This is a genomic window from Superficieibacter sp. 1612_C1 (assembly GCF_015234305.1).
In the GTDB taxonomy this organism is placed as follows: domain Bacteria; phylum Pseudomonadota; class Gammaproteobacteria; order Enterobacterales; family Enterobacteriaceae; genus Superficieibacter.
Genome location: NZ_JADGMI010000006.1, coordinates 266,261 through 323,931, shown reverse-complemented (window position 1 = coordinate 323,931; position 57,671 = coordinate 266,261). Strand labels below are relative to the sequence as shown.

The 57,671-nt window shown below is 56.1% G+C and carries 50 protein-coding genes and 1 tRNA gene (1 of these 51 cut by a window edge); 28 read left to right on the top strand and 23 right to left on the bottom strand.

Annotated features, from left to right (window positions below; all coding sequences use genetic code 11):
• The 8 genes from INT84_RS20645 to INT84_RS20610 all read left to right on the top strand — a co-directional run.
• On the top strand, nt 1-545 hold the 3' portion of the coding sequence (locus INT84_RS20645; RefSeq protein ID WP_194208309.1) for a YecA family protein. It extends 34 nt beyond the left edge of the window; the window shows 545 of its 579 coding nt (coding positions 35-579); the start codon falls outside the window, past its left edge; it ends in the stop codon at nt 543-545.
• A 21-nt stretch (nt 546-566) separates the two neighbouring features.
• A complete protein-coding gene (pepP, locus tag INT84_RS20640; protein ID WP_194208308.1) occupies nt 567-1,883 on the top strand; it encodes a Xaa-Pro aminopeptidase in 1,317 nt (438 codons plus the stop codon).
• Complete coding sequence (gene ubiH, locus INT84_RS20635) at nt 1,880-3,046, top strand: 2-octaprenyl-6-methoxyphenyl hydroxylase (RefSeq protein ID WP_194208307.1); 1,167 nt, start codon at nt 1,880-1,882, stop codon at nt 3,044-3,046. The genes pepP and ubiH overlap by 4 nt, the downstream gene beginning before the upstream one ends.
• Nucleotides 3,047-3,099: 53 nt before the next feature.
• Entirely contained in the window at nt 3,100-4,302 is a 1,203-nt protein-coding gene (gene ubiI, locus INT84_RS20630; protein WP_194208306.1) for an FAD-dependent 2-octaprenylphenol hydroxylase, read from the top strand.
• 376 nt (nt 4,303-4,678) lie between these two features.
• Complete coding sequence (gene gcvT, locus INT84_RS20625) at nt 4,679-5,773, top strand: glycine cleavage system aminomethyltransferase GcvT (protein ID WP_194208305.1); 1,095 nt, start codon at nt 4,679-4,681, stop codon at nt 5,771-5,773.
• 22 nt (nt 5,774-5,795) lie between these two features.
• A complete protein-coding gene (gene gcvH / locus INT84_RS20620; protein WP_194208304.1) occupies nt 5,796-6,185 on the top strand; it encodes a glycine cleavage system protein GcvH in 390 nt (129 codons plus the stop codon).
• A 154-nt stretch (nt 6,186-6,339) separates the two neighbouring features.
• Complete coding sequence (gcvP, locus tag INT84_RS20615) at nt 6,340-9,213, top strand: aminomethyl-transferring glycine dehydrogenase (protein ID WP_194208303.1); 2,874 nt, start codon at nt 6,340-6,342, stop codon at nt 9,211-9,213.
• A 69-nt stretch (nt 9,214-9,282) separates the two neighbouring features.
• Nucleotides 9,283-10,026, top strand: a complete 744-nt coding sequence (locus INT84_RS20610; protein ID WP_194208302.1) for an SDR family oxidoreductase — start codon at nt 9,283-9,285, stop codon at nt 10,024-10,026.
• A gap of 76 nt (nt 10,027-10,102) precedes the next feature.
• On the opposite strand, the gene INT84_RS20605 is transcribed toward INT84_RS20610, so the two are convergent.
• Complete coding sequence (locus tag INT84_RS20605; protein ID WP_194208301.1) at nt 10,103-11,536, bottom strand: 6-phospho-beta-glucosidase; 1,434 nt, start codon at nt 11,534-11,536, stop codon at nt 10,103-10,105.
• 115 nt (nt 11,537-11,651) lie between these two features.
• A complete protein-coding gene (locus INT84_RS20600; RefSeq protein ID WP_194208378.1) occupies nt 11,652-12,380 on the bottom strand; it encodes a MurR/RpiR family transcriptional regulator in 729 nt (242 codons plus the stop codon).
• A gap of 271 nt (nt 12,381-12,651) precedes the next feature.
• On the opposite strand from INT84_RS20600, the gene INT84_RS20595 reads away from it, so the two are divergent.
• Nucleotides 12,652-13,311, top strand: coding sequence for a hemolysin III family protein (locus INT84_RS20595; protein ID WP_194208377.1), 660 nt, complete (start codon nt 12,652-12,654; stop codon nt 13,309-13,311).
• 40 nt (nt 13,312-13,351) lie between these two features.
• Here the strand turns inward: INT84_RS20595 and ygfZ are convergent, their stop codons facing one another.
• The gene (ygfZ, locus tag INT84_RS20590) at nt 13,352-14,335 is read right to left on the bottom strand and encodes a tRNA-modifying protein YgfZ (RefSeq protein ID WP_194208300.1); all 984 of its coding nucleotides are present in this window, start codon (nt 14,333-14,335) and stop codon (nt 13,352-13,354) included.
• 248 nt (nt 14,336-14,583) lie between these two features.
• Between ygfZ and sdhE the strand changes: the two genes are divergently transcribed.
• Nucleotides 14,584-14,850, top strand: a complete 267-nt coding sequence (gene sdhE, locus INT84_RS20585) for an FAD assembly factor SdhE (RefSeq protein WP_194208299.1) — start codon at nt 14,584-14,586, stop codon at nt 14,848-14,850.
• Complete coding sequence (locus INT84_RS20580) at nt 14,831-15,241, top strand: protein YgfX (protein WP_194208298.1); 411 nt, start codon at nt 14,831-14,833, stop codon at nt 15,239-15,241. Before sdhE ends, INT84_RS20580 begins: the two co-directional genes overlap by 20 nt.
• 10 nt (nt 15,242-15,251) lie before the next feature.
• Here the strand turns inward: INT84_RS20580 and fldB are convergent, their stop codons facing one another.
• The gene (gene fldB / locus INT84_RS20575; protein ID WP_194208297.1) at nt 15,252-15,773 is read right to left on the bottom strand and encodes a flavodoxin FldB; all 522 of its coding nucleotides are present in this window, start codon (nt 15,771-15,773) and stop codon (nt 15,252-15,254) included.
• A gap of 101 nt (nt 15,774-15,874) precedes the next feature.
• Between fldB and xerD the strand changes: the two genes are divergently transcribed.
• The 5 genes from xerD (at nt 15,875) to lysS (ending at nt 22,044) form a co-directional block, all read left to right on the top strand.
• Nucleotides 15,875-16,771: a site-specific tyrosine recombinase XerD gene (xerD, locus tag INT84_RS20570; RefSeq protein WP_194208296.1), complete on the top strand. Its 897-nt coding sequence runs from the start codon at nt 15,875-15,877 to the stop codon at nt 16,769-16,771.
• Between the two features lie 24 nt (nt 16,772-16,795).
• Nucleotides 16,796-17,509: a bifunctional protein-disulfide isomerase/oxidoreductase DsbC gene (dsbC, locus tag INT84_RS20565; RefSeq protein WP_194208295.1), complete on the top strand. Its 714-nt coding sequence runs from the start codon at nt 16,796-16,798 to the stop codon at nt 17,507-17,509.
• A gap of 5 nt (nt 17,510-17,514) precedes the next feature.
• Entirely contained in the window at nt 17,515-19,248 is a 1,734-nt protein-coding gene (recJ, locus tag INT84_RS20560) for a single-stranded-DNA-specific exonuclease RecJ (RefSeq protein ID WP_194208294.1), read from the top strand.
• A gap of 170 nt (nt 19,249-19,418) precedes the next feature.
• Nucleotides 19,419-20,517 (top strand): peptide chain release factor 2 gene (gene prfB / locus INT84_RS20555; RefSeq protein ID WP_176920966.1). Its coding sequence is split into 2 segments (ribosomal slippage): nt 19,419-19,493 and nt 19,495-20,517, totalling 1,098 coding nucleotides; the frame shifts between segments, so codons are not numbered across the junction.
• A gap of 9 nt (nt 20,518-20,526) precedes the next feature.
• Complete coding sequence (gene lysS / locus INT84_RS20550; protein WP_194208293.1) at nt 20,527-22,044, top strand: lysine--tRNA ligase; 1,518 nt, start codon at nt 20,527-20,529, stop codon at nt 22,042-22,044.
• A gap of 48 nt (nt 22,045-22,092) precedes the next feature.
• Here the strand turns inward: lysS and idi are convergent, their stop codons facing one another.
• The gene (gene idi / locus INT84_RS20545; RefSeq protein WP_176920964.1) at nt 22,093-22,641 is read right to left on the bottom strand and encodes an isopentenyl-diphosphate Delta-isomerase; all 549 of its coding nucleotides are present in this window, start codon (nt 22,639-22,641) and stop codon (nt 22,093-22,095) included.
• 270 nt (nt 22,642-22,911) lie between these two features.
• Between idi and actS the strand changes: the two genes are divergently transcribed.
• Both actS and INT84_RS20535 read left to right on the top strand, forming a co-directional pair.
• A complete protein-coding gene (gene actS, locus INT84_RS20540) occupies nt 22,912-23,613 on the top strand; it encodes an amidase activator ActS (protein ID WP_194208292.1) in 702 nt (233 codons plus the stop codon).
• 79 nt (nt 23,614-23,692) lie between these two features.
• A tRNA-Gly gene (locus INT84_RS20535) sits at nt 23,693-23,766 on the top strand.
• 161 nt (nt 23,767-23,927) lie between these two features.
• Here INT84_RS20535 and bla (INT84_RS20530) read toward each other — a convergent pair.
• The 4 genes from bla (INT84_RS20530) to INT84_RS20515 form a co-directional block, all read right to left on the bottom strand.
• Nucleotides 23,928-24,791, bottom strand: a complete 864-nt coding sequence (gene bla, locus INT84_RS20530) for a class A beta-lactamase (protein ID WP_194208291.1) — start codon at nt 24,789-24,791, stop codon at nt 23,928-23,930.
• 95 nt (nt 24,792-24,886) lie between these two features.
• Entirely contained in the window at nt 24,887-25,279 is a 393-nt protein-coding gene (locus tag INT84_RS20525; RefSeq protein WP_194208290.1) for a hypothetical protein, read from the bottom strand.
• Nucleotides 25,280-25,290: 11 nt separating this feature from the next.
• The gene (gene bla / locus INT84_RS20520) at nt 25,291-26,154 is read right to left on the bottom strand and encodes a subclass B3 metallo-beta-lactamase (protein WP_194208289.1); all 864 of its coding nucleotides are present in this window, start codon (nt 26,152-26,154) and stop codon (nt 25,291-25,293) included.
• Nucleotides 26,155-26,161: 7 nt separating this feature from the next.
• Nucleotides 26,162-27,301: a Bcr/CflA family efflux MFS transporter gene (locus tag INT84_RS20515; protein ID WP_194208288.1), complete on the bottom strand. Its 1,140-nt coding sequence runs from the start codon at nt 27,299-27,301 to the stop codon at nt 26,162-26,164.
• 93 nt (nt 27,302-27,394) lie between these two features.
• Here INT84_RS20515 and INT84_RS20510 point away from each other — a divergent pair, with 93 nt between their 5' ends.
• The gene (locus INT84_RS20510) at nt 27,395-28,159 is read left to right on the top strand and encodes a helix-turn-helix transcriptional regulator (RefSeq protein ID WP_194208287.1); all 765 of its coding nucleotides are present in this window, start codon (nt 27,395-27,397) and stop codon (nt 28,157-28,159) included.
• 24 nt (nt 28,160-28,183) lie between these two features.
• Here INT84_RS20510 and INT84_RS20505 read toward each other — a convergent pair whose 3' ends face one another.
• The 7 genes from INT84_RS20505 to INT84_RS20475 form a co-directional block, all read right to left on the bottom strand.
• Nucleotides 28,184-28,969 (bottom strand): cytochrome d ubiquinol oxidase subunit II, encoded by a 786-nt coding sequence (locus INT84_RS20505; protein WP_194208286.1) that lies wholly within the window; start codon nt 28,967-28,969, stop codon nt 28,184-28,186.
• Nucleotides 28,966-30,321: a cytochrome ubiquinol oxidase subunit I gene (locus INT84_RS20500; RefSeq protein WP_194208285.1), complete on the bottom strand. Its 1,356-nt coding sequence runs from the start codon at nt 30,319-30,321 to the stop codon at nt 28,966-28,968. The genes INT84_RS20505 and INT84_RS20500 overlap by 4 nt, the downstream gene beginning before the upstream one ends.
• Nucleotides 30,314-30,799: a DUF1641 domain-containing protein gene (locus tag INT84_RS20495; RefSeq protein WP_194208284.1), complete on the bottom strand. Its 486-nt coding sequence runs from the start codon at nt 30,797-30,799 to the stop codon at nt 30,314-30,316. Before INT84_RS20495 ends, INT84_RS20500 begins: the two co-directional genes overlap by 8 nt.
• The gene (gene fdhF / locus INT84_RS20490) at nt 30,799-33,774 is read right to left on the bottom strand and encodes a formate dehydrogenase subunit alpha (RefSeq protein WP_194208283.1); all 2,976 of its coding nucleotides are present in this window, start codon (nt 33,772-33,774) and stop codon (nt 30,799-30,801) included. The genes INT84_RS20495 and fdhF overlap by 1 nt, the downstream gene beginning before the upstream one ends.
• Before the next feature lie 154 nt (nt 33,775-33,928).
• Nucleotides 33,929-35,758, bottom strand: a complete 1,830-nt coding sequence (locus INT84_RS20485) for a glycoside hydrolase family 15 protein (RefSeq protein WP_194208282.1) — start codon at nt 35,756-35,758, stop codon at nt 33,929-33,931.
• A gap of 131 nt (nt 35,759-35,889) precedes the next feature.
• Entirely contained in the window at nt 35,890-36,639 is a 750-nt protein-coding gene (locus INT84_RS20480; protein WP_194208281.1) for a hypothetical protein, read from the bottom strand.
• Between the two features lie 224 nt (nt 36,640-36,863).
• Nucleotides 36,864-38,093, bottom strand: coding sequence for an amino acid permease (locus INT84_RS20475; RefSeq protein ID WP_194208280.1), 1,230 nt, complete (start codon nt 38,091-38,093; stop codon nt 36,864-36,866).
• A gap of 208 nt (nt 38,094-38,301) precedes the next feature.
• Here INT84_RS20475 and INT84_RS20470 point away from each other — a divergent pair, with 208 nt between their 5' ends.
• The 5 genes from INT84_RS20470 (at nt 38,302) to INT84_RS20450 (ending at nt 44,513) form a co-directional block, all read left to right on the top strand.
• A complete protein-coding gene (locus INT84_RS20470; RefSeq protein ID WP_194208376.1) occupies nt 38,302-39,483 on the top strand; it encodes an acetyl-CoA C-acetyltransferase in 1,182 nt (393 codons plus the stop codon).
• A 509-nt stretch (nt 39,484-39,992) separates the two neighbouring features.
• The gene (kduI, locus tag INT84_RS20465; RefSeq protein WP_194208279.1) at nt 39,993-40,829 is read left to right on the top strand and encodes a 5-dehydro-4-deoxy-D-glucuronate isomerase; all 837 of its coding nucleotides are present in this window, start codon (nt 39,993-39,995) and stop codon (nt 40,827-40,829) included.
• A 60-nt stretch (nt 40,830-40,889) separates the two neighbouring features.
• Entirely contained in the window at nt 40,890-41,651 is a 762-nt protein-coding gene (gene kduD / locus INT84_RS20460; protein WP_176920950.1) for a 2-dehydro-3-deoxy-D-gluconate 5-dehydrogenase KduD, read from the top strand.
• Between the two features lie 655 nt (nt 41,652-42,306).
• On the top strand, nt 42,307-43,725 hold the full coding sequence (locus INT84_RS20455) for a sugar porter family MFS transporter (protein WP_194208278.1): 1,419 nt from the start codon (nt 42,307-42,309) through the stop codon (nt 43,723-43,725).
• Between the two features lie 95 nt (nt 43,726-43,820).
• Nucleotides 43,821-44,513: an aspartate/glutamate racemase gene (locus tag INT84_RS20450; protein ID WP_194208277.1), complete on the top strand. Its 693-nt coding sequence runs from the start codon at nt 43,821-43,823 to the stop codon at nt 44,511-44,513.
• Here the strand turns inward: INT84_RS20450 and INT84_RS20445 are convergent.
• The gene (locus INT84_RS20445; RefSeq protein WP_194208276.1) at nt 44,500-45,426 is read right to left on the bottom strand and encodes a LysR family transcriptional regulator; all 927 of its coding nucleotides are present in this window, start codon (nt 45,424-45,426) and stop codon (nt 44,500-44,502) included. The genes INT84_RS20450 and INT84_RS20445 overlap by 14 nt on opposite strands.
• Before the next feature lie 115 nt (nt 45,427-45,541).
• Here INT84_RS20445 and lysA point away from each other — a divergent pair, with 115 nt between their 5' ends.
• Nucleotides 45,542-46,804 (top strand): diaminopimelate decarboxylase, encoded by a 1,263-nt coding sequence (lysA, locus tag INT84_RS20440; protein WP_194208275.1) that lies wholly within the window; start codon nt 45,542-45,544, stop codon nt 46,802-46,804.
• Here the strand turns inward: lysA and INT84_RS20435 are convergent.
• From INT84_RS20435 to INT84_RS20410, 6 genes are all read right to left on the bottom strand, one after another.
• Nucleotides 46,765-47,811 (bottom strand): LacI family DNA-binding transcriptional regulator, encoded by a 1,047-nt coding sequence (locus tag INT84_RS20435; RefSeq protein WP_194208274.1) that lies wholly within the window; start codon nt 47,809-47,811, stop codon nt 46,765-46,767. The genes lysA and INT84_RS20435 overlap by 40 nt on opposite strands.
• Nucleotides 47,812-47,941: 130 nt before the next feature.
• The gene (locus INT84_RS20430; RefSeq protein WP_194208273.1) at nt 47,942-48,910 is read right to left on the bottom strand and encodes an ABC transporter ATP-binding protein; all 969 of its coding nucleotides are present in this window, start codon (nt 48,908-48,910) and stop codon (nt 47,942-47,944) included.
• On the bottom strand, nt 48,907-49,887 hold the full coding sequence (locus INT84_RS20425; RefSeq protein WP_194208272.1) for an ABC transporter ATP-binding protein: 981 nt from the start codon (nt 49,885-49,887) through the stop codon (nt 48,907-48,909). Before INT84_RS20425 ends, INT84_RS20430 begins: the two co-directional genes overlap by 4 nt.
• Nucleotides 49,884-50,831, bottom strand: coding sequence for an oligopeptide ABC transporter permease (opp4C, locus tag INT84_RS20420; protein ID WP_194208375.1), 948 nt, complete (start codon nt 50,829-50,831; stop codon nt 49,884-49,886). Before opp4C ends, INT84_RS20425 begins: the two co-directional genes overlap by 4 nt.
• On the bottom strand, nt 50,831-51,790 hold the full coding sequence (locus INT84_RS20415; protein ID WP_194208271.1) for an ABC transporter permease: 960 nt from the start codon (nt 51,788-51,790) through the stop codon (nt 50,831-50,833). The genes opp4C and INT84_RS20415 overlap by 1 nt, the downstream gene beginning before the upstream one ends.
• Before the next feature lie 45 nt (nt 51,791-51,835).
• Nucleotides 51,836-53,539, bottom strand: a complete 1,704-nt coding sequence (locus tag INT84_RS20410; protein WP_194208270.1) for an ABC transporter substrate-binding protein — start codon at nt 53,537-53,539, stop codon at nt 51,836-51,838.
• Nucleotides 53,540-53,872: 333 nt separating this feature from the next.
• Here INT84_RS20410 and INT84_RS20405 point away from each other — a divergent pair, with 333 nt between their 5' ends.
• From INT84_RS20405 to INT84_RS20395, 3 genes are all read left to right on the top strand, one after another.
• On the top strand, nt 53,873-55,207 hold the full coding sequence (locus INT84_RS20405; protein ID WP_194208269.1) for a PTS sugar transporter subunit IIC: 1,335 nt from the start codon (nt 53,873-53,875) through the stop codon (nt 55,205-55,207).
• Nucleotides 55,208-55,214: 7 nt separating this feature from the next.
• Nucleotides 55,215-56,642, top strand: coding sequence for a glycoside hydrolase family 1 protein (locus tag INT84_RS20400; RefSeq protein ID WP_194208268.1), 1,428 nt, complete (start codon nt 55,215-55,217; stop codon nt 56,640-56,642).
• 104 nt (nt 56,643-56,746) lie between these two features.
• Nucleotides 56,747-57,520 carry a GntR family transcriptional regulator gene (locus tag INT84_RS20395; RefSeq protein ID WP_194208267.1) on the top strand — a complete coding sequence of 258 codons (774 nt, stop codon included), beginning with the start codon at nt 56,747-56,749 and terminating at the stop codon, nt 57,518-57,520.
• Nucleotides 57,521-57,671 lie beyond the last annotated feature (151 nt).

Sequence of the window (57,671 nt, the reverse complement as noted above, 5' to 3'; positions counted from 1 at the left end):
ATATGAACCAGTTACTGAACCAGCAGGGGGCAGGATTAACCCCGGCGGAAATGCACGGTTTGATTAGCGGGATCCTCTGTGGCGGCACCACGGACACCTCATGGCAGCCGCTGTTGCACGATCTGACTAACGAAGGCCTGGCGTTCGGCCACGAGTTAGCGCAGGCGCTGCGCAGTATGCACTCCGCAACCAGTGATTCGCTGGAAGACGACGGTTTTCAGTTCCAGCTTTATCTCCCGGAAGGGGATGACGTCAGCGTTTTTGACCGTGCTGATGCGCTGTCGGGCTGGGTAAACCATTTCCTGCTGGGGCTGGGCGTGACGCAGCCGAAGCTGGATAAAGTCCCTGGCGAAACCGGCGAAGCGATTGACGATCTGCGCAACATTGCTCAGCTTGGCTACGATCTGGAAGAGGATCAGGAAGAGCTGGAGATGTCGCTTGAAGAGATTATCGAATACGTCCGCGTTGCTGCGCTGTTGTGCCACGATACCTTCACCCGCCAGCAGCCGACCGCGCCGGAAGTGCGCAAACCGACCTTACATTAAGAAAATACTCATGGAGGTATCATGACTCAGCAGGAGTTTCACCGTCGTCGCCAGGCACTTCTGGCCCAGATGCAACCGGGCAGCGCGGCGCTGATCTTTGCCGCGCCGGAAGCCACGCGCAGCGCCGATACCGAGTATCCGTATCGCCAGAGCAGCGACTTCTGGTACTTCACCGGTTTTAATGAACCGGAAGCCGTGCTGGTGCTGATTAAAAGTGATGATACCCACAACCACAGCGTGTTATTCAATCGCCTGCGCGATCTGACGGCGGAGATCTGGTTTGGCCGCCGTCTCGGTCAGGATGCCGCGCCGGAAAAATTGGGTGTCGACAGAGCGCTGGCGTTCAGCGAAATTAATGCGCAGCTTTATCAATTACTCAACGGGCTGGATACCGTCTGGCACGCGCAGGGTGAGTATGCGTATGCTGACCAGATCGTCTTTAACGCGCTGGAAAAACTGCGTAAAGGCTCGCGGCAGAACCTCTCCGCGCCGGGCAACATCGCCGACTGGCGTCCGCTGGTACATGAGATGCGCCTGTTCAAATCGGCAGAAGAAATTGACGTGCTGCGCCGCGCCGGGGAGATCACCGCGCTGGCGCATATTCGGGCGATGCAACAATGCCGTCCCGGTATGTTTGAATATCAGCTGGAAGGGGAAATTCACCACGAATTTACCCGCCACGGCGCGCGTTATCCGTCGTATAACACCATCGTCGGCGGCGGCGAAAACGGCTGCATCCTGCACTACACCGAAAACGAAAGCGAACTGCGCGACGGCGATCTGGTGCTCATCGACGCGGGCTGCGAGTACCGGGGATACGCGGGTGACATTACGCGCACCTTCCCCGTGAACGGCAAATTTTCCCCGGCGCAGCGCGAAATCTACGATATCGTGCTGGAATCGCTGGAGACCGCGCTCAAACTGTATCGGCCGGGAACCACCATGCAGGAGGTGACCACCGAGGTGGTGCGCATCATGATTGCTGGTCTGGTGAAGCTCGGCATTTTGCAGGGCGAGGTGGATGAACTTATCGCCAGCAACGCCCATCGTCCGTTCTTTATGCACGGTCTGAGTCACTGGCTGGGGCTGGACGTCCATGATGTCGGCGCGTATGGCGTTGATCGCTCGCGGGTGCTGGAACCCGGCATGGTGCTGACCGTCGAGCCGGGGCTTTATATCGCGCCGGATGCCGATGTGCCGCCGCAGTATCGCGGGATTGGCATTCGCATTGAAGATGACATCGTGATCACCGCGTCGGGCAATGAAAATCTCACCGATCGCGTAGTGAAAAAAGCCGACGATATCGAGGCCTTAATGGCGGCGGCGCGCGAACAATGAGCGTGATTATTGTAGGCGGCGGCATGACCGGCGCAACGCTGGCGCTGGCGATATCACACTTAACTCAGGGGGCGCTGGCGGTCCATCTGATCGAGGCGGTCGCGCCTGACGCGGCAGCCCATCCGGGCTTTGACGCGCGGGCCATCGCGCTGGCCGCAGGAACCTGCGAGCAACTGGCGCGTATCGGCGTCTGGCAGGCCATTGCCCGCAGCGCTACGCCGATTAACACGGTCCACGTCAGCGATCGCGGTCATGCAGGTGCGGTGATGCTGGACGCCAGCGATTATGCGATTCCGGCGCTGGGGCAGGTGGTGGAACTTCATGACGTTGGTCAGCATCTGTTTACGCTCCTGCGTAAAGCGCCCGGCGTCACGCTGCACTGTCCTGCGAGCGTCGTCAGCATGGCGCGAAGTCAGGATGATGTCAGCGTCACGCTGGATAACGGTGAGACGCTGAAAGGGAGCCTGCTGGTGGCCGCCGATGGTTCTCGTTCTTCCCTCGGGGCGCAGTGTGGGATCCAGTGGCAGCAACAGCCTTATCAGCAGATAGCGGTAATTGCCAACGTCACCACTGCGCTGGCTCATCAGGGGCGTGCGTTTGAACGTTTTACGCCAGACGGCCCCCTCGCCATGTTGCCAATGTCCGCCGGACGCAGCTCGCTGGTCTGGTGCCATCCTCTCGAACGCCGCGACGAGGTCATGTCGTGGTCCGATGCGCAATTTTGTGACGAATTACAGCGTGCGTTCGGCTGGCGGCTGGGGCGTATTACCCATGCCGGACAGCGGGCAGCCTATCCGCTCGCACTTTCCACCGCTTCAGCGTGTATTTCGCATCGGCTGGCGCTGGTGGGGAACGCTGCGCAAACGCTGCACCCCATTGCCGGACAGGGCTTTAACCTTGGCCTGCGCGATGTGATGAGTCTGGCGGAGACGCTGGCGCAGGCAGACGATCCCGGCAGCTACGCTACGCTCTGCCGCTATCGTGACCGCCGCAGCACAGATAAAGCCGCCACCATCGGTGTCACCGACGGGCTGGTACATCTGTTTGCTAACCGCTGGTTGCCGCTGGTTGCCGGACGTAACGTGGGACTGATGGCGATGGAAGGGTGCTCTCCAGTCCGTGACATGCTGGCCCGCCGCACGCTGGGCTGGGTTACCCGCTAAGCTATCTTATTCAAACCATCTCGCCTGCCGAATCAGGCTTCAGGAGTAGAACTGTGCAAAGTGTTGACGTAGCGATTGTTGGCGGGGGAATGGTCGGGCTGGCGATTGCCTGCGGTCTTCAGGGCAGCGGCCTGCGCGTGGCCGTACTGGAACAAAAAACGATCCAAAAACCAGAGATGCATGCGCCCCATGCGCTACGCGTATCGGCCATTAACGCGGCCAGTGAAAAGCTGCTCACCCATCTGGGCGTATGGTCTTCTGTTATCGAACAACGTGCCAGCTGCTATCACGGCATGGAAGTGTGGGAGAAGGACAGCTTCGGCCATATCCGCTTTGACGATCGCAGCATGGGTCATACTCATCTTGGTCATATTATTGAAAATGACGTCATTCATTATGCGCTGTGGCAAAAAGCGCAACAGTGCCAGGACGTGACGTTGATCGCCCCGGCAGAGTTACAGCAGGTAGCGTGGGGCGAGAACGAGGTCTTCCTGAATCTGAAAGATGGCAGCATGTTGACCGCCCGGCTGGTGGTGGGGGCGGATGGCGCTCACTCCTGGCTGCGCGACAAAGCCGATATTCCGCTGACCTTCTGGGACTATAACCATCATGCGCTGGTGGCGACCATCCGTACCGCCGAGCCGCATCAGGGCGTGGCGCGTCAGGTCTTTCACGGCGAGGGCATTCTGGCGTTCCTGCCGCTTAGCGATCCGCACTTGTGTTCTATCGTCTGGTCGCTGGCACCTGACGAGGCCGCGCGGATGCAGCAGGCTGAAAACACAGAATTTAATCAGGCATTAACCGTTGCTTTTGATCATCGTCTGGGGCTGTGCAGCGTGGAGAGCGAACGCCAGGTTTTCCCGTTGACCGGTCGCTATGCGCGCCAGTTTGCCGCGCACCGTCTGGCGCTGGTTGGTGATGCTGCCCATACCATTCATCCCCTGGCCGGACAGGGGGTTAATCTCGGCTTTATGGATGCGGCGGAACTGATCGGTGAACTGCGCCGTCTTAATCAGCAGGGTAAAGATATCGGGCAGTACATGTATTTACGCCGCTTTGAACGCAGTCGGAAGCACAGCGCCGCGCTGATGCTGGCCAGCATGCAGGGATTTCGCGAACTCTTCGCCGGGCATAATCCGGCGAAAAAGCTACTACGCGATATTGGCCTGAAAATGGCCGACACGCTGCCCGGCGTGAAACCCCAGCTCATCCGTCAGGCGATGGGAGTAAACGATCTCCCTGACTGGTTACGTTAACTGGGTCACACTTTTCTTCCCGGCCTTTGCGCCGGGATATCTCACCTCATTTGAGAAATTCTAATTTCACGCTTTTTTTCGCATTACTTTTTATAATGTCATGAATTTATGCCTGAGGAATTTTTGCCAGGTTTTCCATTTTTAATATCACTATTCACGTAAAAGAAACCCTCCAATCATCTCTTTATCTGGCTGTTAATCTTTTTAGCAGTGTAAAAATCTGTAGCGTTTTACGTGCGTTTTGGTCATAAGCTAATGTGATGACCTTCTTTAGCTTATGGTTTACGCCGGGGTTCGGTGGTAAGTTCAGACCAAAGAGAACGTTTGCGTCGCCACCGTTTCGCTGGCGAAACCCGGCTGATTTGATGAGGAAAAGATGGCTCAACAGACTCCGTTATATGAACAACACACCCAGTGCGGCGCGCGGATGGTGGATTTTCACGGCTGGATGATGCCGCTGCATTACGGCTCCCAGATTGATGAGCACCACGCGGTGCGTACCGATGCCGGTATGTTCGACGTCTCGCATATGACTATCGTCGATCTTCGCGGTAGCCGTACCCGGGAGTTTTTGCGCTATCTGCTGGCCAACGATGTGGCAAAACTGACGAAACCCGGTAAGGCGCTCTATTCCGGTATGCTCAATGCGTCCGGCGGTGTGATTGACGACCTTATTGTCTATTACTTCACGGAAGAGTTCTTCCGCCTGGTCGTTAACTCCGCCACCCGTGAAAAAGACCTCGCCTGGATCACCCAGCACGCCGACTCTTACGCCATCGATATTACCGTGCGCGACGACCTGTCCCTGATTGCGGTCCAGGGGCCAAATGCGCAGGCGAAAGCGGCCACGCTGTTTACTGAAGAGCAGCGTCAGGCGGTGGCTGGCATGAAGCCGTTTTTTGGCGTACAGGCGGGAGAGTATTTTATTGCGACCACCGGTTATACCGGCGAAGCAGGCTATGAAATTGCATTGCCCAACGAGCAGGCGGCGGATTTCTGGCGTGCGCTGGTCGATGCGGGGGTTAAACCCTGCGGGCTGGGCGCGCGCGACACGCTGCGTCTTGAAGCGGGCATGAACCTCTACGGTCAGGAGATGGACGAAGGCGTCTCTCCGCTGGCGGCGAATATGGGCTGGACTATCGCCTGGGAACCCGCCGATCGCGATTTTATTGGCCGTGAAGCGCTGGAATTACAGCGTGAAAGAGGCACCGAACAACTGGTCGGCCTGGTGATGACCGAAAAAGGCGTGCTGCGTAATGAACTACCGGTGCGCTTTACCGACGCGCAGGGTAACCCGCAGGAAGGCGTTATCACCAGCGGCACCTTTTCCCCGACGCTGGGCTACAGCATCGCGCTGGCACGTGTTCCGGCAGGCATTGGCGACACGGCGATTGTGCAAATTCGCAACCGGGAAATGCCGGTTAAGGTCACGAAACCTGTTTTTGTTCGTAACGGCAACGCCGTTGCGTAATGTACTTTTTGGAGAATGAGCGATGAGCAACGTACCTGCGGAACTGAAATACAGTAAAGAACACGAATGGCTGCGCAAAGAGGCGGACGGTTCTTACACCGTCGGCATTACTGAACATGCGCAAGAGCTGCTGGGCGACATGGTGTTTGTCGATCTACCGGACGTTGGCGCGACCGTTAGCGCTGGCGATGACTGCGCGGTGGCGGAGTCGGTGAAAGCCGCCTCCGATATTTATGCACCGATTAGCGGTGAAATTGTCGCGGTAAACGACGCGCTGGGCGACTCCCCTGAGCTGGTCAACAGCGAGCCATATGCCGGCGGCTGGATTTTCAAAATCAAAGCCAGTGACGAAACCGAAATTGACGCGCTGCTGGACGCCACCGCCTACGACGCGCTGTTAGAAGACGAATAAGCCTTCATTGCCGGATAGCGCTGCCGCTTATCCGGCCTGCAAACCGGGTACAACGCCGAACAGGACACAACCCGTAGGCCCGGTAAGCGTAGCGCCACCGGGCATCCGGCCAAAAATAACCACCATTCACCGAATGTTTCAGGAACCCTCGCTCATGACCCAGACGTTAAGTCAGCTTGAAAACAGCGGCGCTTTCATTGAACGCCATATCGGACCGGATGCCACGCAACAGCAGGCTATGCTGAATGCCGTGGGTGCCGCGTCGCTGGACGCGCTGATCGGCCAGATTGTGCCAAAAGACATCCAGCTTGCTACCCCGCCGCAGGTGGGTGATGCCGCGACCGAACACGCCGCGCTGGCGGAACTCAGGGCCATTGCCCGCCGCAATAAGCGCTTCACGACTTACATCGGCATGGGTTACACCAACGTTCAATTACCGCCGGTGATCCTGCGCAACATGCTGGAAAACCCTGGCTGGTACACCGCCTACACGCCCTATCAGCCGGAAGTCTCTCAGGGCCGTCTGGAAGCGCTGCTTAACTTCCAGCAGGTGACGCTGGATCTGACCGGGCTGGAGATGGCGTCCGCCTCGCTGCTGGACGAAGCAACCGCCGCCGCAGAAGCGATGGCGATGGCAAAACGCATTAGCAAGCTGAAAAACGCCAACCGCTTCTTCGTGGCCGCCGATGTGCATCCGCAAACGCTGGACGTGGTGCGCACTCGTGCCGGAACCTTTGGTTTTGACGTGATTGTCGATGATGCGGATAAAGTGCTGGATCATCAGGATGTCTTTGGCGTACTGCTGCAACAGGTCGGCACCACCGGGGAAATCCACGATTACAGCGCGCTGATTGGCGAACTGAAATCACGCAAAATTATCGTCAGCGTGGCCGCCGATTTTATGGCGCTGGTGCTGCTGACCGCGCCGGGCAAGCAGGGCGCGGATATCGTCTTCGGCTCGGCGCAGCGTTTTGGCGTGCCGATGGGCTACGGCGGCCCACATGCCGCTTTCTTTGCGGCGAAGGACGAATTTAAACGCTCCATGCCGGGGCGAATCATTGGCGTGTCGAAAGATGCCGCAGGCAACACGGCACTGCGCATGGCAATGCAGACCCGCGAGCAACATATTCGCCGCGAGAAAGCCAACTCCAACATTTGTACCTCGCAGGTGCTACTGGCAAACATTGCCAGCCTGTATGCCGTTTATCACGGACCGGTTGGGCTGAAACGGATTGCGAATCGTATCCACCGCCTCACCGATATCCTGGCGACCGGCTTGCAGCAAAAAGGTCTGAAACTACGCCACGCCCACTATTTCGATACCCTCTGCGTTGACGTCGCGGATAAAGCGGCCGTGCTGGCGCGTGCCGACGCGGCAGAAATCAACCTGCGCAGCGACATTCACAACGCGGTAGGCATCACCCTGGATGAAAGCACCACCCGTGACAACGTGCTGGCGCTGTTTGCCGTTCTCCTTGGCGACGATCACGGGCTGGATATCGACGCGCTGGATAAAGACGTTGCCCATGACAGCCGCGCCATTCCCGCCGCCATGCTGCGCGACGACGCAATCCTGACGCATCCGGTCTTCAATCGTTATCACAGCGAAACCGAGATGATGCGTTATATGCACTCGCTGGAGCGCAAAGATCTGGCGCTGAATCAGGCGATGATCCCGCTCGGCTCCTGCACCATGAAGCTCAACGCCGCCGCGGAAATGATCCCTATCACCTGGCCGGAATTTGCCGAGCTGCATCCGTTCTGCCCGGCGGATCAGGCCGAAGGGTATCATCAGATGATCAACCAGCTTTCCGACTGGCTGGTCAAACTGACCGGCTACGATGCGCTCTGTATGCAGCCTAACTCCGGCGCGCAGGGTGAGTACGCGGGTCTGCTGGCGATCCGCCACTATCACGAAAGCCGCAACGAAGGGCACCGTGATATCTGCCTGATCCCGAGTTCCGCCCACGGCACTAACCCGGCCTCCGCGCAGATGGCGGGTATGCGCGTGGTGGTGGTCGCCTGTGATAAAAACGGCAACATCGATCTTAACGACCTGCGCGCGAAAGCGGAGCAGTCGAGCGACAACCTCTCCTGCATCATGGTGACCTATCCCTCCACTCACGGCGTGTATGAAGAGACCATTCGCGAAGTCTGCGACATCGTGCACCAGTTCGGCGGCCAGGTTTATCTTGATGGCGCGAACATGAATGCCCAGGTGGGCATCACCTCACCGGGCTTTATCGGCGCGGATGTCTCCCATCTTAACCTGCATAAAACCTTCTGCATCCCGCACGGCGGCGGCGGTCCGGGTATGGGACCGATTGGCGTGAAAGCGCATCTGGCTCCGTTTGTTCCGGGTCATAGCGTGGTGCAAATCGAGGGTATGCTCACTCGTCAGGGCGCGGTTTCTGCGGCACCGTTCGGCAGCGCATCCATACTGCCGATTAGCTGGATGTACATCCGCATGATGGGCGCGGAAGGGCTGAAGCAGGCAAGCCAGGTGGCGATTCTGAATGCCAACTATGTTGCCAGCCGTCTGAAAGAGGCTTTCCCGGTGCTGTATACCGGCCGCGACGGTCGCGTGGCGCACGAATGTATTCTCGATATTCGTCCGCTGAAGGAGGCCACCGGTATTAGCGAGCTGGACATCGCCAAACGCCTGATTGACTATGGATTCCACGCGCCAACCATGTCCTTCCCGGTTGCGGGTACACTGATGGTGGAGCCGACCGAGTCAGAAAGCCAGATGGAGCTGGATCGCTTTATTGAGGCGATGCTGGCGATCCGCGCGGAGATCGATCGCGTGCAGAAAGGCGAATGGACGCTGGAGGATAACCCGCTGGTCAACGCTCCGCACACGCAGCGTGAGCTGGTGACAGAGTGGGCGCATGGTTATACCCGTGAAGAGGCGGTCTTCCCGGCAGGCTCGGTTAATAAATACTGGCCGACGGTGAAACGCCTTGATGATGTCTACGGCGACCGTAATTTATTCTGCTCCTGTGTGCCGCTGAGCGAATATCAGTAATAGAGGCTACAGTATGACAAGCCGGGTAAGCGTCAGCGCTACCCGGTTTTTTTATTTTCAGGAGGATAGATGGGCATTGCACTTGTGACCGGTGGCAGCCGGGGGATTGGACGCGCGACCGCGTTACAGCTGGCGGGTGAGGGCTATACGGTAGCGGTAAATTATCATCACAATATTCAGGCGGCGACCGGGGTTGTTGAAGCGATAACTGAGCAGGGTGGCCGCGCGTTCGCCGTGCGTGCGGATATCAGCGATGAATCGCAGGTGATGGCGATGTTTGACGCTATCGACCGCACAGGCGAGCCGCTGACCGCGCTGGTGAATAACGCAGGGATTTTGTTTCAGCAGTGTACGATTGAGGATCTTGACGCCAGCCGTATCAATCGCGTGCTGGCGACAAACGTGACAGGCTACTTTCTCTGCTGTCGTGAGGCGGTAAAGCGGATGTCGCACCGGCATGGCGGGCAGGGTGGGGCGATCGTTAACGTCTCTTCCGCCGCGTCACGGTTAGGAGCACCGGGAGAATATGTCGATTACGCCGCCTCTAAAGGGGCGGTGGATACGTTAACTACCGGTTTGGCGCTGGAAGTGGCGGCGCAGGGCATTCGGGTTAACGGTGTGCGACCTGGCCTGATTTATACCGAGATGCACGCCTCCGGCGGCGAGCCAGGGCGCGTGGACCGGGTAAAATCCGCGTTACCGATGCAGCGCGGCGGCCAGCCGGAAGAGGTGGCGCAGGCAATAGTCTGGCTGCTGAGTGAGAAAGCGTCGTATGTGACGGGGAGTTTTCTTGAACTGGCAGGTGGGAAATAGGTGCCCGGTGGCGCTGCGCTTACCGGGCCTACAGTTTACCAGGCCGTATGCCACGCGAACCGCATGGCATAAACGATTAAAGATTCTCGCCGTTACTGGCAATCACGCCCTGATACCAGGCAAAGCTTTTCTTGCGTGAACGGGACATATCGCCGGTGCCGTCATCATGCTTGTTGACGTAAATAAAGCCGTAGCGCTTGCTGTACTGCCCGGTGGTAAACGACACGCAGTCGATGCAGCCCCACGGCGTATAGCCCATCAGATCCACGCCATCGTGAGTAACGGCCTTAACCATCTCTTCCACATGAGCGCGCAGGTAGTCGATGCGATAATCATCGTTAATGCTGCCGTCCTCTTCTACCTTATCGTACGCGCCAAAGCCGTTCTCAACGATAAACAACGGTTTTTGATAACGCTCATAAAGCTCGCACAGCGCGTAGCGCAGGCCGACCGGATCGATCTGCCAGCCCCAGTCGGAGGCTTTGACATGCGGGTTAGGCACGCTGCCCTCAAACCCGGAAATCGCATCGCCGCTGCCACCGTCGGCTTTCACCGCATTGGTCATGTAGTAGCTGAAACCGAGATAGTCACAGGTGCCCTCACGCAGGATCTGCTCATCGCCTGCTTCCATCGCAATGCTAAACCCGCGACGTTCCCATTCATTCAACACATACGAAGGGTAGTAGCCGCGCAGTTGCACGTCGGTGAAGACATAGCGTTCGCGCATTGATGCCTGCGCGTACATCACGTCTTCCGGCTTACAGGAGAAGGGATACAGCGGCACCATCGCCAGCATACAGCCGACCTGCATCGCCGGATTAATGCGCCGCGCCGCCTTCACCGCCAGCGCGCTGGCAACAAACTGGTGATGCAGCACCTGATACATGGTCTCTTCCGGATTGTCGTGCTCGGTATAGACCACGCCGGAACAGCAGTAGCCGAATAGCGGTGCTCGCCAGTTACGCTGGTTATTGATTTCGTTGAAGGTCATCCAGTATTTGACCTTATTTTTGTAGCGCTCAAAAACCACTTCCGCGAAGCGAACAAAGAAATCTACCACCTTACGGTTGGTCCAGCCGCCGTACTGCTGTACCAGATGCAGCGGCATTTCAAAGTGGGAGAGGGTGATCACCGGCTCGATGTTGTATTTCAGCAGTTCATCAAATACAACATCGTAAAACTGCAAACCTTCTTCATTTGGCTCCAGCTCATCGCCCTTTGGGAAAATACGCGTCCAGGCAATAGAGGTGCGGAAACACTTAAAGCCCATCTCGGCAAAGAGTTTGATGTCCTCTTTATAATGGCTGTAGAAGTCCACCGCTTCGTGATTAGGATAGTATTTGCCCGGCACCACCTGCCCGGTGATCTCACGCGGAACGCCGTGCGCGCCGCCGGTCAGCACGTCGCAAATGCTCGGCCCTTTGCCGCCCCGATCCCAGCCGCCCTCAACCTGGTGTGCGGCCACCGCGCCACCCCACAGAAAATCTTTTGGTAACGTTAATTTTTTCATTTTGACCTCGATCTATTACGTTCTACCTCCGAGTCTGGCAAAAGCGCTAATCAATGTCACGATATAACAAATAACGCGGGAGGTGATTTGTTACATCGAAAAAACAGGTTGTTTTTCAAGGCACTTTTTTTGCCAGCTTTCTACCCAACGCCTCCAGAATATAAATAACCGGCACCTGTGTCGTAATATCATAGACGCCACCGATACGCGTCTGGGATACATGCCAGGAGAGATTAAAATCGGCCAGTTTCGCCAGTCGCGACTGCTCATGGCTGGTAATCGTGAGCACCTTACAGTGATGCAGGCTGAACTGGCTGGCAAAACGCAGGATCTCCTCCGTTTCGCCGGATACGGACAATACAATGGCCAGCGCATTTTTCGCCATGTCATTAGTGACTGGAAAATAAGGATCGTCAATATGGTTACTGAATTTTCCGACGTTAGAAAAGAAGCGCGCGCCATATTTTGCCAGAGCACCTGAGGTGCCTGCGCCAACAAATATTATGCGTTCTGAGGAGAGAATAATATCGACCGCGCGATCCAGTAATTTATCAAACTCGTCATTATTGACGCTTTTAAAAAAGCTGATAATTTCGCTGGCCCCGAAATCAGGTTGCTGGGGTTCGTTCTGCTCAAGATAGAGTTTAAAACGCACGCGAAATTCCGAGTAACCCTCGCAGTGGAGCTTGCGACAAAAGCGTAGCACCGTGGTCGTCGATACCTCCGCTGCATCTGCCAGTTCGCGAATGGTCATGTACATCACCGCGTCACGGTTTTTGATGACGTAGTGATAGACCTGCATCTCAAGGTTGTTAAGCGTGGCGATAGCGGCGTGGGTGAAGATGCTCACAGTAGTGGTGGTCCGTAGTGAAAAGTTGCCATTATTATGCCGTTGAACGGCGTTTTACGAAAAGATTCGTTCAAATGGATCCAGGTGGTTGATTTCTCTTGCATAAAATAATAAACACCTGTGCGGTGGTTTTTGTGCTTATCTTTTTGATTTTAAGTTCATTATTTTTTTACCATTAAATTTTAGCGAACATATGTTCACTGAAACTATTCTCAGCTACTCTGGTGAAGCATTGTACATGTCGTCCGTTCTTCTGGAGTTCACTATGGTTCATAAGCCGTCAATGACGCAGGGATATTCACTGGCAGAGGAAATTGCTAACAGCATCAGTCACGGTATCGGGCTGGTGTTCGGTATTGTTGGGCTGATTTTACTGTTGGTGCAGGCGGTGGACAGCAATGCCAGCGCGACGGCAATCACCAGCTACAGTCTGTACGGCGGGAGTATGATCCTGCTTTTTCTGGCCTCAACGCTCTATCATGCCATTCCCCAGCCACGGGCTAAAATATGGCTGAAAAAATTCGACCACTGTGCGATCTACCTGCTGATTGCCGGAACCTATACCCCTTTCCTGCTGGTGGGGCTGGATTCGCCTCTGGCGCGCGGGCTGATGATCGTCATCTGGAGCCTGGCGCTGCTGGGGATCCTGTTTAAGCTGACCATTGCGCATCGCTTTAAAGTGTTGTCGCTGGTGACTTATCTGGCGATGGGCTGGCTGTCGCTGGTGGTGATTTATGAAATGGCCATCAAGCTGGCGGCAGGAAGCGTCACCTTACTGGCGGTGGGCGGTATCGTCTATTCGCTGGGGGTGATTTTCTACGTCTGCAAGCGTATTCCCTACAACCATGCGATCTGGCACGGCTTCGTGCTGGGCGGCAGCGTCTGTCACTTCCTGGCGATTTATTTGTATATTGGCAAGATGTGAAAAGCCCCGGCAGCGCTGAGCGTGCCGGGGGCATTAAAACTCAGCTTTCTTCCAGCGAATACGGCAGCGGTTCAATATGCAGGGTATTGACGTCATCGCGCACGCGGAAAACGCTGTCCGGCTCCATATCGTTATTCATCACCGCCTGAACCAGCAGACGTCCATCATCAAGCTGCACGGCAGCCAGGATGGTACCGGTGCGACGCCAGTTCTCGCCCATTTGCAGCTCCAGATCTTCCCCGGCTTCCGGAACACGGCTGGCCTGGCCTGCCAGCGACCACAGCGCGCGTTTGTTCGCGCCGCGGAATTTGGCGCGGGCGACCATTTCCTGTCCGGTATAGCAGCCTTTTTTGAAGCTGATCCCACCCAGCGCCTGCAAGTTGGTGGCCTGCGGAATAAACTGCCCACTGTTAGCGGCGTCAATCACCGGCAGTCCGGCTTCAATATTCAGCGCCAGCCACTGTTGGCTGTTATTCAACTGTGCTTCGCCGCGCAGGGCTTCGGTGACGCGCTGTGCCGTTGCCACATCGGTCACCAGCAGGAAACGCTCGCCAGGATGAGCAAACCACAGCAGGGATGTTTCGCCCTCTGTCGTTACCTGTTTATCGGCATCCGGCAGTTCACTAAACAAATTCGCCAGCGCCGCGCGCGCCTGGAATCCGGCAATACCTAAAAGCACGGACTCATCGTCGGCCGCAATGGCGACTTTAGAAAACACCGCGTACTTTTTCAGTTCGGTAAGCTGCGCATCGCGCAGGCTGCGGCGTTCAATCCACGCAAAGCCACCAGCATGGTGAAAAAGACGCATGTTGCTCCACATCTTGCCTTTGGCATCGCAATGCGCGGCCAGCAGATGCTGATGTTCCGTCAGGGCAGCCACGTCAGCGGTCACCTGACCCTGTAAATATTTTTCGCTATCCGCGCCGGTAATGGTCGCCAGCGCCCAGTCATCAAGCGTCATAAGCGTCAGCGGCAGACGCGCAGAGGCGGAAGGCTGGCGCGGAGGAAATGGAGTAAAAGCCATAATGTTGTCCTGGTTGCGTAACGCGAAGTAAGAATATAACTCATGGTAAAAGAGCTATTTGCCATTGCAAGCGCTTTTAACGCGCCTTTTGTGCCGTTTTTGACGATTGATGTGAAACGGGATTGTGAGGAAATAATTAATTTTGCAGGGTTTTAAGTGGAATCTGGCTCGCAGGGCGCAATAATCCTGTAAAGTAAGTTGATAAAACGCGTTACACTAATCCGATATAGCGACGCAGGATTGAAAACATGGATATTAATAACAAAGCCCGCATCCACTGGGCGTGCCGCCGCGGTATGCGCGAACTCGATATTTCCATCATGCCTTTTTTCGAATACGAGTACGACACGCTGAGTGACGATGACAAACATCTCTTCATTCGCCTGCTGGAATGCGACGATCCAGACCTGTTCAACTGGTTAATGAATCACGGCAAACCCGCTGACGCTGGACTACAACGCATGGTGCAATTAATTCAAACACGGAATCGGGAACGTGGTCCTGTGGCAATCTGATCTACGCGTCTCATGGCGCTCACAGTGGCTATCGCTTCTGCTTCATGGCGTGGTCGCCGCTCTGGTTTTATTTATGCCGTGGCCGTTAAGTTACATGCCGCTCTGGCTGCTGCTGTTATCGCTGGTGGTATTTGACTGCGTGCGTAGCCAGCGGCGTATCAACGCATGCCAGGGGGAGATCAAACTGATGATGAACTCCCGCCTGCGCTGGCAGGGACAGGAGTGGGAAATTACCGGCGCGCCGTGGATGCTGAAAAGCGGCATGATGCTGCGACTGCGCAAATTGGGTAGCCGGCGGCGGCAGCATTTGTGGCTGGCGGCGGATAGCATGGAGAGCGGTGAGTGGCGCGATCTGCGCCGGATGTTAATGCAACAGCCAGCGCGACATTAATGGAGACGGTTCAGGAGAATTGCTCTGCCATCTCCATAAGGATCTGCTCGCACCACGTCTGGATGCGCTCATCGCTGAGATCGTATTGATTAGTTTCATCCAGCGCCAGACCAACGAACAGTTTGCCGTCGGCGATAACCGGTTTTGGGCTGGTAAATTCGTAGCCTTCAGTGGGCCAGTAGCCGATGAACTTCACGCCATTCATCGCCAGTTGATCGTGGAGCATACCGAGCGCGTCAAGGAACCATTCGCCATAGCCCAACTGATCGCCCATGCCGTAAAGGGCAACGGGTTTGTCCTTCAGATTTAGCGTGCTGAGCTGATCCCAGATGGCTTCCCAGTCTTCCTGAATTTCACCGAAATCCCAGGTTGGGATGCCCAGAATGAGGACATCGTACTGCTCCATCAGCGCGGGGGAATCATCTTTCAGGTTGTGCAGCGTGACCAGTTCCGGCCCAATGATGTCGCGAATTTTCTCCGCTGCCATTTCGGTGTAGCAGGTGCTGGAACCGTAAAAAAGACCAATGTTCATGGCGTAAACGTCTCAATTCTTCTCGTGACTTTGCGCTCAGTGTACCAGAAACGTGAATTAATCAGGCATAATGCAGCAGCAGAAGCGGTAAAGAGGCACGGATGGAACAGGATCTTGCACGTATAGAACAGTTTCTGGATGCGCTCTGGCTGGAGCGTAATCTGGCGGAGAATACGCTCAGCGCCTATCGACGCGATCTGACGATGCTGGTGGAGTGGCTGCATCACCGCGAGCTATCGCTTGAACGCGTGCAGCATGAGGATCTTCAGGCGTTGCTGGCGGAGCGTCTGGCAGGGGGTTATAAAGCCACCAGTTCGGCACGGCTGCTGAGCGCGATACGGCGTTTTTTTCAGCATCTGTACCGTGAGAAGATCCGCGCGGACGATCCCAGCGCGCTGCTGGCCTCGCCAAAGCTGCCGCAGCGGCTGCCAAAAGATTTATCCGAGCAGCAGGTTGAACGTCTGCTGCAAACGCCCGTCACCGACCTGCCGCTGGAGCTGCGCGACAAAGCCATGCTGGAAGTGCTGTACGCCACCGGGCTGCGCGTCTCTGAGCTGGTAGGGCTGACCATGAGCGATGTCAGCCTGCGGCAGGGCGTGGTACGGGTGATCGGCAAAGGCAATAAAGAGCGGCTGGTGCCGCTCGGCGAAGAGGCGGTGTACTGGCTGGAAACGTATCTCGAACACGGGCGGCCCTGGCTGCTGAACGGCGTCTCCATTGACGTCCTGTTTCCCAGCCAGCGCGCGCAGCAGATGACGCGCCAGACCTTCTGGCATCGCATTAAGCATTATGCAGCGCTGGCCGGTATCGACAGCGAAAAGCTATCGCCACACGTGCTGCGCCATGCGTTTGCCACCCATTTACTTAACCACGGCGCGGATTTGCGCGTCGTGCAAATGCTACTGGGCCACAGCGATCTTTCGACGACGCAAATTTATACCCACGTAGCCACTGAACGCTTACGGCAGTTACACCAGCAGCATCATCCGCGTGCGTGATTGCCTGACATAAAAGGATAAGTTATGAAAAAAGGTTTATTGATTCTGTCGCTGCTGACCACGGCGTTTACCGGTATGGCTCAGGCTGACGATGCGGCGATCCAACAGGCGCTGGCGAAGCTCGGCGTGCAAAGCAGCGATATTCAGCCTGCGCCTGTCGCTGGCATGAAAACCGTCCTGACCAACAGCGGCGTACTGTATGTGTCCGACGACGGCAAGCATATGATCCAGGGGCCAATGTATGACGTCAGCGGCGCACATCCGGTCAACGTTACCAATCAACTGTTGATGAAGCACCTGAACGCGCTGGAAAAAGAGATGATCGTCTATAAAGCGCCGCAGGAAAAATATGTCATCACCGTCTTTACCGACATCACCTGCGGCTACTGCCACAAGCTGCATGAAGAGATGAAAGACTATAACGCGCTGGGGATCACCGTGCGCTATCTCGCCTTCCCGCGCGCAGGTCTGCAAAGCCAGCCCGAGCAGGATATGAAAGCCATCTGGTGTGCGAAAGATCGTAACAAAGCCTTTGACGATGCGATGAACGGCAAAGGCGTGAAGCCTGCCTCCTGCGATATCGACATCGCCGACCATTATGCGCTCGGCGTCCAGTTCGGCGTCAACGGCACGCCCGCTATCGTGCTGAGCGATGGCAATGTGGTGCCGGGTTATCAGGGGCCGAAAGAGATGAAAGCCTTCCTCGACGAGCATCAGAAACAGACCAGCGGTAAATAATTCGCGTGAAACAACCGATACAACTACGCCGCCGCGAGGTGGATGAAACAGCGGATCTTCCCGCCGACCTGCCTGCGCTACTGCGGCGGCTCTACGCCAGCCGTGGTGTGAAAGGGGCGCAGGATCTGGAGCGAAGCGTCAAAGGTATGCTGACGTGGCAGCAGTTAACGGGGATCGAGAAAGCGGTCGATATGCTCTACAACGCGCTTCGCGAAGGACTGCGTATCGTCGTGGTCGGCGACTTTGATGCCGACGGGGCGACCAGCACTGCGCTTAGCGTACTGGCGCTACGGGCGCTGGGCTGCGAAAGCGTGGCGTATCTGGTGCCGAACCGTTTTGAAGATGGTTACGGCTTGAGTCCGGAAGTGGTCGATCAGGCGCACGCCCGTGGCGCGCAGATGATCATGACCGTGGATAACGGGATCTCTTCCATCACTGGGGTCGATCGGGCGCATGCGCTGGGGATCCCGGTACTGGTCACCGATCACCATCTGCCCGGCGATACGCTGCCGGACGCCGAAGCGATCGTCAATCCCAATCTGCGCGACTGCGATTTCCCGTCGAAATCACTGGCGGGCGTTGGCGTGGCGTTTTATCTGATGCTGGCCCTGCGCGCCCATTTACGCGAGCAGGGCTGGTTTGAGACGCGCGGCATCGCGGCACCGAATCTGGCCGAGCTGCTGGATCTGGTGGCGCTGGGTACGGTGGCAGACGTCGTACCGCTCGATGCGAATAACCGCATTCTCACCTGGCAGGGGCTGAACCGCATCCGCGCCGGTAAATGCCGTCCTGGTATTAAAGCGCTGCTGGAGATCTCCCGCCGCGAACCGCACCGCCTGGCCGCCAGCGACCTGGGGTTTGCGCTGGGACCTCGTCTGAATGCGGCGGGGAGGCTGGATGATATGTCGGTCGGCGTCGCGCTGCTGCTGTGCGAGAACATCGCCGAAGCCCGCGTGCTGGCGAGCGAACTCGACGCCCTCAACCAGACGCGCAAAGAGATCGAGCAGGGGATGCAAATCGAAGCGCTGGCGCTGTGTGAAAAGCTGGAGCGTAGCCGCGAGTCGTTGCCCGGTGGGCTGGCGATGTATCACCCCGAATGGCATCAGGGGGTGGTTGGCATACTGGCCTCGCGGATCAAAGAGCGTTTTCACCGTCCGGTGATTGCCTTTGCGCCTGCGGGCGACGGCACCCTGAAAGGCTCAGGCCGTTCCATTGCCGGCCTGCATATGCGCGACGCGCTGGAGCGTCTGGATACCCTCTACCCGGATCTGATTATTAAATTCGGCGGTCATGCGATGGCGGCAGGGCTTTCCCTTGATGAGACGCGCTTTGACGAGTTTCAGCAGCGCTTTGGCGAACTGATTACCGAGTGGCTCGATCCGGCATTATTGCAGGGTGAGGTGGTTTCCGACGGTCCGCTTTCGCCTGGCGATATGACGCTGGAAATTGCTGAGATGCTGCGCGATGCCGGACCGTGGGGGCAAATGTTTCCGGAACCCCTGTTTGACGGGAGTTTTCGCCTGCTGCAACAGCGCATTGTTGGCGAGCGTCACCTTAAAGTGATGGTCGAACCGGTCGGCGGCGGTCCGCTACTGGACGGCATTGCGTTTAATGTCGATACCTCCTGCTGGCCGGATAACGGCGTGCGCGAGGTCGAACTGGCTTACAAACTCGATATTAACGAGTTTCGCGGCAACCGCAGCCTGCAAATTATCATCGATCATATCTGGCCGATGTAGCGCCTGACATTCACCTTCTGCTGCAAACTCTGGCGCAGGATTATCGGTCGTTCCGGGCCTGCGCCCGGATACATCCCGAATAATTTTGTGTGTATAAAAAAAGCCGTGAATTGGGTACAATCTCACCCTTATAACTGCATTTTGACACGTTCAATAAAAGAAACCTGACCATGTTTGAAATTAACCCGGTAAAAAACCGCATTCAGGACCTCACAGATCGCTCTGGCGTTCTTAGGGGGTATCTTTGACTATGATGCGAAGAAAGAGCGTCTCGAAGAGGTAAACGCCGAGCTGGAACAGCCGGACGTCTGGAACGAACCTGAACGCGCACAGGCGCTGGGTAAAGAACGTTCCTCCCTCGAAGCCATTGTCGAAACCCTCGATCACATGTCTCAGGGTCTGGAAGATGTTTCCGGGCTGCTGGAGCTGGCTGTTGAAGCCGACGACGAAGATACCTTCAACGAAGCCGTTGCCGAACTTGACGTACTGGAAGAGAAGCTGGCGCAGCTTGAGTTCCGCCGCATGTTCTCCGGCGAATACGACAATGCCGACTGCTATCTGGATATCCAGGCAGGCTCAGGCGGTACAGAAGCGCAGGACTGGGCCAGCATGCTGGAGCGTATGTATCTGCGCTGGGCCGAAGCGCGCGGTTTTAAAACCGAAATCATTGAAGAGTCTGAAGGCGAAGTCGCGGGTATCAAATCCGTGACCATCAAGATTTCCGGCGATTACGCCTATGGCTGGCTGCGTACCGAAACCGGCGTTCACCGTCTGGTACGTAAGAGTCCGTTTGACTCCGGCGGCCGTCGCCATACCTCGTTCAGCTCCGCCTTTGTTTATCCGGAAGTGGACGACGACATTGATATCGACATCAATCCGGCCGACCTGCGTATTGACGTCTACCGCGCGTCTGGTGCGGGTGGTCAGCACGTTAACCGTACTGAGTCCGCGGTGCGTATTACGCACATTCCGACCAACACGGTGACCCAGTGTCAGAATGACCGTTCCCAGCATAAAAACAAAGATCAGGCCATGAAGCAGATGAAAGCGAAGCTTTATGAACTGGAAATGCAGAAGAAAAATGCTGAGAAACAGGCGATGGAAGACAACAAGTCTGACATTGGCTGGGGTAGCCAGATCCGTTCTTATGTCCTTGATGACTCCCGCATTAAAGACCTGCGCACCGGGGTTGAAACCCGTAACACGCAGGCGGTGCTGGATGGCAGCCTGGATCAATTCATCGAAGCAAGTTTGAAAGCAGGGTTATGAGGAACCAAAATGTCTGAACAAAACGTACAGAGTGCTGACGCGGCGGCCGATCTTAATAATGAACTGAAAGCGCGCCGCGAGAAGCTGGCTGGCCTTCGCGAGCAGGGAATTGCCTTCCCGAACGATTTTCGTCGCGACCACACCTCAGACCAACTGCACGCTGACTTTGATGCGAAAGAAAACGAAGAGCTGGAAGCGCTGAACATCGAGGTGACCGTTGCCGGCCGCATGATGACTCGTCGTATTATGGGTAAAGCCTCGTTTGTTACCCTTCAGGACGTTGGCGGCCGCATTCAGCTGTATGTTGCCCGTGACGATCTGCCGGAAGGCGTTTATAACGAGCACTTCAAAAAATGGGACCTCGGCGACATCCTCGGCGCAAAAGGCAAGCTGTTTAAAACCAAAACCGGCGAACTGTCTATCCACTGTACCGAACTGCGTCTGCTGACCAAAGCGCTGCGTCCGCTGCCGGACAAATTCCACGGTTTGCAGGATCAGGAAGCGCGCTACCGTCAGCGTTATCTGGACCTCATCTCTAACGATGAATCCCGCAACACCTTTAAAGCACGTTCGCAGATCCTGGCGGGTATTCGTCAGTTCATGGTTGGCCGTGGTTTTATGGAAGTTGAAACGCCGATGATGCAGGTGATCCCGGGCGGAGCGTCTGCGCGTCCGTTCATCACCCATCACAATGCGCTGGATCTGGACATGTACCTGCGTATCGCGCCGGAACTGTACCTGAAACGTCTGGTGGTCGGTGGCTTCGAGCGCGTATTCGAAATCAACCGTAACTTCCGTAACGAAGGCATCTCCGTTCGTCATAACCCAGAGTTCACCATGATGGAACTCTATATGGCGTATGCAGATTATAAAGATCTGATCGAGCTGACCGAATCCCTGTTCCGCACCCTGGCGCAGGATGTTCTCGGCAAAACCGAAGTACCTTATGGCGATGTGACGTTTGATTTCGGCAAGCCGTTTGAAAAACTGACCATGCGCGAAGCGATCAAGAAATACCGTCCGGAAACGGAAATGGCCGATCTGGATAACTTTGATTCAGCCAAAGCGATTGCCGAATCTATCGGTATCAAACCCGAGAAAAGCTGGGGTCTGGGCCGTATCGTCACCGAGATCTTCGAAGAAGTGGCAGAAGCGCACCTGATTCAGCCGACCTTTATCACCGAATATCCGGCAGAAGTGTCGCCGCTGGCGCGCCGTAATGACGTGAATCCGGAAATCACCGATCGCTTTGAGTTCTTCATTGGCGGGCGTGAAATCGGCAACGGCTTTAGCGAGCTGAACGATGCCGAAGATCAGGCGCAGCGCTTCCAGGATCAGGTTGACGCCAAAGCCGCAGGCGATGACGAAGCGATGTTCTTTGACGAAGACTACGTGACCGCGCTGGAACACGGTCTGCCGCCGACCGCAGGTCTGGGTATTGGTATTGACCGTATGGTGATGCTGTTCACCAACAGCCATACCATCCGCGACGTGATCCTGTTCCCGGCGATGCGCCCGGTGAAATAAGTCTGATGTACTGAATGAGCCCCGGCGTTTAGTGCGTCGGGGCTTTTTTTATGCCTGCCGGATAAAGCGTTTCAGCGCTGCGCGTGCATCGGCAAAAGAGGATTGTTGTACCATCCACGGGCTAAACGCCCACGGCGTAGCCGCAAGCGCATTGAACATTTCATCCAGCGCTACCCACTGGTAATCCATCACCTCGTCAGGATTCAGATTTATATCGCTCACCGCCCGCGCGGCATAAACCGGGCAAAACTCATTTTCCATAATGCCGGAAGGGTCGGTTTCACAGTAGCGGAAGGCCGGGTGAACTGGTGTTGGATCGGCAATCTCGACACCCAGCTCAAAGCGGCAGCGGCGGGCAATCGCCTGCTCAAAGGTTTCGCCTTCCTGTGGATGACCGCAGGCCGAATTGGTCCACACGCCGGGCCAGGCTTTTTTACCGAGGGCGCGGCGCGTGACCAGAAGCTGTCCTTGTGCATTGAACAGCCACGAAGAGAAGGCCAGATGCAAAGGCGTCGCCGCCGTGTGCGCCGCATACTTTTCCAGCGTGCCGGAGGGGCGATCCTGCGCATCCAGTAAAATGACGTGTTCCCTGATCATAAGTACTCCTGCGATAGAAAGATCCGACTTACTGTGTCGGAGAACAATAATATTCAGGGCTCAAGCGTAGCCGAAAAGTGGGGTAAAGGCATTACCAAAACCCGTTATTGGCGCAGTCATACCAATGATAAGAAGGAGTACTCCGGCTATCCATTTTTGGCAATTAAGACGGTTTACGTACGCTAATCATTGGCATCTTTTCACAGGCTGCTATCATAAGCACCCTGACTCACACCGTATTGAGGATCTGTTTTGCGCGCAGGAAGCCTGATGACTCGTTCTTTTCGCCCAATGTGCTGCCTCGCGGTGGCGCTGTTTCTGGCTGGCTGCTCGGGGAGTTCTGACTCCGACGGCAACGTTTATACCGTTAAGCGCGGCGATACGCTTTCCCGTATCTCACGTCTGACCGGCACCAGCGTGCAGGAACTGGCGCGGATGAACAATATTTCTCCGCCTTATACCATTGAAATTGGGCAGCGCCTGAAGGTGAACGGTACCGCGACTGCTGGCAAAAAGTCTTCCAAAAGTACGAAGACCGCCTCCCGTCCCACGCTGCCGCCTGTCTCCTGGCCGCCGGTGGGCGACCGCTGCTGGCGCTGGCCGACCAGCGGGAAAGTGATTTTGCCTTACTCATCGGCAGATGGCGGTAACAAGGGCATTGATATTACCGCGCCGCGTGGGCAGCCGATTTATGCGGCGGGTTCGGGTAAGGTGGTGTACGTCGGCAATCAGCTCCGCGGTTACGGCAATCTGATTATGATTAAGCATGGTGAGAACTACATCACCGCCTATGCGCATAACGACACGCTGATGGTCAATAACGGGCAGAGCGTGAAAATCGGCCAGCAGATTGCCACGATGGGCAGTACGGATACGGATTCCGTGCGGCTGCATTTCCAGATCCGCTACAAGGCCACGGCCATCGATCCGCTTCGTTATCTGCCGCCGCAGGGCAGTAAACCGAAATGCTGACGGTGAATTAATCGCCAGTCAGACAAGCGGTCCCTTGCTAACAAGAGCGTAAGGTTTATAATGCCTTACGCACCTCAAAGCGGGCGTAGTTCAATGGTAGAACGAGAGCTTCCCAAGCTCTATACGAGGGTTCGATTCCCTTCGCCCGCTCCAGCTTTCCCTCTCTGGTATTTCAAGTCCCTTGCAGTTTCATCATTAAAAGAGATGATTCTTTCAGTGCATAACGACGCCGAAGCGACTGTATTCTCGGCATGTTTACGTTATTACATCGTTATCTCAAACAGTTCGCCATCTTTCACGATGGGTTTTCAATCTTATTGAACCGACGGCAATGCGCTAAAAAGCTGTCTGCCAATATCCGCAATCGCCGCATCCGCCGCCTTTATCGACGCACTGGTTTGTGTAATATAAATCGCTACGTAAAACGGCGGTTTCTGCGGCGGATAAACGGCGGCAATAATCGCGCGCGAGCCGTGACCACCGGCCCCGGTTTTATCGGCGATGGCCCAGCCTGCCGGCAGCGCGGCGCGTAACAGTGCGTCTGCAACTTTGTCTTCCCGCATCCAGGTATCCAGCGTGGTACGGTCAGCCTGAGCCAGAGCCTCTGAAGCTAAAAGTTTATGTAGCGCCAGCGCCATACTTTTGGGCGTTGAGGTATCCCGCACATCGCCGGGCGTGGCTTCATTCAGCGTTGGCTCGGTACGATCCAGACGGGTGACTTGATCGCCGATGCTGCGCATAAATTGCGTGACCGCCGCCGGACCGCCGAGATACCTGAGCAGGCGATTGGCGGCGGTGTTATCGCTATAGCTCACCGCCGCTGAACATAAGGTTCGCAGGGAAAGGGTGGAAGGCGGCAGATAATTTTTGGTGATCGGAGAATACGCCAGCAGTTCATCGGGTTGCAGGGAAACCTTCTCCTCCAGCGAGCCACCGTTGCTGCGCAGCTTATCAAGCAGAGCGGCGCATGCCAGCACTTTAAAGGTGCTGGTCAGCGGAAAACGCTCATCCTGACGCCAGGTAAAAACGGGCGTACCCTGGGCATCCACTACGGCCATTCCGATTCGGGCGTTCAGGCGCGTCTCCTGTTGTTTAAGAACATCGCTCATGCTGGCTGCCCGCGCACAGGGAGCCAGGGCGAACAGGATGAGCGTTACGGCACCAACGATACGTTTCATTTTTTTATGTCCTGTGGAGAACGGTCAGCAGCAAGCCAGAGTACAGGGGCGCTTCGGATACCCCGACAGCGCTGAAAGCGTTATAACTCTCATCGTTAATCGTCGCTGCGATATAAGGAGCCCTGACCACGCCGCGCCCGCGCCCACAGTTCGTCGTCATCCAGTGAGGTCTGAATAAGCTCAATAGGAACTCCGGCATCATTAATCATGGCGACAAGGTAATCATCAATCGGCTCGTAAGGGCCGAGAATAACCTCTTCGCCTTCAATGGCTCGCGCCAGATCGTTGACCTTAAATGCCACATGCGGCACGGTTTTAATCAGCGGATGCAGAGGGGAATCATCGGTAAAACGGTGCCACTGCACGCGAAAGTTACCCGGATTATCGGTGGTATACATCCCGGCTTTTTCACTGTGTACTCCAGCGGTATCCCCGTCCTGAACGGGAATACCGAAATGGTGGAACTGATACTGAATGTCTTTTTTCATTATTGTTACCTTCAGGGTTTTGAGGCTGATGCCGCACTCAGCGCCGCGTTGAATTTTTTCTCTGCGTCATCCACGACGCGCGTCAGTAAGCCCGGATCGACAAAAGCCTGCTTATCCCCTTTTTGCACCCGTTCCTCACGCTGCATGACCTGAGTGACTTCCGGATGATTTGGCAACACGATGTCCGCGTTCAGAGCGCGCAGGCGGGCGAAGCTACGCTGATAATCGGCAACAATTCCCGGATAGCTACGGTTGCCGATTAAGGTGTTGCCCGCCACGCTGATACTACAGGGAAAAACCACGTTGACGGGTTTTCCATCGAGCGTTGAGCGCATGGTCCAGGTGGTGCAGCCCTTTGAATGACCCGGCGTCAGGATGGCTTTCAGGCTGACGTTCCCCAGACGTATAACCTCACCATCATGAAGCGTGTGATCGACGTTCACCGGCGGGAAAAAGGCATTGCCGTAGAGGTTATCTCCTTCATGCTGGCCTTTTTCCAGCGCGGGCACGTCGGCACCCATCGCATAAAAGGTTGCGCCGGTATCGCGCTTAAGCGCCGCCAGTCCCGCCGCATGGTCAAAATGCGCATGGCTATTGATTAACACGTTAACGTCCTGCAAGGAAAAGCCGAGCGAGCGGATATTCTTCTCAATCAGCGGGACATTCTGCGCCAGCCCCGGATCGAGCAGTATGGCCTGCTGGCCTGAAACAATCAGCCAGGTTGTTAAACCGTGAGTGCCAATATAAAAGATATTGTCGGTGACCGGAAAGGGGACGACAGCCTCCGTCCAGTCCGCAGGCTGCGGCGGCGGGGCGACGGCCCATCCCGCAGGGCTGCTCAACAACGCAGACGCTAACAACGTTTTTCTCAGCATATAAACATTACTTCTCAGTGAGTTGTGGTAAATAAAGCCAGGCAACGATAGCGCATAACATGGCGCTGACCGTCAGGGTGACGCCCAGCGCTTGCCCCCAGCCGGAAAGTCCCAGCCCCAGCGCAATCAATATATAATAAAGCAGCCCGAACAATGCCCCCGCCGAGCCGCGGCAATCCGCATACGCGCTCAGCGCCGAGCCGAGCGCCACCGGGATCGCCATGGCAAAAGCTATCGTCACCAGCGCCATCGGCAGCAGGAAAAAGAGAGTATGGCTGAGTAAAAGCACCCCGGCGCTGCCTGCGATATTCAGAAGACAGGCGACGATGACGACCAGAGGCAGGCGCTCACCCTGGCTGAGCAAGGAGCGGCTTACCAGCGAGCCAATGATCGAACCGGTCGCGAGCGCAATGCCGCTATAGCCAAAAGCCTGCGCGTTAAGATGCAGACGCGCAAAGATAAACGGTGCCAGGCTGTAATAGCTGAACAGGCTGACATTAAAAGCGGCGACGAGCAGGGCCGCCAGCCAGATTTTTTTATCCCGGACCATTCGACGGGCGACAGAACAAAACGAAATCTCAATATGCTGCGCCGGACGCGTCTCCGGAACGATCCACAGGCTACCGGCCAGCAGCACAAAAGCCAGCAGCGCCAGCGCGAAAAAAACGCCGTGGAACCCCCAGCGGGATGCCAGTTCGCCGCCAACAGCCACCCCTATCGCAGGGCTGATGGCCAGAGCGATACCGATAAACGAAAAAATACGCGCGAGCTGATGCCCCTGAAAACGGTCGCGCAGCAGGGTTTGCATGACCACCGATCCGGTGGCGGCCCCAAAGGCGGCAATCACTCTGGCGATGAGCAACAGGCTGAAATCACTGACCATTAACGCCATCATGCTGCCGAAGATATAAACGCTTAACCCTGCCAGCAGAGCAGGTCTGCGCCCCCGTAGATCGCAGAGACGACCCCAGAACAACACGCCGACGGCAAAGCCGACGAAATAGACCGACAGCGTTTGTGCCGCGTGCTCAGCGTCAACCAAAAAACCCGCGCTGATGCTGGTCAGCGCCGGGCTGTAAATGGTTTCCGCGATTTGCGGAAACATTAAAAGTGCGGTGATCATCACCGTTGCCGAACGGCTGAACATAGACGCCTCCTGAAGAAAAGAGGCGCTATTGTAGGTAAACCGGTTTTCGCACATTATAAACATAGTGACTAAAAATAGCGGAAATCGGACAACATGGCCTGGCTGAGCAGCGACGCGGTATTTAACCCGGATACCCTGAATAATTCGGTGATCGGGATTTATGCTGAACTGGGCGACCATGATTCAGGATTGCACCAGCATGCAATGGCGCAAATGCTTTTCACGCGTCAGGGCTGCATACGGCTCACGCTCAATGACGGCGAGTTGCTGTGCCTGCTGCCGCCCACGCGTGCAGCGTGGATACCGGCAGGCGTCAGTCATCGCGCGGAAATGAAAAATAGCGTCGCCTATCGTTCCGTCTGGTTTCAACCGCATTGTTTTCCTTCACTCCCGACCGAACCGGCCATTCTTAACGTATCGCCCTTACTGCGCGAGCTGCTGGAACGCATCGCTGAACAGCCGTGGGATACCGGCTGGGACGATGCGCCTTTTTATCATCTTGCCGCGTTATGCTGCGGTGAAATTGGTACAGCTGCTCATGAGCCAATGATGCTTGCACTGCCTAAAGATAAGCGTCTGGCGCACCTTTCCGGCACCACTTTGCCGCCAACGTTGCAGCATCTGGCGGCCCACAGCGGAGCCAGCGAAAAAACGATTAGCCGGATTTTTCGCCGGGAAACCGGCATGTCCTTTCAGCAGTGGCGGCAACAGTGGCGGCTGATGAAAGCGGTGGAACTGCTCTCAACCGGTCAGCGCATCACCGATACCGCGCAGGCGCTGGGCTTTGCCAGCGACAGCGCCTTTGTCTACTTTTTCCGCACCATGACGGGGATGACGCCAGGGCAGTATTTATCATAGCTATCATCATTTTCTTCTTTATCTTTATTTTACCTTCCCTCTGAACATCCAGAACACCAGGCTGTGATACAGCACGACCATCGGGATCACAAACGCGCTTCCCCACAGGACAAATCGCTGGCTTTGCGCCGAGGCGGAGGCGTTTAAAAGCTGCATAAACATGGCGATTAATCTGGCTGATACATTTTCCGGCAATAGCCAGTAAAGCCCGCCAATGACCAGCAACCATAGCGGCAGCCCGAGGCAAAAGAGTTTTACGCACTTATTGCCAGCCCTGCCGCCAAGCCGCCAGCGCAGCCACAGGCAGCCCGCCAGGCAATATCCGCCGATGAAGATACAACCACCGAGTAGAGGGATCGGATGCAACCAGGTAAAAGCGGTTGCCCGCGCGAGTGGGTCCAGCAGACAGCCCGCCATTGCGCCCTGAGTAAACGCGGCCACCGTGGAGGCAATAATATGCACCATATCAAGAAGCTGACGCGTGGAGGCGCTGGCATGGCTGCGATACTCCAGCGCCACGGCGCGGAGTAATAACGCAAGCACCATGATAAAAACTGGAATATATAGCGCGGTAAAAATGTCGGCGTAAATCGCGGGAAAAAGCGCAATGAGTCCGGCGGCGAAGAGCACCAGCCAGGTCTCGTTGGCATCCCAGATGGGCAGGATAGACGCCGCCATCCGCCGCCGATCTTCATCGTCGTGGAACAGCGCAAACAACATGCCAGTGCCGAGATCGGTGCCATCCAGCGCCACATACATTAACAGCGTGAAGGCCAGCAGGCTGGCGCTGAGCAGCTCAGGCGACATCATGCCTCTTCTCCTTCTCCAGGCCCGCGAGACGACGCTTCATAATGCGCCGCGTAGTGGAAGAAATAACGCAGGCCAAACGCAAAGACCGCGCTATACAGCACCACGATGCCTGCGGCCGAGGCGATCATCCACTCCAGCGGTATCGCGGAAAAGCCCGCGGCGGTACGCACCCGCTCCCAGACGAGCCACGGCTGGCGTCCCGTCTCGGTGACGACCCAGCCTGCCAGCATGGCGATAAAGCCGGATGGTGTGGTGAGCATTAGCCAGAGCATAAACCGCGGGGCGTGAAACAGACGGCGGCGCAGGCGCAGGACCAGCGCAATGAGCGCGGTGAGCAGCATCAGCAGGCCCAGTCCCACCATGATCCGAAAAGCGAAAAAAACGATCGCAACGGGGGGTAAATCCCGCGCCGGGAATTCGCTCAGGCTGCGGATATGGCCGCTGAGGTTATGCCGCAGATAGAGCGAGGCGATATCAGGAATTGCCAGCTCGAGCACGTTGCGCTGTTCATCCTGCAAGGGCAGCGCAAACAGGCGCATCGGCTCGCCCCTGCCCGCCGGCGGCGGTTGCCATGCGCCTTCCATCGCCGCCACCTTCTGCGGCTGATACTCCAGCGTATTTTCGCCGTGCAAATCCCCCACCACCACCTGTACCGGCATCAGCACCAGCGCCGCCCACATGGCAGAGGAGATCATCAGCCTGGCCGACGCGGTGTCGCGCTTACGCCTGAGTCGCCAGGCCCCGGTACCGGCAATCAGGAACGCCGTACCCAGCAGCGCGGCAAGCACCATATGGCTGAGCCGCCAGGGAAACGAGGGGGCCAGTAGAATGCTTATCCAGCTCTGCGGATGATAAATACCGTGCTCGATGTAATAGCCCGTCGGCGTATGCATCCATGAGTTAGCGGCGAGGATCCAGAACGCGCTGATCTCCGCGCCCAGTGCGACCATGCAGGTTATCGCGAAGTGAAGACGTGGCCCGATACGGTCGATGCCGAAATACATCGCCCCTGCCAGCGCGGATTCAAGGAAAAACGCGATCAGCACCTCGTAGAACATCAGCGGACCGATAATCCCGCCCACCTGCCGGGAGAACGGCCCCCAGTTGGTGCCGAACTGAAACTCCATTACCACGCCCGATACCGCGCCGACGGCGACCGTGAGAATAAAGATTTTCAGCCAGAAGCGGTACAGCGACATATAGCGTGGTTCGCGTTTCAGTAGCCACATTCCCTCGGCCCATACCAGCCAGTGAGAGAGGCCGAGGGTGAATGCTGCCAGCACGATATGCATCCCGATAGTCAGGGCGAACTGCCCGCGGGAGAGCAGCAGAACCAGATCCTGATCAGGCATTGCTGCTTTTACCGGAATAGCGCGTAATGGGCTTGTCCGGTTCCTCCTGTAATGCGCTGGAAAACGCCTGAACGGCGTTAAAGAACGGCGCGGCTTTTTGCCAGGTATCCTCGTCGCCAAGCATTTTGATAAAGCCGGTTACGCCGGGAGCGGCCGATTTTTTCTCCGGCGCGTCGTGTTTCTCCGTCATCGCCTGCACGCCACGGGTCAGCGCCATCAGCAGATGGTTAAACTGCTCCGGCGGGATTTTGGACAAGGCGACCAGCAGCAGCGACAGGTTCTGTACGCCGGTCTGCGTGCCGGGCTGGTTCAGACCGTCCACCACGATTTTGGCGATTTGCGTATTGGCTTTCACCATGTCGTTGGCAAGACGTAAAAAACCGTGGTGGTGCAGGTTTTCCAGTAAATCGCTCAGCGCGTCGCCTGCCGAGGGCTGCGTCTGCGCCGGGGGAACCTCGTAATTCATGCGTTCTGCCATCAGCTTTTCTCCGGGTGTGACGTGTGTTGTGGGGGAAGGGTGTAGGTTGGCTGCTGCCATTTCACCTCAACGGGAAGGTGATCCAGCGGGGTGCGCTGGCCGTAGCGGAAATTATCTTTCGTCAGCGGCGATCCCTGCACCGGACGATCGATTTTTTGCATCGATATCGCAATTTCTTTATACGCAGGGGTATTGACGTGCGGATCGTGATGCTCTCCGGTAAGCCCGTTAACGCCGGGCTTACCGTGGTGAATGGGAATGAACAGCACGTTGCCGCCGGTACGTTCGGTGATCAGCACCCGCACTTCCAGCGCGCCGCGCCTCGAGGTCAGGCGCACCCAGTCTCCCTCCTGTAATTGCCGTTCGGCGGCAAGGGAGGGGCTGACCTCAACAAACCACTCCGGCGACAGCGACAGCAAACGACCGCCGCGCCCGCTCTGGTTCGTCGACTGAAAATGCTCCAGCATACGTCCGTTATTGAGCAGCAGATCGTACTGCGCATCCGCAGTCTCCTGCGGTAACTGCCACTCAAGAGGGTAGAGGCGGGCTTTTTTATCCGGGAACTTAAAGCCGTCGGTATACAGCAGCGGCGTGCTGGTGCCATCTGGCTTGACGGGCCACTGCTGGGACTGCCAGCCGCTGAGCTTGTCATAGCTGACTCCCGCAAAAGCGGTGGCGATGCTTGCCGCCTCCCGCATAATCTCCTTCGGATGCCGGTAGTACCAGGGGTGCCCCAGCCGTGAGGCCAGATCGGTGAGGATTTTCCAGTCCGGGCGGGACTCGCCCAGCGGCGGTAGCACCTCATAGAAGCGTTGAATACGGCGTTCGGTATTCACAAAGGTGCCCTCTTTCTCCACCGACGGGCAGCCGGGAAGCACCACGTCGGCAAATTCCGCCGTGCGGCTCATGAAAATATCCTGTACGACCATAAACTCCAGGCGGGTAAAGGCTTCATGAACGTTATGCGAGTCGGCGTCGGAGAAGGCGGTCTCCTCGCCGATGATATACATGGCTTTGATCTTGCCTTCGTGAGCGTGCTGCACCATCAGGAAGTTATCCGCGCCCGCTTTGTCCGACAGCGCCTGCGGCGAGACGCCCCAGGCATGGGCCCATTTTTCGCGCATCTGCGGATCGGTGACTTTCTCATAGCCGGGATAAACGTTGCTCAGGCAGCCAAAATCGCTGGCCCCTTGCACGTTGTTATGGCCGCGCATCGGATAGCCGCCGGTGCCAGGGCGACCGTAATTGCCGGTCACCAGCAGCAGGTTTGACAGCGCGGTGCTGGTGTCTGCGCCGTGGCTGTGCTGGGTTATGCCCATCGCCCACAAAATACAGACCCGCTTCGCCTGGCCGATCATTTCCGCCGCCTCGCGCAGCGCCTGCGGCTCCAGGCCCGTTACCTGGCTGACGAACTCCAGCGTGAAGGGCTGCAAACTCTCCTGATATTCCTCTGTACCGTTAACCTGCTCGCGCAGGAAGGCGTCATCGGCGTAGCCGTGATCGAACATATAGCGCGACATGCCCGACGCCCAGGCCAGATCGGTTCCCGGACGGATACGCAAATAGAGGTCGGCGCGCTCGGCCATCTCATGTCGGCGCGGATCGACCACCAGCAGTTTTTGCCCGTTGTGTTTGTGCGCATGTTTAATACGCGAGGCGATCACCGGATGGTTTTCTGCCAGGTTACTGCCCACCAGCACAATCAAATCCGCCTGCTGTAAATCGGTAATGCTGCCCGCATCGCCGCCGTAGCCGACGGTGCGAAACAGCCCTTCGGTCGCCGGGTTCTGGCAGTAGCGCGACGAGTTATCGACATTGTTGGTACCGAAAATCAGGCGGGCGATTTTTTGCGTCAGGTAGGCTTCCTCGTTGCTGGCTTTGCTTGAGCCGATAAAGCCGATACTGTCGCCGCCGTGCTCGCGGGCGATGCCGCTGAGTTTGCGCGCCACCAGATCCAGCGCCTCATCCCAGCTGGCAGGCCGAAAGCGGCCATTTTCGCGGATAAGCGGCGTGGTCAGACGTTCTTCGCTATTGACAAAATCCCAGCCGAATTTGCCTTTCACGCAGGTAGAGATGCTATTGACCGGCGCATCCGCCACCGGCTGCACTTTCAGAATGTGGCGGTCGCGAGTCCACATCTCGAAACTGCATCCCACGCCGCAGTAGGTACAGACGGTTTTGGTTTTTTTAATCTCCTGCTGACGTAACGCGACGTCGATCAGCGAGACCCCGGTAATCGGCTCCATCCCGATACTGTTTTCCAGCGATTTCACAAAATCGATTAACGGGCGTTTCAGATCCGTCGGCATACTGGTGAACGGCCCGGCATCAGGCTGCATGGTTTTTTCCAGCAGCGCGTTACACGGACATACCGAAACGCAGTGCCCGCAGCTGACGCAGCTCGATCCGGCGATGCGCTCTCCACCATCCCACAACACGCGCGGATGCGGCTGGTTAAAATCAATGCTCAGGGTTTCATTGACCTCGACGTTCTGACACGCCTCCACGCAGCGTCCGCAGAGAATGCACTGGTCCGGATCGTAGGTGTAAAACGGATTAGAGTGGTCTTTATCGGCAGGCTTGGGCTGATAAGGGTAAAACTGAATCGGCATATGCATATCGGCGACGGTATTATGCAGCGTACAGTCGCCGGTGTTGTGTTCGCAGACGGTACAGTACAGCTCGTGGCGGTTGAGTAGTCGGTCCATCCCCTCCTGCTGCGCTGCCAGCGCGTCGGCAGGCTGCGAGTAGATCTCCATGCCGTCATGGGTGCGTAAGGTACAGCCACGGGTCAACTCGCCCTGATATTCCACCCAGCAAACATCGCAGGTTTGCAACGGCGGCAGGGCAGGGTGGTAGCAAACGTGCGGCAGTGTCTTCTCATGCTTAGCCAGAAAATCAATCAGCGGCTCGTCGGCCATGCCGCTCAGTGTTTCGCCGTTCCAGTGGATTGTGCAGGGAGTACCGCTGGGCATTTCAGACCTCCGTAAGCCGCGCCACGATCGGCGGCGCGGGTGCGACATTGGTCTAAATGAGCTTAGACAGTTCTGTCCGGGGCCGGATGCTTTACTTAAGTTTACATTACAAAGCGCGGGGTTTTAGGATTAATCCTGGTGGCGGAGCCATTACTTACGGCTGCCATAACTGCTCCTTCCCGGACAGCTTTTTATTCAGGTAATACGCCGCGCTGATCAGCGCCAGATGGGACAATGCCTGCGGAAAATTGCCCAGCGCATGTCCCCAGGCGTCAAATTCCTCCGCATACAGCCCCAGGTGATTGGCATATTTCAGCGCTTTTTCGAACTCTTCCCGCGCTTCACCCAGCCGGTCCGCTCTGGCAAGGCATTCGATATACCAGAATGAACAGGCGACAAAGTAGCCTTCTTCACCGTGGAGAGAATCCGCAGGCGTCTCACTGGCAATATAGCGACGCACCATGCCATCGCGCACCAGCTTGCGCTTAATCGCGTCGAGGGTGGCAAGCCAGTCGGGATCTTTGGCGCTGACAAAACGCAGTAACGGCATCAGGAGCATTGAGGCGTCCAGATCGGTGCCGTGGCGGGTAGAGGTAAAATGGCCCTGCTTCTCGTTCCAGAAGTTTTCCCAGATATCTTCCCGGATGGCCTGGCGCGCGCTTTCCCAGCGCTGATACGGCATCGAGAGCGAGCGCTTTGCGCCGAGGCGCAGCGCGCGATCCAGGGCGACCCAGCACATCAAACGGGAGTAAAGAAAATGCTCGGCTTCACCGCGCATCTCCCAGATCCCGGCATCGGCGGTATGCCAGATATCGCAGACGTGATCGACCAGTTTGATGACGTGCTCCCAGGCGCGATGGGGAATACCATCGCCATACTTGGTCGCCAGATAGAGGGTATCCAGTAGCTCACCATAAATATCGAGCTGCCGCTGTTTATACGCGTCATTACCGATACGAACCGGCACCGACGCACAATAGCCTTTCAAATGCGTGAGCTCTTCCTCATTCAGCTCGGTGCCGCAGTCCATGCGATACATCACCTGTAATTTTTCAGGGTCGAAGCGGCTGGCTTCCATGCAGCGCCCCACCCAGCGGCCAAAGTCGGCGGCCTCATCGACATAGCCCAGCCGGATCAGGGCATAGCAGCTAAAGGAGGAGTCACGTATCCACGCGGCGCGGTAGTCCCAGTTACGTTCCCCGCCGAGCAGTTCAGGCAGCCCGAACGTAGCCGCCGCGGCAATGGAACCCTGCGCTTTTGAGCTGAGCAACTTAAGCACCAGCGCCGAGCGGATCAGGATCTCATGCCAGCGCCCCTTGTATTTATTTTTATCCACCCATTGCTGCCAGTACGCTAACGTCTCCTGCTGGCGCTGTATGACATCCTGTTTTTTCCAGCGTTTCACCTCATCACCGCCGAGAATGAAAAACGCCTCTTCACCCGCACGCAGGGTAAACGTGCTGTTCAGGAATCCCTCCTTTTCTTCTAACGGGACGGAGGTTTTCAGGGTGATTTTATCGTCGTTCTCACCCTGCCAGACCACGAACGTCTTATTAACCTGCGGTGACGGGGCGTGTCTGCCGTAGTCGAAATTCACCCGACAGCGCAGAGTAATGCTGGCTTCTCCCTGATCGACCCGCAGACGGCGAATGATGCAGGGCAGTGCGTCGTGACTCTCTCTGATCGGCATAAAATCGGTTAATTCGACGATAGCGTCCTCGGAGAGCCATCGCGTCTGTAACAGGTTGCTGTCCGGCAGGTAAGACTGAAGGGAACGCCACTGGTCGCCGTCCGGCGATAAGGTGAAAACCCCCGCCCGTTCGTCATCCAGCAGCGAGACAAACAGAGAAGGGCTGTCCAGATTGGGCCAGCACAGGAAATCGATAGCGCCGTCGGAGGTAATTAACGCGCAGGTGCGCAAATCACCGATGATCCCATGGTCGCCAATAGGCCTTAACGATTGTTTGTACTTATTCTTTTTCATATGAGAAAGAGCTTAGTACAGTGGGTGATATTTAAACAAAGCGGATAGCAGTTTTTGACAAGCGGCAGAAAACCACCGGAAGAAAAAAGAGAAGGGGGACGTTTTCTGCCCCTCTTTTATGGGCGAAGTAGTTAGTTAACGCCGGGGGCAATTGAGCGATCTGGCCCGCAAAGCATGACGGATTTTCCCTCGTCCATACTGTCTCTGAAATGCTGCTGCTTACCAATGCTGATGCCCGCGCCACACCACATTAAATGATGTTCGTGACGGCTACTGATTTCGGCAGGAGCATCGCTGACGGTGGAGGAGACCTCGACGCTAAAACCCTGACCGTATAACCGAATCGCTTCCAGCCAGATTTCGTTATCATCTTTCACGCTAACCGCTTCCAGAAACAGGGGCGTATCACCTTCCCGGCTGGAGGCGCGCGTCAGCGAGTCTGCGCGTTGAACGATGCACTGATGAAAACGTTGTAGACGGCGGCGGGAGCCTTCCCGGGTGTCTTTCTGAAGCCAGCGGTTTAGCGGACGCAGTAAGGAGTTAATCACGTCATTACTACTGTAATCGCTCACAATATTGCGGAAGTAGCGTGACAATGCACGATCGGAGGAAAACTCAAGCTGCCAGAGTAATTCGCCTTTTAACGCTACCCAGCCATAAGAGTGCAGGGGAATACCTGACTGACGGCTTTGACGAATTTGAAGAAGCGTCGCGCCACTCGCCGTCTGTGCTTTTAACGTACGAATGTCCTCAAGCTGCTGTTCGTTCCAGCCTTCTGAAAATTCGCCAGCGCTAATCAGCCCGTAACGATACCAGCGTCGCAGGTTGGAAGGGTGAATGCCGGTAATTATGCAGACGTTATCTGTTGAATGGTATTTCATACTAAGCCCCCTTAAAGGGATGCCGTCAGATGAAGGATCATTATGAACCCGTCTGTCTAAAATTAATACAGTGGATTATGCTAATTACAAAACTTCACGCGATTTTTCGCACCCCGTACATCAAGAAGCAGATAAATATGACGTTTTAATTAAAATTAAAAAATTATATTAAACAGAACAGTGGGTATCTGCCCGACAATGACGCTCGTCGGGCAGCAGATAAATTAGCTGAAAAACATCACCGAAACGCAGAGTAAACCAACAATTAGGGTAATAAGATTAGCCAGTGAACGGTAAGGTTTTAACGATGCAATCAGGTAAGTGGAAAGCGTTGGCATGATGAACAGGATCACCGCTATCAGCGGGCCGCTGATAGCATAAATCATGGAAATCGCATTTGGGTTAATACAGCACACGACGAACGTTGTCAGTGAAATGAGGATCACCGACATCGCCCGATTAAATGCCCGGCTTTTTTTCACGCCCGCATAGTCTAAAGCCGATTTGACGATTTCGGTCGCGCCTTCGATAACGCCAAAATAGGTGCCAAGGAAAGATTTAGACATCGCTATCACCGCCACCACAATGCCGGAAATGGCCAGCCAGGCTGGTGAATCAGGCATCGCTGAGAGGGCGGATAAAATAGTCACGCCTTCCTCTCTGGCGGCATTAATATAAGAAGACGGAATCGATAGCAGGCAGCTAAAAACAAAAAACAGCACGCTCAGGCAGATAATCAGGTAAGCCACTTTCATGATTTTTTTGCATTTATCCATGGCCTGCTCACGATATTTTTCCTGTCTGTCGATGGCAAACGTGGAAATAATCGGCGTATGACTAAAAGCGAAAACCATCACGGGAACAGAGAGCCACACCTGGTGCAACGTATGGCTATCAAAGGTGATTTGACTGGTGAGTAAAGAGGGTTGCCAGCGACCGGTCAGATAGACCGACAGGAACAGGAAGTACGCGATAAGTGGAAAAACCAGTAATCCCATCACCCGAATTGTGGCGCGACGCCCCATTAAAAAGATAGCGTTCAATACCACTACCACGCCCAGACTTACCAGCATCCGCACGGCGGTTGTCACGGGGTGGTATTTCGCGACCTGCTCGCACAGCGAGTTAGTAATGGCGACGGCATAGATCAGGATGACCACAAAAAAGGCGACAAAATAGAGCGCAGTGATCGCACTGCCGATTTTCCTGCCGTAATAGTGGGTCACAGCTCCGGTGATCCCTTCACCCGCCGGGGTCTGCGCAGAGAGGATAAACTGGCACAGCGCTTTATGCGGCCAGTAGGTTAATGGATATGCCACCAGGGCGGTAATAAACAGCACTACGGCACCGGCAGATCCAAGTTGAATGGGGAGAAATAGCGTCCCTGCACCCACAGCCGTTCCATACAGCGCGAAACTCCACAGAGTCTCTTCTTTTGACCAAAATTTCGACATTAGTTAGTTTTTAATAGCATGTAAGTGAAAAAAAGAAGCGCAACTTACCATAATTCTGCGGCCAGGTGGCATATTGCCAGCAAGAGGGGATTCTGCGTGCAAACTAAATTAACAATCTATTGTGATAAATCTCACTTATTTAAAACAATTAAAATAAGAGATATTAACAATGCACTACTATGGCGGGGGATTTTTCGCTGAGGTCGTCATGAAAGAGGTGGTCATCGTTGGGGCTGTTCGCACGCCCATTGGTTGTTTCCAGGGCACGCTGTCGCGCCTTTCCGCCGTCGATCTTGGCAGCACGGTCATCCGGGCGCTGATCGAGCGCAGCGGCATTCAGGCGCAAAATGTGGATGAAGTGATCCTCGGCCAGGTATTGACGGCCGGGGCGGGACAAAATCCGGCCCGCCAGTCAGCGCTGAACGGCGGCCTGCCCAATACGATGTCGGCCATCACCATTAACGACGTATGCGGCTCCGGGCTGAAGGCGCTGCATTTGGCAACCCAGGCTATCCAGTGTGGTGAAGCGGATGTCGTCATTGCCGGAGGCCAGGAAAACATGAGCCGTGCGCCGCATGTGCTCACCGACAGCCGCACCGGCGCACAGCTGGGGAACAGCCAGCTCATCGACAGTCTGGTCCACGATGGACTTTGGGATGCCTTTAATGATTATCACATGGGCGTGACGGCAGAAAATCTGGCGCGCGAATATGGTATCAGCCGCGAGTTACAGGATGACTGGGCGCTGCGATCTCAGCACAAGGCGCGTCTGGCTATCGATTCCGGACGTTTTAAAGATGAGATTGTCCCGGTTGCCACCGTGCGTGCCGATGGCACGAGCGTGCTGGTGGACACCGACGAACAGCCGCGCACCGATACCAGTGCCGAAGGGCTGGCGCAGCTGATTCCGGCCTTTGAGCGTACCGGTTCGGTGACGGCGGGGAATGCCTCCTCCATTAATGACGGCGCAGCGGCTGTCATGATGATGAGCGAAGCAAAAGCGCAGGAACTTAATCTGCCGGTGCTGGCGCGCATTCGGGCCTTTGCCAGCGTCGGGGTAGATCCTGCCCTGATGGGGATCGCCCCGGTCTACGCCACCCGCCGCTGCCTGGAAAGAGCGGGATGGACGCTGGGCGAGGTGGATTTACTGGAAGTGAATGAAGCCTTTGCCGCACAGGCCATTTCGGTCGGTAAAATGCTGGAGTGGGACGCCAGCCGGGTGAATGTTAACGGCGGCGCTATTGCGCTGGGCCATCCGATTGGTGCCTCGGGATGTCGTATCCTGGTATCACTGGTGCATGAAATGATCAAGCGTCAGTCCCGCCGTGGCGTGGCCACGCTCTGTATCGGCGGTGGTCAGGGTGTCGCCCTGGCTATCGAACGCGATTAGTTTTCCCTTCCCCCGGCCAAAAAAAAGCCCTCAACAATGAGGGCAAAGGCCAGTTACAGAAGTTCTTATTTCACTCATACGTTGCTACTGTCAGTAGCGATTAGCGTATTTAAAAGCTGGGTGTTAATTTAACGAAACATCGTTTCATAATCTGTGACGCTTAACGCATTTGCAAGAATTTCCTTAGAACCGCTCTCATGGCGGGCGTTTCTGTGACCTGCGGCCAACCTGTCTTTATTTCTTTGCCAGTTTTTTAGCATCCGCTGTTTTTTTATCAAGGTTATTTAACTGATTGTAATTTATGATTTTACCTCCTTGCTCTCGGGCCGTGTTGACCATTTTTGCGATCGTAGCGACATTTTCGAACTTTAGTTGGAAAAAATTGAAACGTTGTTTTATTTATAATTGAAAAGACGTTTCAGGAGGGATAAGATGGAGACATCAACAGAGCGAAACAGGTTTTCGCTTCGCGAGCCAGTATGGCTCACCGATTCTCTTCTGGAGGTAACGTGGACATCAGACAAAGCATCCACAGCGAACATGCTAAGACCCTGGATACTCAGGGGCTGCGCAAAGAATTTTTAGTCGAAAACGTGTTTGTGGCCGATGAATACACCATGGTGTACAGCCACATTGACCGTATTATCGTTGGCGGCATTATGCCGGTGGCGAAGACGGTTTCCGTGGGTGGCGAAGTGGGTAAACAGCTTGGCGTCAGCTATTTTCTGGAACGCCGCGAGCTGGGCGTGATTAACATCGGCGGCCCTGGCACGATCACCGTTGATGGCACCTGTCATGAAATCGGTCATCGCGACGCGCTGTACGTTGGTAAAGGGGCGAAAGAAGTGGTTTTCGCCAGCGTTGATGCGGCAAAACCGGCTAAGTTTTACTACAACTGCGCCCCGGCCCATACCGCCTATCCCACCAAAAAAGTGACGCCTGCGGATGTCGCGCCCGTCACGCTGGGGGATAACCTCACCAGCAACCGCCGCACCATCAACAAATACTTTATTCCTGATGTGCTGGAAACCTGTCAGCTCAGCATGGGCCTGACCGAACTGGCTCCGGGCAACCTGTGGAACACCATGCCGTGCCATACCCATGAGCGCCGCATGGAAGTTTATTTCTACTTCAATATGGATGAAGACACCTGCGTGTTTCACATGATGGGGCAGCCGCAGCAAACACGGCATATCGTGATGCAAAACGAGCAGGCGGTGATTTCTCCGAGCTGGTCGATTCACTCCGGCGTTGGCACCAAAGCATATACCTTCATCTGGGGCATGGTCGGTGAAAACCAGGTCTTTGATGATATGGACCACGTAGCGGTAAAAGATTTGCGCTAGTCGCGCTGGCATCAGTCTATTTGCCTGTTGTGACAGGCTCTGAAAGATAAGGAACGAAAAATGATTCTGGAAGCATTTTCTCTGCAAGGTAAAGTCGCGGTGGTATCCGGATGCGATACCGGTTTGGGTCAGGGTATGGCGCTGGGTCTGGCCGAAGCTGGCTGCGACATTGTCGGCATCAATATTGTTGAACCGACAGAAACCATTGAGCGGGTAACCGCGTTGGGCCGCCGCTTCCTCAGCCTGACCGCCGATCTGCGCCAGATTGATGGCATTCCGGCACTGCTGGAACGCGCCGTGGCTGAGTTTGGTCATATTGATATTCTGGTCAATAACGCGGGTCTGATCCGTCGCGAAGATGCGATCAACTTTAGCGAAAAAGACTGGGATGATGTCATGAACCTGAACATCAAGAGCGTGTTCTTTATGTCTCAGGCGGCGGCGAAGCATTTCATTGCGCAGGGCAAGGGCGGCAAAATCATTAACATCGCCTCCATGCTGTCGTTCCAGGGGGGCATTCGCGTTCCGTCCTACACTGCCTCAAAAAGCGGCGTAATGGGCATTACCCGTCTGATGGCGAACGAGTGGGCGCAGCATAACGTCAACGTCAATGCGATTGCGCCGGGCTATATGGCGACCAACAATACGCAGCAGCTGCGTGCCGATGAGCAACGTAGCGCGGAGATCCTCGACCGTATCCCGGCGGGCCGCTGGGGTCTGCCGAGCGATCTGATGGGGCCGGTGGTGTTCCTTGCCTCCAGCGCGTCTGATTACATTAACGGTTATACCATCGCCGTAGACGGCGGCTGGCTGGCGCGTTAATTAGCGTAGCGCCGCTGGCGTCATGCCGGGCGGCGCTGCGCTTGCCCGGCCTACGTGTCATTGGTTTTCTCGCGTCGGGAGAGCATGGGCTGGCGTCATGCCGGATGGCGGCTTCGCCTTATCCGGCCTACAAATGTTGCGGTATTATGTACGACAACGAAATTGTAGGCCCGTGCAAGCGCAGCGCCGCCGGGCAGGGCAGGCAAAAGCGGCTACGTGTGGTTGTAATGTCGGATGGCGGCTTCGCCTTATCCGGCCTACATGATGCTGCGGTATTATGTGCGACAGCGAAATGGTAGGCCCGTGCAAGCGAAGCGCCGCCGGGCAAAGGCCGCGTTAACCCTCGCAGCCATGACGTTTAAACCTCGCCCCACCGGCGGGGTTTTTTGTTTCTTATATAATCAAAGTCCATATGCCAGTTAGCGTAATATCCATGCCTTTTCCAGCAGCTATTTCTGTATTGTTATTTAAATTCATATAAATCATAAAATTAAAAATAATTTATTAAATACAACTCTTTTTTAAAATTGTAATGTCCATCACATAACCTCACCTCATAGCCAATTAATCCATATATACGCTTTTTCTTACCTGACAGCTCAATTGATTCATCTCGTAAATTGATTTCATCTACTCTCGGTTCAGGCAGGAAAAAATGACTTCAATCAGTCACAATCCAACGGCGGTGCCGCGCGCATTACGCGATACGCGTCGAATGAATATGTTTGTTTCGGTGTCGGCTGCGGTCGCCGGACTGCTGTTCGGTCTGGATATCGGCGTGATTGCCGGTGCGCTACCGTTTATTACCGATCACTTCGTCCTTACCAGCCGACTTCAGGAATGGGTGGTGAGCAGCATGATGCTCGGTGCAGCGCTGGGCGCGCTGTTCAACGGCTGGCTCTCCTTCCGGCTAGGGCGTAAATACAGCCTGATGGCGGGAGCGGTGCTGTTTATCGCCGGGTCGCTGGGCTCAGCGCTTGCGCCGGGCGTGGAAGTGCTGATCGCGGCTCGCATTGTGCTCGGGGTGGCGGTGGGGATCGCCTCCTATACCGCGCCGCTGTACCTGTCGGAAATGGCCAGTGAAAACGTGCGCGGCAAAATGATCAGCATGTATCAATTGATGGTCACCCTGGGCATCGTGCTGGCCTTTTTGTCCGATACGGCCTTCAGCTACAGCGGCAACTGGCGCGCGATGCTCGGCGTGCTGGCGCTCCCGGCGATTCTGTTGATGATACTGGTGATCTTCCTGCCTAACAGCCCCCGCTGGCTGGCAGAAAAAGGTCGGCATATTGAAGCGGAAGAGGTGCTGCGGATGCTGCGCGACACCTCGGAAAAAGCGCGCGAAGAACTCAATGAAATTCGTGAAAGCCTGAAACTGAAGCAGGGCGGCTGGAAGCTGTTTAAGGTTAACCGCAACGTGCGTCGCGCGGTGTTTCTTGGCATGCTGCTTCAGGCGATGCAGCAGTTCACCGGCATGAATATCATCATGTACTACGCGCCGCGTATTTTTAAAATGGCCGGGTTTACCACCACCGAGCAGCAGATGATCGCCACGCTGGTTGTCGGGCTGACCTTTATGTTCGCCACCTTTATCGCTATTTTTATGGTCGATAAGTCCGGGCGTAAACCGGCGCTGAAGATCGGCTTTAGCGTGATGGCGCTGGGAACGCTGGTGCTGGGCTACTGCCTGATGCAGTTCGATCAGGGCACCGCCTCACCGGGCCTGTCGTGGCTCTCCGTAGGGATGACCATGATATGTATCGCGGGCTATGCAATGAGTGCCGCGCCGGTAGTATGGATCCTGTGCTCTGAAATCCAGCCGCTCAAATGTCGCGACTTCGGCATTACCTGTTCAACGACGACCAACTGGGTGTCGAACATGATCATCGGGGCCACCTTCCTGACGCTGCTCGACAGTATCGGCGCGGCCGGAACCTTCTGGCTCTACACGGCGCTGAATATTGCTTTCGTTGGCATCACGTTCTGGCTGATCCCGGAGACCAAAAACGTCACCCTGGAGCATATCGAACGCAACCTGATGGCGGGGAAAAAACTGCGCAATATCGGCAATTGATCCCGGTCGTTGCGGGAGGGCGCGCGCCAAAAGGCTGGTAAGTCGATGGCAACTTTGCTTCACTGTCTTTTTGACGCGCGTTAAGGATAAGTGAGATGAAAACCATTGGCCTGCTGGGCGGCATGAGCTGGGAATCAACGATCCCCTATTATCGTTTAATCAACGAAGGCGTTAAGCAGCGTCTTGGCGGACTGCACTCTGCCAGCCTGCTGCTGCACAGCGTGGATTTTCATGAGATTGAAGCATGCCAGGCCAGCGGCGAGTGGGAAAAGGCCGGAGAAATTCTCGCTCAGGCGGCGGTGGGTTTGCAGCGCGCCGGAGCCGAGGGGATCGTGCTGTGTACCAATACCATGCACAGGGTGGCGGAGCAGATTGAAGCGCGTTGTTCGCTGCCGTTTTTGCATATCGCCGAGGCGACCGGGCGGGCGATTGCGAAACAGGATCTGCGGCGGGTGGCGCTACTCGGCACTCGCTATACCATGGAGCAGGATTTTTATCGCGGGCGGCTGGCGCAGCAGTTTGCGATTGAAACGCCAATCCCGGAAGCGGAAGATCGCCTGCGTATCAACCAGATTATCTTTGATGAGTTATGCCTCGGCACCTTCACTGAGGCCTCGCGCGATTACTATCTTCAGGTGATTCAGCGTCTGGCAGAGCAGGGGGCGGAAGGGGTGATTTTCGGCTGCACCGAGATTGGTCTGCTGGTCCCCGCCGAACTCAGCCCCCTTCCGGTATTCGATACTGCCGCTATCCACGCGGCGGATGCGGTTGATTTTATGCTCTCGTAAGCATCGCCGCCAGCGGTGCGGTGATCCGTGGCAGGCTGGCTTGCAGATGGTCGGTAAAGGCGTCCACCAGCGCCGAGGCCGGGCGATGCAGGGGGCGGATCAGGCTGACGGTGAACGGCACGTCGATGCTAAAGGCCCGCACCGCCACGCCGGTTCCGGCATAGTCCAGCGCGGTCAGCGGGTTGACGACCGAGATCCCCGCGCCCGCTCGCACCAGCGCGCAAATTGACGCGGCGCTGTGCGTCTCCACTACCATCCGCCGTTTCACCTGATGGTCGCTGAACAACGCATCCAGTAGCTGACGATAGCTGTCGGTGCGCGACAGGCTGATGTAATTTTCACCCTGGAAATCGGCAGGTGTCAGGATGTCGCGGGCCGTTAAGGGGTGATCCTGCGGTAGTACGCAGACCTCGTTAAGCGTCAGCAGCGGCGTGCGTTCGGTGCCGGCTGGCGTGTGCAGCGTTTCGGTCAGCCCGAGATCGTGGCGCTGCGCCGAGAGCCACTCTTCCAGCAGCGGCGACTCCTGCGGCACAATATTCAGGCTTACCTCCGGATAACGCGTCAGAAAAGGCGGGATTAGCATCGGCAGAAAAGACTGCGAAAATACCGGCAGGCAGACGACGGACAGCTCGCCCTGACGAAACTCGCGCAAACTTTCCGCGGCGCTGACAATGCGATCCAGCCCGTACCACGAGCGCTGCACCTCTTCAAACAGCCGTAATCCCTGCACTGTCGGATGCAGTCTGCCGCGCGTGCGCGTAAATAGTGTTAGCCCCAGCACCTTCTCAAAGCGCGCCAGTTCGCGGCTGACCGTCGGCTGCGAGGTATGTAGCATCAGCGCGGCCTCGGTAAGATTCCCGGTGGTCATCACCGCGTGAAAAATCTCGATGTGACGTAGATTGACGGCGGGCATGTTGGCTCCTGAGGAATAAATCCATATCATTTTTGCATAGACTGGCGATAAAACGATATTTTTTATTCGCTTCCTGCTGTGGCGTAATGGAAAAAATTCCCGAATGGAGTCAACCATGCCGCGCGCTCTGCACACCACCGACAGCGATTTAAACGCTGAAAATCTGTTACGCTTACCCGCTGAATTTGGCTGCCCGGTCTGGGTCTACGATGCGCAAATCATCCGCCGTCAGATTGCCCTGCTGAGCCGTTTTGACGTGGTGCGTTTTGCGCAAAAAGCCTGCTCAAATATTCATATTCTGCGCCTGATGCGCGAGCAGGGAGTCAAGGTGGATTCGGTATCGCTGGGGGAAATCGAACGCGCGCTGGCAGCGGGCTATGATCCGCAAACCCATCCGGACGATATCGTGTTTACCGCCGATCTTATCGACAGCGATACCCTGGCGCGGGTACATAAATTGCAGATCCCGGTCAATGCCGGGTCAATTGATATGCTCGAGCAACTCGGGCAGGTTTCGCCGGGCCATCGCGTCTGGCTGCGGGTGAATCCGGGCTTCGGTCACGGACACAGCCAGAAAACCAATACCGGCGGCGAAAACAGCAAACACGGGATCTGGCACGGCGATCTTCCGGCGGCGCTGGCAACCATCGAGCAGTATGGCCTGCATCTTATCGGCATTCACATGCATATTGGCTCGGGCGTGGATTACGCTCATCTTGAGCAGGTCTGTGGCGCGATGGTACAGCAGGTGATTGATTGCGGTCAGGATCTGGAGGCGATCTCTGCGGGAGGCGGATTATCGATCCCGTACCGCGAAGGTGATGAGTCGATCGATACCGATCACTATTTTGGCCTGTGGAACGCCGCGCGGGAGCAGATTGCCCGTCACCTGGGCCATGCCGTTAAACTGGAAATTGAACCGGGACGTTTTCTGGTGGCTGAATCCGGGGTGCTGGTGTCTCAGGTGCGGAGCGTTAAGGCGATGGGCAGCCGTCATTTTGTACTCATCGATGCCGGATTTAACGACCTGATGCGTCCGGCCATGTACGGCAGCTATCACCATATTAGCGCGCTGGCGGCCGATGGGCGGGATTTGGACGGTGGCCCGCTGCTGGAGACGGTGGTTGCCGGGCCGCTGTGTGAATCGGGCGATGTGTTTACCCAGCAGGAGGGTGGCAAAGTCGAAACCCGCGCACTGCCAGCGGTCGTGCCGGGCGATTATCTGGTCCTGCACGATACCGGGGCCTATGGCGCATCAATGTCGTCGAACTACAACAGCCGCCCGCTGCTGCCGGAAGTGCTGTTTGACGGCGGAAAAGCGCGTTTAATCCGCCGCCGTCAGACCATTGATGAACTGCTGGCGCTGGAACTGCTCTGATTGAAATAGGGCCCGGTCGTGACAGAATCACGTAACACCAGTTTACCGGTGAACGGCGGGATCGGCTCCAGCGGCTGCCCGCCCACCAGCTTGATCGCCTGATCGATCGCCGTGATAATCATGGTGTCGATGGGCAGATAAACCGTTGACAGTCCTGGTTCCAGCCAGCGGGCGCTGGGAGCATCGTCAAAGCCGAACAGCGAAATATCCTGCGGAATATGCAGCTCCGCCTGGTGCAGTGCTTTTGACGCGCCCAGCGCCATATCATCGTTGCAGGCAAACAGCGCGCTGAATTTCACCTCTTCCGCCAGCAGTTCCTGACAGAGCTCGTAGCCACGCGTCATACTGGCATCGCCGTATTTGACCTTACGTTCATCCTGGGCAATACCGTGTTTTTCAAGCGCCTGGCGATAGCCCATCAGGCGCGCCTTGCCGGTCGGGGTATGGATCGGGACGGTGATGCAGGCGATGTCCCGGTGGCCCTGAGAAATCAGATACTCTACCGCCTGAAATGCGGCGTCCTGCTGCTCAAAGAACACACAGCGTTCGCGCGCGGAACTGACGTCGCGATTGATGATGATCAGCGGCATCGGCAGCGAAGTGATCAGCGAGGTCATCGTCTTTTCGCTCATAAAGCGCGTATAAAGCACGATGGCATCGCAATGGCGATCGGCCAGCATCTGCACCGCTTGCTCTTCGCACTCCGGCGTGTCATGGCCGTCGGTAACAATCAATTGTTTACCATACGATTCCGTCTGGCGCGCCGCCTGTTGCAGCAAGCGGCCAAAATAGAAACCATCAAAGGTTGAGACCACCAGGCCAATGCTATTACTGGTGCGATTAGCCAGCGAGCGGGCGAGAAAGTTGGGGCGATAGCCCAGCTCTTCCATGGCCTTAAAAACCTGCTGACGGGTGCTCTCTTTCACCTGACCTGTGCCGTTCAGTACGCGGGAAACCGTCGCTTTCGACACCCCGGCGCGTAGTGAGACATCCAGCATTGTTGCCATTATTTGTTCCTGATGCCACATGATAGCCGCAGTTTAACATAGAGATTGTGGGGAAAAAGGACGCGTGCTCCAGGATTGTACTTTGATCAACATTCCTCCCGGCAAGCTGTTTATATTGCCGGGGAAATGGTTACGGACTGACCAGATGGCAGGCCACGCGGTGCCCGTCGGCCACCTCCCGCAGGACCGGGATCTCGCTGTGGCAGCGCGCCACGGCATACGGACAGCGCGAGGAAAAACGGCAGCCGGACGGCGGTCGTGACGGATCGGGGATTTCACCGCGCACTGCGGCCACCGGTTCACGGCCCGGTTCCAGCGTTGGCACGGCGGCCAGCAGCGCCTGAGTATAGGGATGCAGCGGCTGACGGAACAACGCATCGCGGCTGGCGGTCTCGACTAACTGGCCCAGGTACATCACCGCCACGTCATCGCAAAGATGCTCCACGACGCCCAGATCGTGTGAAATAAACAAAAATGTCACGCCGCGATCGTCGCGCAAATCAGAAAAAAGATTGATGATCTGCGCCTGGATCGACACATCCAATGCTGAAATAGGTTCGTCGGCAATAATAAAATCCGGGTTGAGGATCAGTGCCCTGGCAATGCCAATACGCTGGCGCTGACCGCCGGAAAACTCATGCGGAAAGCGGTTATAGTGCTGCGCCGACAGTCCGCATATCTTCATCACCTCAATCACTTTTTCCCGCAGTTCGCTACGGGTGCAGAGCCGGTGTTCCAGCATCGCTTCGCCGATGGCCTCACCAATACGAATGCGTGGATTCAGGGAGCTGTACGGATCCTGAAACACCAACTGGATCTTCGGGCGCAATGCACGCCGCTCGCGGGGGGAAAGCGCGTGCAGATCCTGACCGCGATATTTCACGCTTCCCGCCGTTTTGTCATACAGCCCGAGCAGCGTGCGCCCGACAGTGGTTTTGCCGCTGCCGGATTCGCCGACCAGGCCAAAAATCGTGCCCTGACGGATAGCGAAACTGACGCCATCGACTGCCCGCAACTGCCCGGTTTCCTGACCGAACAGGCCGTCCCGCAGCGGAAAATGCTTTTTCAGCCCGTCGACTTCAATAAGGTACTCGCTCATGACTGTGCCTCCGGTAAGCCACTGTAAAAGCAGGCCGCCTGCCGCGTCTGGCCGACCAGCGGCGGGATGCCCTGACGGCAGCGATCGGTGGCGTGCGCGCAGCGATCGGTAAACGCGCAGTAAGGCGGCAGCGCGGCTAAATCCGGCACCTGACCGGGAATGGAATAGAGACGCCGACGGCGCTGGCCGGGCACCGGACGCGAGGCGATCAGCCCCTGCGTATAGGGATGCAGTGGATTGCGCAGCACGTCGGCCGTTGCGCCCTGTTCCACAATACGCCCGGCATACATCACCACCACGCGCTCCGCCATCTGCGCAATCACCCCGAGATCGTGAGTGATCAGCATCAGCGCCATATGATGCTCGCGCGCCCGATCGCGCAGCAGGCGTAAGATCTGCGCCTGTACCGTGACGTCCAGCGCGGTGGTCGGTTCGTCGGCGATCAGTAATTTTGGCTGGCAGCTTAGCGCCATCGCGATCATCACCCGCTGAAGCATGCCGCCGGAAAGCTGATGCGGATAGCTGTTCATCAAACTTTCAGCGCGTGCCAGCCCTACGCCAGCGATCGTCTGGATCGCGTGTTGCCAGGCGGCTTTCGGCGACTCACCGCGATGGCGGATCAGCGGCTCGCAAAGCTGATCGCCAATGGTTAGCACCGGGTTGAGCGCGCTCATCGGCTCCTGAAAGATCATGGCCAGTTCGTTGCCGCGAATATCGGCCATTTGGGACGGTTTGAGGCGTAAAAGATCCTGACCCTGAAAACGAATTTCACCGCCGTCAAGGCGCGCCGCCTGCGGGGGAAGTAGCCCCATCAACGACATGGCGGTGACGCTTTTGCCGCAGCCGGATTCACCGACCACGCCGACGGTTTGCCCGGCATACAGGGTGAATGAAACGTCCTGAACAGCCCGCACTCGGCCCTGATCGGCGGCGAATGAGACGGAAAGATGGTCAAACGCAATTAACGGCTCGCTCATTTCAGGCTCCGCTTCATTTTCGGATCGAGCGCATCGCGCAGGCCGTCGCCCAGCACATTAATGGCGATCACCGTAATAAAAATCGCAATGCCCGGCGGCATCCACAGCCACGGGCGACGCTGAAAGTCGATCAGGCTGTTGGCCGCATCCATCATATTGCCCCATGACGGCGTCGGCGGGACCACACCCAGGCCGAGATAACTGAGCGCCGATTCACTGAGGATGGCATTGGCGACCGCCATCGTGGCCATGACGACCAGAATCGGGATGGTATTCGGCAGCAGATGGCCAAACAGCCGACGACGTGCCGACAGGCCGAGCACCTGGGTTGCCAGCATAAAATCGCGCTCGCGCAGGGAGAGAATTTGCCCGCGCACCAGCCGCGCCAGTTTCGGCCACTCCAGCAGGCTCAGCATCACAATCACCATGTAAATGCGCGAGTCCGGGGAAAAATCCAGTTCCGATAACATGGCCCCGGCGACGATCAGCAGCGGCAGACTGGGGATGGTCATCACTAAATCCGCCAGTCGCATGATCAGTTTGTCGGTAATGCCGCCCATATAGCCCGATATTGCGCCGAGTAAATAGCCGAGCGCCACCGACAGCAGCATGGTCAGCAGGCCAATAATTAAGGAAATTCGTCCGGCCAGCAGCAGGCGGGTATACACATCACGACCGAGAAAATCGGTGCCAAGCCAGTGTTCTGTGCCCGGCGGTTTGTTGATCATCAGGACATCGGTGGCATCATCTTTCCACGGCGACCAGAGCGGACCCAGCACGCACCAGACCGCCATGACTATCAGGATGACCATGCACAACATGGCAAGAGGATTACGCCGCAGCGCGCGCCACGCCTGCCGCCACGGAGAAGGCGTCACCTGTGAAAGCACCGGGATCTCCGTTTTACGCAGGCGACGATTGGTGGAGAACAGGGAACTGAGCATCACGACCTCACCCGAATGCGCGGATCGGCCCACGCGTAAAGTACGTCGGCAAGCAGGTTGCCAAGAATAGTTAATACCGCCAGAAAAAGCGTAAAGCCCATCAGCACCGGATAATCGCGCGCTGCCAGCGAATCAATATGAATATGCCCGGCTCCCGGCCAGTTAAAGACTTTCTCGGTAATGATGGCCCCGGAAAACAGTCCCGGCAGCTCAAAGCCGAGCAGGGTGATAATCGGCAGCAGCGCATTGCGCAACGCGTGCTTAAAAATCACCGTCCGCTCGCGCAGCCCTTTAGCGCGGGCGGTGCGGATAAAATCCATCTTCACCACGTCCAGCATACTGGCGCGGAAATAGCGTGTCAGGCTACCCGCCTGTAGCATCACCAGCGCCAGCACCGGCAGGAGCAAGTGGGCGGCAACCTGCATCATCCACGCCCAGCCGCTGTCGTCGCTACCGGTATTGGTCATCCCGCCCACCGGCAGCCAGTGCAGATCGACCGCGAACCACTTGATCAGCAGCAGGCACAGAAAAAAGGTCGGGAATGACATGGCGGCGAACACCGCCACGCTCACCAGATGATCGAACAGCGAATTGGGTTTCAGGGCCGAGATAATGCCGACTGCCAGACCAATGCCCCAGTAAAACACCAGCGCGACGCTTGCCAGCAAAAAAGAGTTCCAGATGTACTGATTCAGCAACTCACTGACCGGAATTTGATACTGCAATGAAAACCCCAGGTCGCCCCGCGCCAGTTGACCCAGCCAGTGCAGGTAGCGGGTAAACAGCGGCTGATCGAGACCGTAAATGGCCTTAAGCTCGGCGGCGCGTGCGGCGGTCAGGGTAATATTGCCGTCAATAAAATCGCCGGGCGTTTTGGCGAACAGCATAAAGATGATCAATGAGGCGAGCAGCAGCATCGGCAGGGTTTGCAGCAATCGCCGCAGAATAAAATTTCTCATGATTCTCTCACGGCCGCCGCCCGGCAGAAGGGCGGCGGCGAGGCATTACTTAACGATTTTTACATCCGGCAGGCTGCCGGTCAGACCGTTGTAGATATCCGGTTTAAAGCCGGTAACGCGGGCGCTACTGGCGGAAAGAATTTTCCGGTTGCCGAGCAGAATGACCGGCGGATCGTCGGCCAGCACTTTGTAGAGCTGGTGGTAAATTGGCTTACGCTTTTCCACATCGAGCGTGGCGTTACCTTCATTGATCAGCTTATCGACTTCAGGATTGTTATAGCCCGACTCTTTGGCCTCGGTGCTGTAAAAATCCCAGACGCCATCATGCGGATCGTTCAGGGTGCTGGTGCTAAATGACGCCAAATCGTAATTGCCCGATTTGCGCTGCGCCATCAGGGCGTTGAAATCAACCACCTGTGGTTTTAACTGCACGCCGATTTGCTGCCAGTTTTCTTTGGCAATCGGGATCAGCGCATCGTTAAGCACTTTTTTGCTCACCAGCAGCGTCAGCTCAAGACGTTTGCCATCTTTTACACGGATGCCATCTGCGCCCGGCTTCCAGCCCGCTTCATCCAGCAGCTTTTTCGCCTGCGCTGGATCGTACTTATACGGATTCACCCCGTCCGGGTTGTACGCCCATGAAATCGGCGCGATAGGTTCAATGGCAACGGTGCCGTACCCCTGATAGACCACGTCGATCAGTTTCTGGCGATCCAGACCATAAATCAGCGCCTGCCGGACTTTGACCTCTTTCAGGGCAGGGCGGCGGACGTTAAATTCCACCTCGCTGTAATCGCTGGAGCCATACAGGTTGATATTGGCGAAGCCCAACAGTTTAAGTTGTTCAATATCATCCGGGCGCGAGGTAAAGGCGTCGTAGTCCGTCTCACCGGTCTGGAACAACTGGAAGTTGGTGGACGGATTAGTTACGCGATAGATAAACCGCGGCGTGGGTGGCGTACCGCGCCAGAAATGAGTATTGGCGTGGAAACGGATCTCCTGGCCGGGGATATATTTATCATAGACATACGGCCCGTTGCCCAGCGGCTTGCCGTGCAGAGTCCGCAGGTAGTCGAGGTTGCCGCGCTGATAATTCTTACCGTAATACGCTTTGGACAGCACCGGCCCGCCGATTTTCGCCAGCGTCGTCGCGCCCGGCTGAGTGGTGGTGACTTCAATCGTCTGCGGGTCGATCACTTTCAGCCCACTGACGCTGTCAGCTTTTCCGGCCTTGTACTCTGCGCCACCGGCAATGTTGGCAAGCGTAATATCGATAGCGCCGTCGTATTGCGGATCGGAGAGAACGGTCAGCGTAAACGCAACATCTTCAGCGGTCAGCGGTGAACCGTCGCTGAAGGTCAAATTTGGACGTAACTTGATGGTATACACCTTGCCGTCCGGGCTGACGGTCCAGCTTTCAGCCAGTCCCGGCACCAGTTTACCCTGACTGTCCCAGTCAATCAGACGCGAGAAGATAACGTTAGTCACGTTTTCATCCCAGCCGTTAACGAAGAAATAAGGGTTAAAAATGCCCTGCGGCTCGGAGATCCCGGCAACAACTGCGTCTTTACGCTGCTTTGCCGCTGCCGGGATCTGGCTGGCATCGGTAGCTGGCGTGATCCCCTCTTTTAAAACGTCATCCGCGCTGGCAAGAGAAGAAAAGGCCACTGCGCCGCCGAGCAACGCGATATGCAGGGCCAGGGTAAAGCGCGTGGGTTGTGTTGATAACGATCTCAGTAGCCTGGTCAAAAGCGTTCCCTCATCAGAGTTATGCAGAAAATTGACAAATAATGACGAACGATAAGAGCGGCTCTCTGGCCTGTCTAACAACGAAACGCGCTGATTTATAGCCATTCGGCCTTAGAAAAAAATCAGCAAAACATTGCTGAAGAACAGCAAAAGCCGCCACATTTAATGTGGTATGCCAATATTGAAAATCTGCTGGATCTGGAATGCCTGTTACCATCCTGAGACGTCAGTCACAGAACTTTTAGCGTTACATGACTATTTTTGGTATGCCAAATGGGCGCTGGCTGTCCCCATTTTCGATAACAGGCCCCTAAAATTCTGAGGTAACACCCGATGGCATTTCAGGAAAAAATGATCGACTCGCTGGGCAGTTTTGCGACTAAATTCAACAGTTATCGCTACATCATGGCGATCAAATCCTCCTTCATCACGCTGATGCCGGTGATCATCGTCGGCGCATTTTCGGTGTTAATTTCCAACATGGTGCTGGACCCGAAAAACGGTCTGGCCAGCTTTCAGTCGCTCTCTTTCCTCGCCGCACTCAAACCTATTACCAGCGCAATTAACTATGCCACGCTGAACTTCCTCAATATCGGCGCGGTGTTTTTGATCGGTATTGAGCTGGGCCGAATTAACGGTATTAAAACGCTCTTTCCCGGCCTGCTGGCGGTGATCTGCTTTATCTGCGTCACGCCGACCACCGTTGAAATGATGGTCGACGGACAGATGCATGAAGTGAAAGATGTGCTGCTGCGCCAGTTCTCGGATACCCGCAGCCTGTTCCTCGGCATGTTTATTGCCATTCTGTCGGTGGAGATCTACTGCTGGCTGGAAGGGCGTCCGGGGCTGAAGATCAAAATGCCGGACACCGTGCCACCGAACGTCTCCGCCTCGTTTTCCGCGCTGATCCCGGCGATCATCACGACTACGGTCATCGCCACCTTCGGCTTTGTGTTCCATCAAATCACCGGCATGTACCTGTACGATGCGGTGTACCAGGTGGTACAGCAACCGCTGGAGCGGGTAGTGCAAAGCCTGCCGGGGATCCTGCTGCTGATGTTTGTCGCCCAGTTGTTCTGGGTGATTGGCATTCACGGCAACCAGATGATCAAACCGATCCGCGAGCCGCTGCTACTGGGGGCCATCACCGTCAATATGAGCGCCTTTGAACAGGGCAAAGAGGTGCCGAATATCATCACCATGCCGTTCTGGGATGTGTATATGAGCATTGGGGGTTCCGGCCTGACGATTGGCCTGCTGATTGCGGTGATGATCGCCACCAAACGCAAAGAGATGCGGGAGATCGCCAAACTGTCGATTGGACCTGGACTGTTTAATATCAACGAGCCGGTGATTTTCGGGATGCCGATTATGCTGAATCCGATCCTGGCGATCCCTTTCATCATTACGCCGCTGGTCACTGGCTCTATCGGCTATTTCGCCACGGTTACCGGGTTTGCCGGGAAAGCGGTCGTGATGGTGCCGTGGACCACGCCGCCGCTGATCAACGCCTGGCTTTCTACCGCCGGTTCGATGGGCGCGGTGGTCACGCAACTTATTTGCATTATTACGGCGATCATTATTTACCTGCCGTTTGTCAAAATTGCTTCCCGCCGCGCGGAACAGGCGCAGTTGCTGAGTGAACAGCAGGCTGCCGCCAGCAAATGAGGATCTTATGAGTATAAAAACGGTGTCTATTCCTGACGATTTTATTCTGGGGGCGGCGGCCTCCGCCTGGCAAACCGAAGGCTGGAGCGGCAAAAAGGAAGGCCAGGATTCGTGGCCGGATCTCTGGTACAAGAACGACCGCCACGTCTGGCATAACGGCTACGGCCCGGCGGTGGCAACCGATTTTATCAACCGCTTCCGTGAAGATGTCGCGCTAATGAAGGAAGCGGGGTTGACGCACTATCGCACCTCGATTAACTGGTCGCGCTTTCTCACCGACTACGAAAACGGTACGGTAGACGAAGAGTACGCCGCGTATTACGACCGGCTGTTTGATGAGATGCAGCGCCACGGCATCGAGCCGATGATTTGCCTGGAACACTATGAACTGCCCGGCTATCTGCTGGAAACCTACGGCGGCTGGGCATCGAAAAAAGTAGTCGAACTGTACGTGCTGTATGCCCAAAAAGTGTTTGAACGCTATCATCAAAACGTGACGCGCTGGTTCACCTTTAATGAACCGATCGTGGTGCAGACGCGGGTTTATCTTGACGCGCTGCGCTGGCCGTATGAACAAAATACCGGCACCTGGATGCAGTGGAATCATCATAAAACGCTGGCGACGGCAAAAGTGGTGAAGTTGTTTCATGAGAAGGGGTATCGCGGCACGGTAGGCTGCATTCTCAATCCGGAAGTCACCTATCCGCGCTCGCGGGCGGCCCATGACGTGCGAGCCGCTGAGGTTTACGACCTGTTTTATAACCGGGTGTTTCTCGACCCACTGGTGCACGGCGAATATCCCGCCGAGCTGTTCAGGCTGCTGGAGCAGCATAATGTCGCGTGGGATTACACCGCGGACGAGCTGGCGATCATTCGTGATAATACCGTCGATGAGCTGGGTATTAATCTTTACTATCCACACCGCGTGAAAGCGCCGTCCCGCGCCTGGCATCCGCAGACGCCGTTCCATCCGGCGTATTATTACGAGCCTTTTGACCTGCCCGGTCGACGGATGAACACCTCACGTGGCTGGGAGATTTACCCGCGCATTATTTATGACATGGCGATGCGCATCAAAAACGAGTACCGCAATATTTCGTGGTTCGTGGCCGAAAGCGGGATGGGCGTGGAGAACGAAGCGCAGTACCGCAATGCGGATGGAGTGATTGAGGATGATTACCGCATCCGTTTTATCAGCGAGCATCTGTATCAGACGCTGCTGGCGCGCGAGGACGGGGCAAACTGTCAGGGCTATATGCTGTGGGCCTTTACCGACAACGTCTCGCCGATGAACGCGTTTAAAAACCGCTACGGACTGATTGAAATCGATCTTGATAACCACCGCGCCCGGCGGGCCAAAAAATCCGCCTCGTGGTTTCGTCAGCTGCGCGAGCGTCGCCAGCTTACGCTGACCATCGACGATGAGGATAAGTAGCCCATCGCTGAAGTGAAAACCCCCGAAACGGCGTGAAATTTGGTAAACTTGTCCGCGTCCGGGCCTTCCCGGACGTTAACGTCAACGTATGCACAGGTGATAGTGTGGAGAAGGCCCTCGTCCCGCCGGAAAAGAAACCTTACCAGGAAATTGGTGAAGATTTACGCGCGCAGATCGTGCAGGGGCGCTACCCTCCCGGCTCGCGGCTGCCGCCTGAGCGCAATATCGCCGAAACCTATGGTGTCAGCCGTACTATCGTTCGCGAAGCGCTGCTGATGCTGGAGCTTCAGGGCACGGTAGACATCCGCCAGGGGTCCGGCGTATACGTCATGCGCGTGCCCTGTGAAGAGGAAAACGAGGAAGAACGCCTGCTTAACAGTGACGCCGGGCCGTTTGAAATCCTCCAGGCCCGACAGCTGCTGGAAAGCAACATCGCCGCCTTCGCCGCCCGGATGGCGACCCGCGCCGATATCGACAATTTGCGCCGGATCATTGAGCAGGAACAGCGGGCGATCGCCACCAATGACACCAGCCAGGATAACAGTAAGATGTTTCATCTGGTGCTGGCCGGAGCGTCACAAAATCAAATGCTGCTGATGACGGTCGAAAACATCTGGCACCAGATGGACGTCAATCCGCTGTGGCAGCAGTTTAACGCCCATATTGCCAGCCGCACGTATCGCCTGAAATGGCTGGGCGACCGCCAGACTATTCTTGCCGCCCTGCGCCGCCGCGATGTGATGGGGGCCTGGCAGGCCATGTGGCAGCATCTGGAAAACGTCAAAAACAGCCTGCTGGAATTGTCCGACGAGGATGCGCCGGATTTTGACGGTTACCTGTTTGAGTCGGTGCCGATTTTTCAGGGGAAGATGATGTGAGGCCGAACAGTGAACCGTTCGGCCTGGAAAGATTTAGTTGCGGCCTTCTGCCTTAATAGGCTGGCATAAGACTTTTGCTTAAACAAAGTAGACTGATTTCATTATCAATAGTTAAGTATCCCGGTGGAGAAATTTTTGCACAGGAACGTGA

Bases quoted from the DNA above. Each gene is read 5' to 3' on its own strand.
- INT84_RS20425 (WP_194208272.1), bottom strand. From the start codon at position 49,887: ATGAGCGAGCCGTTAATTGCGTTTGACCATCTTTCCGTCTCATTCGCC.
- kduD (WP_176920950.1), top strand. From the start codon at position 40,890: ATGATTCTGGAAGCATTTTCTCTGCAAGGTAAAGTCGCGGTGGTATCC.
- idi (WP_176920964.1), bottom strand. From the start codon at position 22,641: ATGATCAGGGAACACGTCATTTTACTGGATGCGCAGGATCGCCCCTCC.
- INT84_RS20470 (WP_194208376.1), top strand. From the start codon at position 38,302: ATGAAAGAGGTGGTCATCGTTGGGGCTGTTCGCACGCCCATTGGTTGT.
- INT84_RS20405 (WP_194208269.1), top strand. From the start codon at position 53,873: ATGGCATTTCAGGAAAAAATGATCGACTCGCTGGGCAGTTTTGCGACT.
- INT84_RS20475 (WP_194208280.1), bottom strand. From the start codon at position 38,093: ATGTCGAAATTTTGGTCAAAAGAAGAGACTCTGTGGAGTTTCGCGCTG.
- ubiH (WP_194208307.1), top strand. From the start codon at position 1,880: ATGAGCGTGATTATTGTAGGCGGCGGCATGACCGGCGCAACGCTGGCG.
- INT84_RS20505 (WP_194208286.1), bottom strand. From the start codon at position 28,969: ATGATGTCGCCTGAGCTGCTCAGCGCCAGCCTGCTGGCCTTCACGCTG.
- fdhF (WP_194208283.1), bottom strand. From the start codon at position 33,774: ATGCCCAGCGGTACTCCCTGCACAATCCACTGGAACGGCGAAACACTG.
- pepP (WP_194208308.1), top strand. From the start codon at position 567: ATGACTCAGCAGGAGTTTCACCGTCGTCGCCAGGCACTTCTGGCCCAG.
- INT84_RS20455 (WP_194208278.1), top strand. From the start codon at position 42,307: ATGACTTCAATCAGTCACAATCCAACGGCGGTGCCGCGCGCATTACGC.
- gcvH (WP_194208304.1), top strand. From the start codon at position 5,796: ATGAGCAACGTACCTGCGGAACTGAAATACAGTAAAGAACACGAATGG.
- INT84_RS20430 (WP_194208273.1), bottom strand. From the start codon at position 48,910: ATGAGCGAGTACCTTATTGAAGTCGACGGGCTGAAAAAGCATTTTCCG.
- ygfZ (WP_194208300.1), bottom strand. From the start codon at position 14,335: ATGGCTTTTACTCCATTTCCTCCGCGCCAGCCTTCCGCCTCTGCGCGT.
- INT84_RS20445 (WP_194208276.1), bottom strand. From the start codon at position 45,426: ATGCCCGCCGTCAATCTACGTCACATCGAGATTTTTCACGCGGTGATG.
- bla (WP_194208291.1), bottom strand. From the start codon at position 24,791: ATGAAACGTATCGTTGGTGCCGTAACGCTCATCCTGTTCGCCCTGGCT.
- lysA (WP_194208275.1), top strand. From the start codon at position 45,542: ATGCCGCGCGCTCTGCACACCACCGACAGCGATTTAAACGCTGAAAAT.
- sdhE (WP_194208299.1), top strand. From the start codon at position 14,584: ATGGATATTAATAACAAAGCCCGCATCCACTGGGCGTGCCGCCGCGGT.
- dsbC (WP_194208295.1), top strand. From the start codon at position 16,796: ATGAAAAAAGGTTTATTGATTCTGTCGCTGCTGACCACGGCGTTTACC.
- INT84_RS20515 (WP_194208288.1), bottom strand. From the start codon at position 27,301: ATGTTCAGCCGTTCGGCAACGGTGATGATCACCGCACTTTTAATGTTT.
- INT84_RS20525 (WP_194208290.1), bottom strand. From the start codon at position 25,279: ATGAAAAAAGACATTCAGTATCAGTTCCACCATTTCGGTATTCCCGTT.
- actS (WP_194208292.1), top strand. From the start codon at position 22,912: ATGACTCGTTCTTTTCGCCCAATGTGCTGCCTCGCGGTGGCGCTGTTT.
- xerD (WP_194208296.1), top strand. From the start codon at position 15,875: ATGGAACAGGATCTTGCACGTATAGAACAGTTTCTGGATGCGCTCTGG.
- INT84_RS20610 (WP_194208302.1), top strand. From the start codon at position 9,283: ATGGGCATTGCACTTGTGACCGGTGGCAGCCGGGGGATTGGACGCGCG.
- fldB (WP_194208297.1), bottom strand. From the start codon at position 15,773: ATGAACATTGGTCTTTTTTACGGTTCCAGCACCTGCTACACCGAAATG.
- INT84_RS20480 (WP_194208281.1), bottom strand. From the start codon at position 36,639: ATGAAATACCATTCAACAGATAACGTCTGCATAATTACCGGCATTCAC.
- INT84_RS20435 (WP_194208274.1), bottom strand. From the start codon at position 47,811: ATGGCAACAATGCTGGATGTCTCACTACGCGCCGGGGTGTCGAAAGCG.
- INT84_RS20415 (WP_194208271.1), bottom strand. From the start codon at position 51,790: ATGAGAAATTTTATTCTGCGGCGATTGCTGCAAACCCTGCCGATGCTG.
- INT84_RS20485 (WP_194208282.1), bottom strand. From the start codon at position 35,758: ATGAAAAAGAATAAGTACAAACAATCGTTAAGGCCTATTGGCGACCAT.
- opp4C (WP_194208375.1), bottom strand. From the start codon at position 50,831: ATGCTCAGTTCCCTGTTCTCCACCAATCGTCGCCTGCGTAAAACGGAG.
- INT84_RS20450 (WP_194208277.1), top strand. From the start codon at position 43,821: ATGAAAACCATTGGCCTGCTGGGCGGCATGAGCTGGGAATCAACGATC.
- gcvT (WP_194208305.1), top strand. From the start codon at position 4,679: ATGGCTCAACAGACTCCGTTATATGAACAACACACCCAGTGCGGCGCG.
- INT84_RS20510 (WP_194208287.1), top strand. From the start codon at position 27,395: ATGGCCTGGCTGAGCAGCGACGCGGTATTTAACCCGGATACCCTGAAT.
- INT84_RS20500 (WP_194208285.1), bottom strand. From the start codon at position 30,321: ATGCCTGATCAGGATCTGGTTCTGCTGCTCTCCCGCGGGCAGTTCGCC.
- lysS (WP_194208293.1), top strand. From the start codon at position 20,527: ATGTCTGAACAAAACGTACAGAGTGCTGACGCGGCGGCCGATCTTAAT.
- INT84_RS20495 (WP_194208284.1), bottom strand. From the start codon at position 30,799: ATGGCAGAACGCATGAATTACGAGGTTCCCCCGGCGCAGACGCAGCCC.
- INT84_RS20400 (WP_194208268.1), top strand. From the start codon at position 55,215: ATGAGTATAAAAACGGTGTCTATTCCTGACGATTTTATTCTGGGGGCG.
- bla (WP_194208289.1), bottom strand. From the start codon at position 26,154: ATGCTGAGAAAAACGTTGTTAGCGTCTGCGTTGTTGAGCAGCCCTGCG.
- INT84_RS20595 (WP_194208377.1), top strand. From the start codon at position 12,652: ATGGTTCATAAGCCGTCAATGACGCAGGGATATTCACTGGCAGAGGAA.
- gcvP (WP_194208303.1), top strand. From the start codon at position 6,340: ATGACCCAGACGTTAAGTCAGCTTGAAAACAGCGGCGCTTTCATTGAA.
- INT84_RS20605 (WP_194208301.1), bottom strand. From the start codon at position 11,536: ATGAAAAAATTAACGTTACCAAAAGATTTTCTGTGGGGTGGCGCGGTG.